The organism is Ideonella alba, assembly GCF_018069845.1.
Lineage (GTDB): Bacteria > Pseudomonadota > Gammaproteobacteria > Burkholderiales > Burkholderiaceae_C > Ideonella > Ideonella alba.
In genome coordinates this window covers 56280-113431 of record NZ_JAGQDD010000006.1, presented here as the reverse complement: position 1 = coordinate 113431, position 57152 = coordinate 56280, and the positions used below count along the sequence as shown (strand labels likewise).

Below are 57152 nucleotides of genomic sequence, written 5' to 3'. Positions count from 1 at the left end.
GAGCTGCACCTGCCGGCAGACCGCCCGGCCATCGAACAGCTGGCCGATGGCCTGCATGGCCTGGAAGTGCACCGCTACCAGAGCCACCTGCAGCATGCCGATGGCCACGCGGTGTCGATCGACGCCAGCGTGCAGCGGCTGCAGTTGCGCGACCGCCGTTGCCTGCTGGTGATGTGGCGCGATGTGACCGAGCGCGAAGCCGCCGCCGTGGCGCTGCAGCAGTACCAGGAGAGCCTGGAGAAGCTGGTCGCCCAGCGCACCGCCGAACTGGCCGCGGCCAAGGAGGACGCCGAAGCCGCCAACCGCGCCAAGAGCGCCTTCCTGGCGGCGATGAGCCATGAGATCCGCACGCCGATGAACGCCATCATCGGCATGGCCCACCTGGCCCTGCGCACGCGGCTGAGCGACCCGCAGCGCGAGTTCCTCGGCAAGATCCAGACCGCCAGCGAACACCTGCTGTCGATCATCAACGACATCCTCGACTTCTCGAAGATCGAGGCCGGCAAGCTGACGCTGGAACCCACCGATTTCGAGCTCGACCGCCTGGTCGACCAGATCCGCGACATGGTCATCGACCGGGTCGAGGCCAAGGGCCTGGAGTTCATCGTCGACCTCGACCACCTCCCACCGGTGCTGCATGGCGACGGCCTGCGCCTGGCCCAGGTGCTGCTGAATTACGTGACCAATGCGGTGAAGTTCACCGACCAGGGCCGGATCGTGCTGCGCGCCAGCGTGCTGCGCGAGGCGGAGCAGCCCGACGAACCCGGTTGCTACCGCTTCGAAGTCAGCGATTCCGGCATCGGCCTGACCGAGGAACAGCAGGAGCGCCTGTTCCAGGCCTTCGAGCAGGCCGATGGCGGCACCACCCGCCGCTACGGGGGCACCGGACTGGGCCTGGCCATTTCCCGGCGCCTGGCCGAAGCCATGGGTGGCCGCGTCGGCGTGCACAGCAGCCCGGGCCAGGGGGCGTGTTTCTGGATCGAGGTGCCGCTGCGCCCGGCGCGTCAGCGCCCGTCCAGCGGCGAGTGGCCGCTGCCGGGATTGCGCACCCTGCTGGTCGATGACATGGCCGAGGCCCGGGCACCGATGGGTGTGCTGCTGGGATCGATCGGTCTGGCCGTGGACGAGGCGGCTGGCGGCCTGGAGGCGCTGGCCATGCTGGGCGAGGCCGAACGCCAGGGCCACCCCTACGAGTTGATGCTGGTGGACTGGAAGATGCCGCTGGTGGACGGCCTGCAGACCGCCCAGCGGGTCGACGCCGCCGGCCTGCTGCGACCGCCGGTGAAGCTGCTGATCAGTGCGGCGCTCGACCTGCCCCCGGGTCTGCTGGCCCAGGGCGGCTTCGCGGGCCACCTGGTCAAGCCCTTCACCCGCTCGGCCCTGTTGTCCGCACTGGCCCGGCTCGGTCCGCAGCTGACCGGTGGCGCGCGTGGGGGCGAGGCGCCGACGCTGGGCGCCGACGAGGCCGAGGATCTGCTCAGGCAGCGCCGTGGCGTGCGGGTGCTGCTGGCCGAGGACGACCCGCTCAACCAGATCGTCGCCACCGGCCTGCTCGAGCGCGTGGGCGTCCAGGTGGTGCTGGCGGGCAACGGCGAAGCCGCCATCGACGCGCTGCGCAACGAGCCCTGCGACCTGGTGCTGATGGACCTCCACATGCCCGGCATGGGTGGACTGGAGGCCACACGCCGCCTGCGCTCGCAGCCCGAGCTGACCCGGCTGCCGATCATCGCGATGACCGCCAGCGCCTTCGGAGAAGACCGTCGCGAATGCCTGGATGCCGGCATGGACGACCACATCGCCAAGCCGGTCGATCCGGACCTGCTCTACGCCACGCTGGTGCGCTGGCTGCCACCAGCGGCCGAGGCTGCGACCGAACAAGCCGGGCAGCCCACCACCGTCAGCGGCGGTCCCCGCGAGTGGGACCAGGCGTTGGAGCGGCTGGAAGCCACCGGCCTGGTCGACACGCGCGGCGCACTGCGCCTGATGCGCGGCCAGGTCGACCACTACCTGCGCCTGCTGGCCCGCTTTGCCGACCTGCATCGCCAGGACCCGGTTCAGCGCCATCTGAGCGCCGGCGACACCCGGGCCGCCCTGCTTCACGCCCACTCGCTCAAGGGCGCGGCTGCCAACCTGGGGCTGCCGTCGGTGCAGCAGGCCGCTGCGGCCCTGGAGGCGGCGCTGAACCGCCATGACACCGACGCCGTGGCGTCGCTGAGCCGCACGCTGGACGACCAGGTCATGGCCACCGTCCAGGCCCTGCAGCAGGCGCTGCCGGTCGAGCGCCTGGCGCCCGCGCCCGGGCAGGACCAGGCGGCGCTGGTGCAGGGCCTGCAGCAGTTGCTGGAGCAGCTGCGTGCCGACGCCCTGGAGGCCACCGACACCTTCGCGCTGCTGCAGCCCGAGCTGCAGCTCACCGCGCCCGCGCTGACCGCCGAGCTGCGCCACCGGATCGAGCGCTTTGACCTGGGCGGCGCCGCCCAGGCGGCCGAAGCCCTGCTCGGCCGCCTGCAGGCCTCGCTCAGCAGCGGATGACGGTCTGGAACCAGACCTCGGTGCCTGCCGGCACCGCCGGCGCCGGCGGCGGCAGCAGCACCGGCGAGTTGATCCAGTGCGCCGTACCGGCGACGCCAGGCATCGGCGGCCAGAACGTGCCGGCGCTGTTCATCTGCCAGCTGATCGGGATCAGCGACGGCTGCACGTAGAACGGGAGGTCATTGTTCCAGCCCGGCAGCGCCGGGTAGCCCGGTGGCGTGGGGCTGAACACCGACGGCGGCAGCGGCTTGGTCACGCGCCACAGCTTGTTGGGCAGCGTGCGCAGGTTGGTGCTGTTGTTGGCGAACACGCAGGTGCCCACGCCGGTCAGCTTGAACTCACCCAGCAGCCCCATCAGGCTGGAGGCGATGTCGCCCACCCAGATGTTGAGATAGAAGTTCTGCCCGGCCGAACTCGTCGGCGGCAGGGCGGTGCCGGTGTAGGTGGCGCCCCAGCCCAGGCCCTGCGAGAACTGGATGCCCGGCACGCTGGGGTTGTCGCTGAGGAAGATCTTGAACTGGTCATCGGCGTTGACCTTGCTCATCAGCATCTGCTGGGCTGACGCGGGAAGGGCCAGCGCGGCCGCGGCGGCCAGGGCCAGACCGTGCCAGGTGAAACGGTGCTTCATCAGTGTCTCCTGCGGCGCTGTGACTGAGCCGATGGCTGCCCTGCGCCTCGGGTGCCACCGCTGCGGACCGCCTGCATGGCAGCCCACGAAGCGCAGCGTGCGCCTGGCAGCCCCCCTGTCCCATCCCTAGACGCCGGCCACCAGGGTTGTCCTGTCCTGACCGCCCATCCCGTTGACGCTGATTCCCGCGTGCACCGGACAGGCGCGGCCCCAGCATGGCGTCCAAGCCAGGTCGGCCCACCAACATGGCCCGTCCAGCGTGGCACCTCTGATGGCTCGTCAAGCGGCCCCAACAACGCAAAAGCCCCAGGTCCTTGCGGAACCTGGGGCTTGAATTCTGGTAGGCGCGATTGGATTCGAACCAACGACCCCCACCATGTCAAGGTGGTGCTCTAACCAACTGAGCTACGCGCCTGTCGTTGAAGCTAGCAGTATATACCGGATTTCGCGCATCCGGCAAATCCGCTCAGCGTCGGCGCACCTGCCGCACGCCGGTGACGCGTGCCACCACCTGCATCACCTGGCGCAGCCGAGAGGCATCGGCCACCTCGACCGTGAAGGTCATGCGCGCGCTGCGGCCATGCAGGTCCTGCACCGACTGCGTGTGCACACCGGTGACGTTCATGCGCTCCTTGGCGAAGACCTCGGTGATGTCGCGCAGCAGGCCCTGGCGGTCGGCGGCCTCGATCTGCACGTCCACCGGGTACACCGCCTCGCCAGGCCGGGACGGTTGGCCCCACGCCACGGCAATCACCCGGTCGCCGAAGCGCTCGGCCATGTGGCGGAAATTGGCGCAGTCGCGACGGTGCACGGCCACGCCCTTGCCGCGGGTGACGAAGCCGCCGATCGCGTCCGGCGGCGCCGGGCGGCAGCAGCGGGCCAGGCTGGTCAGCAGGCTCTCGACGCCCACCACCAGCACGCCGCCACGGGCGCCGCCGGTGTCGGCGCGAGAGCGCTTGAGGGCCGGCACCTCCTCGTCCGCGACCGGCTCGGCCGGGCGCAGCAACTGCTCGATGTGGCGCAGCGAATACTCGTCCTTGCCCACCACCTCGAACAGCGCCTCGGCGTCCTTGAAGCCCAGTCGCTCAGCCAGTTCATCGAGCTTGAGGGCGGTGCGGCCCTCGCGCTGCAGCAGCTTCTCCACCAGTTCGCGCCCGCGCGCCACGGTGACCGCCTGGGCCTGGGCGTTGAACCAGGCGCGCACCTTGGCGCGTGCCCGCGGGCTGCGCAGGAAACCCAGCTCCGGGTTCAGCCAGTCCAGCGACGGCCCGCCCTCCTTGGCCACGGTGATCTCCACCGTCTGTCCGTTGGCCAGTGGCGTGGACAGGGGCACCAGTTGCCCGTCGACCTTGGCGCCGCGGCAGCGGTGTCCCACGTCGGTGTGCAGCGCATAGGCGAAATCCACCGGCGTGGCGCCGGCGGTCAGCTCGACCACCGCAGCCTGCGGCGTGAAGACGTAGATCCGGTCCTCGAAGTCCGGGCCGCTGTGCTCGCCCTGCTGGGCGAAATCGCGTTCCCAGGCCAGCAGCTGGCGCAGCACCGCCTTGCGGGCCTCGGCCACCTTCTCCTCGAACTCGCCGGCGGCGCGCACCCCCGCGTAGCCCTTGCTGCCGGCCTCCTTGTAGGCCCAGTGCGCGGCCACGCCATGCTCGGCATGCTCGTGCATGGCCTGGGTGCGGATCTGCACCTCGATCGGCCGGTCGTCGTCGGCCAGCACCACGGTGTGCAGCGAGCGGTAGCCGTTGGGTTTGGGGCGGGCGATGTAGTCGTCGAACTCGCCCGGCACCGGGCGGAAGCGCTCGTGCACGCGCGACAGCGCGGCGTAGCAGGCCGGCACATCGGCCACGATGACCCGCAGCGCGGCCTTGTCCATCACCCGCTCGAAGCCCAGCTGCTTGCCCTGCATCTTCTTCCAGATGCTGTAGAGGTGCTTGGGGCGGCCGTGCACCACGGCCGCCACGCCGTGCGCCTGCAGGTCGGCCGCCACCAGCCGGCGCAGGGCATCCACGCCCTCCTCGCGCTCGATGCGCTTCTCGGCCAGCAGGCGGGCGATGCGGCGGTATTCCTCAGGTTGCAGGAAGCGGAAGGCCAGGTCCTCCAGCTCCCACTTGATCTGCCAGATGCCCAGCCGGTTGGCCAGCGGTGCGAAGACCTGCGCCGACTCGGCCGCCAGCGCTTGCGGACAGGCGGTCTTGCTGGCCGCATACCAGCGCAGCGTCTGCAGCCGCGAGGCCAGGCGCAGCAGCACCACCCGCAGGTCGCGCGAGAAGGCCAGCAGCATCTTGCGCACCCGTTCGGTCTGCTGGGCCTGCTGGTCGTCGTCGATCTGCGCCTCGCGCGCGGCGCGCTGGATCTGCACCAGCTTGCGAGTCAGCGTGACCAGGCTGGCGAAGGACGGCCCGAAGGCCTTCTCGATCACCTCCTCGGGGCGCTGCAGGTAGTCGCCGGCGTAGACCAGGTAGGCCGCTGCCTGCAGACTGGGCGCACCGCCAATGTCCCGCAGGATGCCGGCCACGCCCTGGGCATGGGCGTAGGCGTCCTCGCCGGTGTCCAGTTCGCGGCCGGCGAGCAGCGGCTCGGCAAAGGCGCGCGCGCGCTCCAGCGCCGCCAGGCTGTCTTCCAGCGCCTGGGCGGCGGCGTGGCGCACCGCGGGCGACTCGCCAGCCAGCGTGACGATCGGCGCCGCGCCTTCGTGCAGCGTGCTTCCGCTCTTCATGCGCCCAGCAGGAACTCCCGCACCGCGGCCACCTGGTCCGGCTGCACCAGCATCGGCGCGTGGCCGACGCCCTCAAACACCCGCAGCCGGGCCCGCGGACCACGGCGGGTCATCTCATCCGCCGTGAGGGCCGACAGCAGATCGGACTGCGCGCCGCGCAGCAGCAGCGTCGGGCAGCGGATCGCGTCATAGCTGGCCCACAGCGCGGCCTCGCCCGCAGCGGCCACGTCGGCCGTCACCTGGCGGAAGGGCACGGCGATCGCCGGGTCGTAGTGGGGCTTGAAGCCGTCGCCCTCGGGCGCCAGCTGCGGCCGGGTCAGGTCCAGCCACTGTTCGCGGGTGTGCGGACCAAACCCCTGCGAGATGGCCCACAGCGCGTCGGCCGCCTCGTCCAGGCTGGCCCAGTGCACCGGCTGACCCAGGTACTGGCCAATGCGCTGCAGCGAGGCGAATTCGATCTTCGGACCCACGTCGTTGAGCACCAGGCGCTGGATCGGCGAGTCCGGCAGCGCCGCCAGGCCCATGCCGATCAAGCCGCCCATCGACGTGCCCACCCAGTGCAGGGTGCGGGCATCCAGGCGCGCCAGCAGCGTCACCATGTCGGCCACATAGGCCGTGATGGCGTAGCCAGCCGGGTTCTTCAGCCAGGCTGAGCGGCCGCGGCCCACCACGTCGGGGCAGACCACGCGGTAGTCGGCGGCCATGGCGCGGGCCAGGGTGTCGAAATCACGGCCCTGGCGCGACAGCCCGTGCACGCAGACCAGCACCTGGTCATTGGCCGGGTCGCCCCACTCCCAGTAGGCCATCCGGTGCAGTCCGCAGGCGCCCAGGCAGCTGACGTCTCTCAGGCGGGGTTCGCTGGCGGTCATGGCGTGTAGTCTTCGTGAAAGCCTGGGGGCCGGATAATCCACTGTAGCAACCGCCAAGGAGATTTTTCGCATGCTCAACGGAAAAACCGCGCTGGTCACCGGATCGACCAGCGGCATCGGCCTCGGGATCGCCAAGGCCCTGGCCGCCCAGGGCGCCCATGTGATGCTCAACGGCTTCGGCGACACCGCCGCCGCCCAGGCCGAGGTCGCCGCTGTCGCCACCGGCGGCGCCCGCGTCGGCTACCACGGCGCCGACATGAGCAAGCCGGCCGAGATCGAGGCCATGGTCCAGGCCTGCACGGCCGAATTCGGCGCCGTTGACATCCTGGTCAACAACGCCGGCATCCAGTTCGTGGCGCCGGTGGATGAGTTTCCGGTCGAGCGCTGGGACGCAATCATCGCCATCAACCTCAGCTCGGTCTTCCATGCCACCCGGGTGGCGCTGCCGGGCATGAAGGCGCGCGGCTGGGGCCGCATCATCAACGTGGCCTCGGTGCACGGTCTGGTGGCTTCGGCCAACAAGTCGGCCTATGTGGCTGCCAAGCACGGCGTGATCGGCCTGACCAAGGCGGTGGCCCTGGAAACCGCCACCACGCCCGTCACCTGCAATGCGATCTGCCCGGGCTGGGTGCTGACGCCGCTGGTGCAGAAGCAGGTGGATGCCCGCGCCGCCGCCGACGGCGTGGACAACGCCGAGGCCACCCGCCGCCTGCTCTCCGAGAAGGAGCCGTCGCAGCAGTTCACCACGCCGGAGGAACTGGCCGCGATGGCGGTGTTCATGTGCTCGCCCGCCGCCGGCAACCTGCGCGGCACCGCCGTCAACATGGACGGCGGCTGGGTCGCCCAGTAAGGCCTGCCCAGCGCTGGATTCAGCGCATCTGCACGCTGCCGTTGACGGTGGCCGTCACCGTGCCCTTGCCCGCCTCGGTGGGCAGCGGCGCGTCCTCGGCCATGCGGGCCGAGGCCATGGCCACGCGCGGCACCGGCACGCCGCCGCCGTCCTGGTCCAGACCCACGTTGACCTCACGCACCGAGAAGCCGCCGTAACCGAAGGCCTTGGCCTGCTCCGCCGCACGGGCGCGAAAGCGGGCGATCGCCTGGGCCGTCACCTGCGACTCGACCTGTTCACGCGCCTCGCGCGACAGGCTGAAGCCCACGCCGGCGATGCTCATGCTGCTGATGCGGCCGCCCAGCTGGCTGATCGCCGCCATATCGCGGCCTTCGACCAGCAGCCGGGTGCTACCCTGCCAGCCGCTGATCTGGCCCTTGCTGCCATAGCGCGGGTAGATCGAGAAGCCGCCCGTCTGCACCTCGACCTGACCCGGCCGCGCCACGCGGCGGGCCTCGGCCAGTGCGGCCTCCAGCGCGGTCTTGAGCTGCGACTGCACGACGCCGGCATCGCTGCCCTCGCGGCTGGCCTGGAAGCTCAGTGACATCCAGTCGTGGGGCACGTCGACGCTGGCGCTGGCGCTGAGCGTCAACACGCCCTGCGGCACCGGGCCAGGTGCCGCCGCAGCGGTCTGCGCCAGGGCGGGCACAGCGGCCAGCGAGGCCAGGGGGATCAGCAGCGTGTGGCGGCCGAGTCGCTTGAGGGAGGTGGTGTGCGTCATGGCTCCACAACGCACGGCAGGCCGCAGCCGATGACCCGGCCTGACCGGGGGCAACAGTTGTAACAACGGGTCAAGTAACCCTGGGCAATCCGGCTTTGCCAAGCACAATCGGCTCTGTTACAAATTGGGGACACGCCATGAATGCCACCGCCACGCCCAAGCAGGACCGGGTCGTCGTCGTTGACGACGACGCCCGCATCCGTGACCTGCTGCGTCGCTACCTCACCCAGGAAGGCTTCGAGGTGCTGCTGGCCGAGGACGCCAAGGCGCTCAACCGCCTGCTGACGCGCGAGACGATCGACATGATCATCCTCGACCTGATGCTGCCAGGCGAGGACGGCCTGTCGATCTGCCGCCGCCTGCGCGCCGCCAACGACCCCACGCCGATCATCATGCTGACGGCCAAGGTCGAGGACGTCGACCGCATCGTCGGCCTGGAGGTGGGCGCCGACGACTACCTGCCCAAACCCTTCAACCCGCGCGAGCTGCTGGCCCGCATCCACGCCGTGCTGCGCCGCCGCCCGCGGCTGGAGGCCCCTGGCGCGCCCTCCAGCGAGGCCGAGATCGTCAAGTTCGGCCCCTTCGAGTTCGACCTCTCGCTGCGCCGCCTGACCAAGGACGGCGAGCCGATCACGCTGACCACCGGCGAGTTCTCGATGCTCAAGGCGCTGGTGCGTCACCCGCGCCAGCCGCTGTCGCGCGACAAGCTGGCGCAGCTGGCGCGCGGCCGCGAGTTCGAGCCCTTCGACCGCAGCCTGGACGTGCAGATCTCGCGCCTGCGCAAGATGCTCGAGCCGGACCCGTCCAACCCGCGCTACATCCAGACGGTCTGGGGCGTGGGCTACGTCTTCGTGCCTGCTGAAGGACCGGCTTGAAGCGTCCCGCGTTCACGCTGAACCTGTTCTGGCGCACCTTCTTCCTGCTGGGGGTGCTGCTGGCCGGTGGCGTGTTCGCATGGGTCATCACGCTGCGCCAGCTGGAGTTCGAGCCGCGGGCGGTGCAGGCGGCGCAGCAGATCGCCAGCCTGGTCAACCTGTCACGGGCGGCGCTGCGCTACTCGGACGGCATCAACCGCATCGCCGTGGTCAAGACCATGAGCGAGCAAGAGGCCGTGCGGGTGCTGCCCCGCGAGCCCAAGGACCAGTGGGAGCCCTTCGAGACCGACCGCTTCACCCGCCTGGTGGCCGCCGACCTGCGCGCCCGGCTGGGCGAGGACACCATCATCGCCCGCACGGTGAACAACCAGACCGCGCTGTGGGTGGGCTTCCAGATCGAGCACGACCCCTACTGGATGCAGGCCGAATACGCCCGACTGGAACCCCTGACGCCCAGCACCTGGTTCCTGTGGGTCATCACCGCGGTCATCGCCACGGTCCTGGGTTCGGTGGCCGTGGCCCGCCTGATCAACCGGCCGCTGAAGGACCTGTCGTTTGCCGCCAGCCGCATCCGCGAGGGCGAGTTCGACTCCCGCCTGGACGAGACCACCATGACCAGCGAGATCCGCGCGGTCAACATCGGCTTCAACCGCATGGCGCGCGAGCTGGCCAAGGTCGAGGAAGAGCGGGCGGTGATGCTGGCGGGCATCAGCCATGACCTGCGCACGCCGCTGGCGCGCCTGCGCCTGGAGGCCGAGATCTCGGTGTCCGACGAGGAGGCCCGCCGCAACATGGCGATGGACATCGACCAGTTCGACAACATCATCGACAAGTTCATGGACTACGCCCGCCCGGAGGACGCCAAGGTGCGACCGGTGGACCTGGCGCAGATCATCGAACGCGAGGCCATGGCCTTCCGCGACACCAGCCAGATCCGCATCCTGCTGAAGCTGCCGCAGAGCCTGGTGGTGCAGGGCGACGAGGTGGAGCTGGGCCGGGTCTTCGCCAACCTCTTCGAGAACGCGCGCCGCTACGGCCGCACCCTGGACACGGGCGTGGCCAAGGTCATCGTCAGCCATGTGCAGACCGGCGTGGACGTGATCGTCACCGTGCGCGACCACGGCCCGGGCGTGCCGCCGGAGAAGCTGGGCCACCTGACAACGCCCTTCTTCCGCGGCGACGCCGCCCGCACCGCCGCCAGTGGGGCCGGCCTGGGCCTGGCCATCGTCAAGAAGACGCTGCAGCGCATGGGCGGCACGCTGGACCTGGCCAATGCGCGCGACAGCGGGCTGATCGCCCACATCCGGCTGAAGAAGGCCTGAGCGCGTCGCGCCGCAGGGCCGCGCATCAGTGGCGCATCAGTGGCGCATCAGCAGGCACACCGCCCGCGTCTCGATCGCGCGGCCCTCGCCCACCGGGCCCATCTTCTCGGCCGTCTTGGCCTTGACGTTGACCCGCTCGGGCGCAATGCCCAGCGCTTGGGCGATGCGGGCCACCATGGCCTGGATGTGCGGCGCCATCTTCGGCGCCTGCGCGACGATGGTGCTGTCGACGTTCACCACCTGCCAGCCGGCGGCCTGCACGCGGCGCACCGCCTCGCTCAGCAGGCGGTGCGAGTCGGCGCCGGCGAACTCGGAGGCGGTGTCCGGGAAATGGCGGCCGATGTCGCCCAGGCCGGCAGCGCCCAGCACGGCGTCGGTGATCGCGTGCAGCAGCGCGTCGGCGTCCGAATGGCCCAGCAGGCCCAGCGCATGCGGGATCGTCACGCCGCCCAGCACCAGTGGCCGGCCAGCGACCAGGGCGTGGGTGTCCCAACCCTCGCCCACGCGGATCTCGGGAATGCCGGGAGTCATTCAGCCACCTCCATGCGCTCGGAAAGCGTCCAGCGCACGCCGCTGGGGTCCACCAGGTCCAGATCGCGACGGCCCCAGGCGCGCTGCTGTGGCGGCTGCACCGCCACGCCGTAGCGCGCCGCCAGGCCAGCCTGCTGGATGCGCGCCCACAGGGCGTCCAGATCGTCCACCGTCAGGTGCAGGTGCTGCGCATGGGCGGCCTGCGGGGCCTCGTGGCGCTGCAGCAGGAAACCGGCGCGGCCCATCCTGAAGCCGGCCAGGTCGCCCATGGCGAATTCGCGGGTGAAACCCAGGTCCTGGTAGAACTGCTGTGCGGTGGCGAAGTCGCGCGCCGGCACGGTGGCGCGGATCTCGGGGCCGCCGCGGCTGGCCAGCAGGCGCTCGGCCAGCGCGAAGTCGGGCGGGAAGGTGATCTTCAGGTTCTCCCAGTCGCCGCGCACCAGACGCGGGCGGTGGCCCAGCGCCTCGACAGCGCTGGCCTCATCGGTCACCTGCTCGCCGGCAAAGGCCAGTGCGGGCGCCAGCAGGCCCAGGCGGAACATCTGCGGCGTCTGGGCCGCCCATTTGCCGGCGCGGTCCACGGTGGCGGCCACGCGGCCATCCTGCTCGCTCTTGAGGGTATCGGCCAGCGGCAGCGCCAGCAGGCCGCCGATCTCGTCGTCCTGGCAGGCGTCGATCAGGCGGTCCACCCACTCGGGCTGCAGCAGGCAGCGCGCGGCGTCATGCACCAGCACCCAGTCCTGCGGCTGGGCGCCGCGCGCACGCAGCTCGTTCAGGCCGTTGGCCACAGTCTCGGCGCGGCTGGCGCCGCCGGCCTTGGCCAGCCACAGGCGCTCACCGGCCAGGCCGGGCAGGTCGTCCTCGAACTGCTCGTCGTCGGGCGCGAGCACCACCAGCGTGCCCGCCAGGCGCGGCACGCGCGCCAAGGCCGTGAGGGTGTGGGCCACCAGTGGCCGGCCCGCCAGCGGCTGGTACTGCTTGGGGCCCAGCGTGCCGGCCCGGGTGCCGGTGCCGGCACAGGGCACCAGGGCGAAGAAGCGGGGTTCGGCCCCGACGGCGTACGTTGTCATCGACTGAATTCTAGAATCGATGCCCTCACGCCCCCCTGCGCCGCGCACGGGGGCGTGTCGTCATTGCTGCCCCCTGCCCCATGCAACTGCCCGTCATCGCCCCCGGCAAACGATTCACCCTGCCGCGCCCGATCGGCTCCGCCGACGCCTTGCTGCTGGCCCACCACGCCCAGGCACGGGTGGCCGACGGCCAGCGCCTGGCCGTGGTCACCGCCGACCCGGCCGACGCCCAGCGCCTGGCCGACGAGATCCCGTTCTTCGTCCCCGGCCTGCGGGTGGCCGTGTTCCCGGACTGGGAAACCCTGCCCTACGACAGCTTCAGTCCGCACCAGGACCTGATCTCGGAGCGGCTGGCCACGCTGTGGCGCATCCACCAGCAGGAGGTGGACGTGGTGCTGCTGCCGGCCACCACCGCCCTCACCCGGCTGGCGCCGCCGTCCTTCCTGGCCGGCACCACCTTCGCGTTCAAGCAGAAGGCCCGGCTGGACGAAGCGGCGCTCAAGCGCCAGCTGACCCTGGCGGGCTACACCCACGTCAGCCAGGTGGTGTCGCCCGGCGAATACGCGGTGCGCGGTGGCCTGATCGACCTCTTCCCCATGGGCTCGAACGTGCCCTACCGGGTGGACCTGTTCGACGACGAGATCGACTCGATCCGCACCTTCGACCCCGACAGCCAGCGCAGCCTCTACCCGGTGCCCGAGGTGCAGTTGCTGCCCGGCCGCGAGTTCCCGATGGACGACGCCGCCCGTCAGCGCTTTCGCGAGCGCTGGCGCGAACTGCTGGAGGGCGACCCCACCAAGAGCCGCATCTACAAGGACATCGCCCAGGGCATCGCCACCGCCGGCATCGAGTACTACCTGCCGCTGTTCTTCGAGGACACCGCCAGCATCTTCGACTACCTGGGCGAACAGGCGGCGCTGGTGCTGCACGGCGAGGTCGACGAGGCGCTGCAGCGCTTTGCCGCCGACACCCGCGAGCGTCACCGATTCCTGCAGCACGACCCCGACCGGCCGATCCTGCCGCCGGACGCCATCTTCCTGAAGACCGACGAGTTCTTCGCCCGCGCGGCGGCGCATGCGGTGCTGTCGCTGCGCGGCGCCGCCGAGGTGGACTGGGCGCGCCCGCTGCCCGGCGTGGCCACGGACCGCGGCAGCACCGAGCCGCTGTCGGCGCTGGAAAAGCACCTGGACAGCACGCCCCACCGCGTGCTGCTGGTGGCCGAGAGCGAAGGCCGGCGCGAGAGCCTGCTGGAGCTGCTGCGCGACCACCGCATCGAGGTGCCGGCCGTGGCGTCGCTGGCCGAATTCCACGCCGGCACCGAGAAGGTGGCGATCACCGCCGCCCCGCTGGCCGCCGGCTTCTTCTGGCATGAGCCGGCCCAGGGCATCGCCACCCAGTTCCTCACCGAAACCGAGCTCTTCGCCGCCGCGCCCAGCTCCCGGCGGCGCCACCGCAAGCAGGAGCAGACCAGCAGCGTCGATGCGCTGATCAAGGACCTCTCGGAGCTGAAGATCGGCGACCCGGTGGTGCACTCGGCGCATGGCATCGGCCGCTACCAGGGCCTGCTGCACATCGACCTGGGCGAAGGACCGAGCGAGTTCCTGCACCTGGAGTACGCCGACAAGGCCACGCTCTATGTGCCCGTCAGCCAGCTGCACCTGATCAGCCGCTACACCGGCGTCAGCGCCGAGGAGGCGCCGCTGCACAAGCTGGGCTCGCAGCAGTGGGACAAGGCCCGCCGCAAGGCCGCCGAGCAGGTGCGCGACACCGCGGCCGAGCTGCTCAACCTGTACGCGGTGCGAGCCGCCCGCCAGGGCATGAGCCACCGCTACTCGGCGCATGACTACGAGGCCTTCGCGGCCAGCTTCGGTTTCGAGGAGACCGCTGACCAGCGCGCCGCCATCCATGCGGTGATCCAGGACATGGTCAGCCCGCGGCCGATGGACCGGCTGGTCTGTGGCGACGTGGGCTTCGGCAAGACCGAGGTGGCCCTGCGCGCCGCCTTCGTCTCGGTGATCGGCGGCAAGCAGGTGGCGCTGCTGGCACCCACCACGCTGCTGGCCGAACAGCACTACCAGACCATCGTCGACCGCTTCGGCAAATGGCCCGTCAAGGTGGCCGAGCTCAGCCGCTTTCGCACCCCCAAGGAAGTCAAGGCCGCGCTGGAGGGCATCGAGGCGGGCACGATCGACATCGTCGTCGGCACCCACAAGCTGCTCAGCAAGGACGTGAAGTTCAAGCGCCTGGGCCTGCTGATCATCGACGAGGAACACCGCTTCGGCGTGCGCCACAAGGAGGCGATCAAGGCGATGCGCGCCGAGGTCGATGTACTCACCCTCACCGCCACGCCCATCCCGCGCACGCTGGGCATGGCGCTCGAGGGCCTGCGCGACCTCAGCGTGATCGCCACCGCGCCACAGCGCCGGCTGGCGATCAAGACCTTCGTGCGCAACGAGGGCAGCGGCACGATCCGCGAGGCCGTGCTGCGCGAGTTGAAGCGCGGCGGCCAGGTCTACTTCCTGCACAACGAGGTCGAGACGATCGAGAACCGGCGCCAGAAGCTCGAAGAGCTGCTGCCCGAGGCGCGCATCGCCGTGGCCCACGGCCAGATGCCCGAGCGCGAACTCGAGCGGGTGATGCGCGAGTTCACCGCCCAGCGCTTCAACCTGCTGCTGTGCTCGACCATCATCGAGACCGGCATTGACGTGCCCACCGCCAACACCATCGTCATCAGCCGCGCCGACAAGTTCGGCCTGGCGCAGCTGCACCAGCTGCGCGGCCGGGTGGGCCGCAGCCACCACCAGGCCTACGCCTACCTGCTGGTGCCCGATGTCGAAGGCCTGACCAAGCAGGCCGCGCAGCGCCTGACCGCGATCCAGGAAATGGAGGAGCTGGGCTCAGGCTTCTACCTGGCGATGCACGACCTGGAGATCCGCGGCGCCGGCGAGGTGCTGGGCGACAGCCAGAGCGGCAACATGATGGAGGTGGGCTTCCAGCTCTACAACGAGATGCTGGCCGAGGCCGTGCGCGCGCTGAAGAACGGCCAGGAACCCGACCTGCTGAGCCCGAACAGCGCGGTGTTTGGCGGCGGCACCACCGAGGTCAACCTGCACGCCCCCGCCCTGCTTCCTGATGCCTATTGCGGCGACGTGCACGTGCGCCTGAACTTCTACAAGCGCCTGGCCAGCGCCGAGCGGCCTGAGCAGCTGGACACCCTGCTGGAGGAGATCACCGACCGCTTCGGCAAGCTGCCCGCCCAGGGCCAGAACCTGTTCGACAGCCACCGGCTGCGCATCCAGGCCCAGCGCTGCGGTGTGCAGAAGGTGGACGCCGGACCGCGCGCGATCACCATCAGCTTCCGCCCGAATGCGCCGGTCGACGGCCAGCGCATCGTGGCGCTGGTGCAGAAACACCGCCACATCCGCCTGGCCGGCAACGACAAGCTGCGGGTCGAGCGCGAGATCGCCGAACCCCGGCTGCGCGCCGACATGGTGCGCGACCTGCTGCGCTCCCTGACCAGCTGACACCGGCCTGCGCGCGGGTCGCCCGCGGGTCAGTCGTCGTCGTCCTCGTCGTCCAGGTCGTCGTCGTCGTCGCTGTCGCCGTCGGTGCTCTTCACCGAGGGGACGTCGATGCCGACCACGGCCGGCATCGCGGCGATGTCACCCACGAAGGCCAGCTCCATGCGGACCTCGTCGATCGGGTCGGTCCATTCCACCGGGAAGCAGATCTCCTCGCGGCCGACGTCCAGCGTCTGCGCGGGGTGGCCGTTGACCGAGACGTTGGCCAGCAGCGAGCGGCCATCCGTGGTGCGCATGTCCACACGGATCGTGCCCTTGTGGCGGTAGCGCCGCCGAAAGGGCAGCCGGAAGTTGACCACGCCCACCGGGCCCTTCGGGCGGGCCGTGGCCAGATCGGTGCCGGGCACGGCCTCCAGCGTCCACCCTTCCGGAAACAGGCTGTAGAACACGCGCGCCTGGCCCTGCCAGCCGCGCTGGGTGATCATGTGCAGCCGGTCGAGCACCTCCATCACCTTGGCCTCGATGACCTCGACGCTGTCGATGTTGTCGGGCAGCCAGGCGTCCTTCATGGGCAGCGCGTCGCCGTTCTTCAGGTAGCGCTTGGCAAACAGCTCGTTGCTGACACGGAAGCGCTCGCGCAACTCCGCCACGCGCTCGCGGCTCATGAAGAAGCGCGAGCCCACGCCATTGGCCGTCAGGCGGCAGGCCAGGTCCTGCACCTGCTTGTTGCGCAGCGAACTGGCGCCCTCGTCGCGCTTCACCTTCATCAGCAGCGCAGCGAACTGAGCGGCCAGGCTGGGGTTGGTCTCCTCCTGCTCGAGGTTCAGCTTCTGCGGCTCGGCGATGCCGATGGCATGGAAGAAGTCGGCCAGCAGGTCCTTGTCGTAGAACGAACTGCGCTGGAACACGCGCGCGTGCACACAGCCCTCGCCCAGCGCCAGCTCCATGCCCTGGCAGACCTTGAGGTAATCCAGCGGGCGGCGGCGGATCCAGCGGTTGACCCGGTCATCGCTGTCCAGGTCGAAGCGCTTGTAGACCTGCTTCTGCTTCTGCAGCAGCGAGGACTGGATCCACTCGACCTGCTCGCGCACGTACATCACCACCATCGGCTCGAAGCCCTTGAAGACCTCGGCGAAGTGGCTGAGGTGGTCGGGGTCGAGCCGCCACAGCCCCTCGTTGGAGAGGATCATGTGGCGCCCGGTGGGCAACACCCGCGCGGCCTCGGCCGCCCACTCGGCCCATCCGGGGTGGTCGGGATTGTCCCAGGCCAGTTTGTGCTTGGCGGAACGCGGCATGGTGCGCCGGCTCTCGACCACGTGGTAGCCCAGCTGGGCCAGGGCCTCTTCGTTGCGCTTGAGGGCGAGTTGAATGCTGGTCGTTCCGGTCTTTCCGGTACCGACATGCAGGATCAGCTTGGGCACGAGCAGGGCTCCGTGGAAGGGTGTGGGACGGTTTCTTAAACTGGTAACGAGCATAACGTCACCCGAGCGATGCTCCCATCCCACATCGGTGTGGTGCTGTCCCCCAACCGAGGGCTGGCGCGAAAAAAGCCGCGAAACGCCCTGTTCATCCCACTCCAGCCGTGGGACATGTGCGCCGAAGATGCGGGCAGGCCTGAGCTGTCCAACAGGCCGTCCGATTTAGGAGACACACATGACCGACTGGTTGCGTCGCATCAGTCAGGCCCAGCGCGTGATGCTGGGCTTTTCGACCCTGTCGCTGACCTTGCTGGGTCAGGGCCTGTGGGCCGCCACCCTCTTGCCCTCGGACACCGGGTTGTGGTTTGCCGGCGGCTCCGGCCTGCTGGCCTGCCTGGGCCTGCTCAGCGGCTGGGCGGTGCGGCAGAGCATCAAGGCACCGGTGGAGGACACCGCCAGCGCCGTGCAGCAGATCGCCCAGGGTGACCTGGAGATTCGCATCGAATCCCCTGGCCGGGACGAGCTGTCCTGGCTGCGCCATGAACTCAACAGCATGCGCAAGAAACTGCGCTCGATGCTGCTGGACATGCGCCAGGGCATCCATGGCGTGGCCGCTGCCTCCGAGGAGATCGCCAAGGGCAACCAGGACCTGTCGGCGCGCACCGAACAGCAGGCGGCGGCCCTGCAGCAAACCGCCAGCACCATGGATCAGCTGGCGCACACCGTGCGCGGCAACGCCCAGCACGCCCGTGAGGCCAGCCACGCGATGGAGCAGGCGCGCGAGGTGGCCCAGCAGGGCGACCAGCTGATGCAGGACGTTGAACAGCGCATGCGCGACATCCACCAGAGTGCCCAGCGCATCGGCGAGATCATCGGCGTGATCGACGGCATCGCCTTCCAGACCAATATCCTGGCGCTGAACGCCGCGGTGGAAGCTGCACGCGCCGGCGAACAGGGCCGCGGCTTCGCGGTCGTGGCGGGCGAGGTCCGCACGCTGGCCCAGCGCAGCGCCGCCGCCGCCCGCGAGATCAAGGACCTGATCCTGGATTCCGGCGCCAAGGTCGATGCCGGCAGTTCGCTGGTCTCCACCGCTGGTGAGACGATGCGCGCGCTGCAGGAGCGGGTCAGCCGGGTGTCCTCGCTGATCGGCGAGATGGCCAGCGCCAGCGGCTCGCAAAGCGAGAGCATCGACCAGGTGCACGCCGCCATCGCCCAGATCGACAACGCCACGCAGCAGAACGCTGCGCTGGTCGAGCAGGTGGCCGCGGCCGCCGGATCGCTGCGCCAGCAGTCGGAATCGCTGGCCCAGGCCTCGCAGGTCTTCCGCGTCAAGCCCTGACGGCCGGGCGCCCGCTCGGCGACAATCGGGCCTGCCGACCCACCGTCGGCAGGCCTTTTCCCGTTCGAGCATGTCTTCCCTGTCCCCCGGTCTGTTCATCCGCGGCTTCGAGCCGCCGCTGCGCCTGCGCGATTTCCGCCTGGTCGCGTTCGACATGGACTCCACGCTGATCAACATCGAGTGCGTGGACGAGATCGCCGCCGCCGCCGGCCGCAAGGCCGAGGTGGCCGCGATCACCGAAGCCGCGATGCGCGGCGAGATCACCGACTACAAGGACAGCCTGCGCCGCCGCGTGGCCCTGCTCAAGGGCGTGCCGGTGACCGCGCTGGACGAGGTCTACAACCGCCACCTGCACCTCAACCCGGGCGTTGAAACCTTCGTCGGCGCCTGCCAGGCCGCGGGTCTGAAGACACTGCTGGTCTCGGGCGGCTTCACCTTCTTCTCCGACCGCATCAAGCACCGCCTGGGCCTGGATTTCGCCCGCGCCAACGTGCTGGAGATGGACAACGGCGTGCTCACCGGCCGCCTGGTCGATCGCCCCTGGGGCGACATCGTCGATGGCGCCGAGAAACGCCGCGTGGTGCTGGAGGTGTGTGAACTGATGGGCATCGCGCCCACCCAGGCGATCGCCGTGGGCGACGGCGCCAACGACCTGCCGATGATGAGCGTGGCGGGCCTGTCGATCGCGTTCCACGGCAAGCCGGCGGTGCGTGACCAGGCGATGCTGTCGATCGAGACCGGCGGCATGGACCGCGCGCTGGACGTGTTGCGCTGATCCCGGCGCCGCGACGAGCCCCCCCGCTTTTTCCGTCTTTAGCTCCCGCTCCGGCCGGCCGATAGCCGGAGCATGAACCGCATCATCGTCATCCATCCCTCGGGTGAGCGCCGCGAACGTCTGGCGCAGGCCCTCCAGCCGCTGGGCGGCCGCATCGTCGAGGCCTTCAGCCGTGGCGACAGCCTGCAACGCCTGGCCGGCCCCGACGGCCAGCGCCGCGGCGACCTGGTGGTGATCGATCTCAGCGACTGGGCAGTGCCCGGCACCGCCCTGATCCGTGCGCTGCGCCGCCAGGTCACCAGCCCGCTGCCGGTGCTGGTCTGCCTGCCGCCTCAGAGCCAGATGCCCGAGCTGGCGGCACAGGCGGCCCGCACCGCCGGTGCCAACCTGCTGCTGCCCAGCCAGGCCAGCCTCGCCGAGCTGACCGAATCCGCAGCCATGCTGCTGGGCCTGCCGATGCGCCCTCTGGCGGGCGCCGCCCACGGCCAGCAGCGCCTGATCGACGCCTGGCAGCAGCAGCTTGAGCTGGTCGCGCTGCCCGATACCGCCGCCCCCACGGTGGTCTCGGCGCGCCGGGTGTTCGAGTCGCTGCTGAGCCTGCGTGAGGATGAACGCGGCGGCGAAGCCGCGCTCGCCCTGACCGGGCTGGCGGGCGGGCCGGTGCCGCTGGGGCGCTGGGGGGGCTGGTACCACCCGGCCCATGAAACCGTGGCCGGAGAGGCTGAGCTCTCGCGCCGCCGCCAACGGGTGCAGCCACTGTGCCTGCTCTTCGACGCCGGCGGCCAGCGCTTCGCCCTGCCGCTGGACGCCGAGGTGGCGCCGGGTTGCTGGTGGTCAGACGGTCATCCGCTGCCACCGATGCAGGAGCCGGTGGCCGCCCTGCCGCTGGTGCGCCTGTTCGGCAGCTCGGGCTTTCGACGCCTGCTGTGCACCGACCGCGCGACCATCGTGCTGCGTCGACAGGAGGCCGCCCAGGTGCACGAGCAGGGCCTGAGGGTCGACGAGGTGCTGGGCATCGAGCCGCTGGCGCTGGACCCCTGCCCGCCCGCCACCGCGCTGGCCAGTGGCTGCCAGGCGCTGGCGATCGACCGCGACGGCGAGCCGGTGCTGGTGCTTGATGGCCGGCAGCTGTGGCTGCAGTTGGCCGCGCTGAGCACGCCGGTCAGTCCGCGCTGAGCACGCCGGGCAACCTGCGCCCATCCCGGGGCACCCGCAGGCCGGTCAGCCCGCCAGCTGCGCCCAGACCTTCTCGAGCCGCTTGACCGACACCGGTTGCGGCGTGCGCAGCTCCTGGGCAAACAGGCTGATGCGCAGCTCCTCGAGCTGCCAGCGGAAATCGTCCAGCCGCGCATCCGCCTGGCCTTTGCGCTCGGCCAGGCGGCGCTGGTAGCGCTGCTCCAGCGGCCGCAGTTCGGCCAGGCGCTGGCTGTCGCGGGCGGGATCGGCGCGCAGCTTGTCCAGGCGCATCACCACCCCCTTCAGGTAGCGCGGGAAATGCTGCAGCTGCGTCCAGGGGGTCTGCAGCACAAAGCGCTTGGGCATCAGGCGGGCCAGCTGGGCGCTGATGTCCTCGGCCACCTCCTTCGGTGGTTTGGCGTCCTTGAGCTTGCGCGTGGCGCCGGCGTATTCGGTCAGCACCGTGCCGGCCAGGCGGGCCACCTCCTGGGCAATCAGGTTCAAGCGGCTGCGGCCCTCGTCAATCCGCCGCTCGAAGGCCAGCCGGTCCTGGGGCAGCGGGTCGGCCAGGAAGGCACGGTCGACCGCGATGTCGATGATCTGCGCCTTCAGCTCATCGGCCGTGCCCAGCGGCATGTAGGCCACCGCCATCTTCGTCAGGTCGGGGATGTTCTTCTCGAGGTATTTCAGCGGCTCCTTGATCTGCAACGACACCAGGCGGCGCAGGCCGGCGCGGTGCTTGAGCGCGGCCACCTCGGGCTCGTCGAAGACCTCGATCTCGACATGCGCGCCCTTGTCGATCAGCGCCGGGAAGCCCACCAGGGTCTGACCGCCCTTGCGGATCTCCATCAGCTCGGGCAGCTCGCCGAAGGTCCAGGCCGTGTGCTGGGCGGGCGCAGTGTCAGCCGGCGGCGCCGGCGGCTTCACGGCGGCCTGGATCGCCCGTCCACCGCTCTCGGTGCGGACGACCTGGGGCTGCGGTGCCGGGGCCGGTGCGGCCAGCTTCAGCGCCGCCAGGGCCTGGAAGGCCGAACGCGCCTGGCCGCCCAGTTCGGCCTTCAGCGCGGCCAGCTGGCGGCCCATGCCCAGCTGGCGGCCATGCTCGTCAACCACCCGCAGGTTCATGAACAGGTGCGGCCCCAGCTGCTCCAGCTTGAAGTCGTTGCGCTGCACCGCCAGCTGGGTGCGCTCGCGCACCGCCTTCAGCAGCACATCCACCAGCGCGCCCTGACCCGGCTCAGCGGTGGCGCAGAACTCGGCAACGAATTCGCCCACCGGCTGCAGGCGGGCGCGCGGCTTCTGGTGCAGGCTCTTGATCAGTGCGGCCACCTTAGCCTCCAGCATGCCGGGCACCAGCCAGTCGCAGCGTTCCTCGCTGACCTGGTTGAGCGCATAGATCGGCACGGTGACGGTGACGCCGTCCTTGGCGTCGCCGGGCTGGTGCAGGTAGCTGACCGCGCAGTCCACGCCCCCCAGACGCAGCGTGCGCGGGAAGGCGGCGGTGGTGACGCCGGCGGCCTCGTGGCGCATCAGCTCGTCGCGGCTGAGGTGCAGCAGGCGCGGGTGGGCCTTGCTGGCCTCGCGGTACCAGCGCTCCATCGTCGCGCCGCTCACCACGTCCATGCCGACATGCTCGTCGTAGTAGGCAAAGATCAGCTCATCGTCGACCAGCACGTCCTGCCGGCGTGACTTGTGCTCCAGCTCCTCGACCTGGGCGATCAGCTTGCGGTTGTGGGCCAGGAAGGGCAGCTTGCTGTCCCACTCGCCGTTCACCAGGGCTTCGCGGATGAAGATCTCGCGCGCCGCCTTGGCGTCCACGCGGCCGAAGTTCACCCGCCGGCCGCTGTAGATGACGATGCCGTAGAGCGTGGCGCGCTCCAGTGCGATCACCTCGGCGGCCTTCTTCTCCCAGTGCGGCTCCAGCAGCTGGGTCTTGAGCAGGTGGCCGGCGATCGGCGGGATCCACTGCGGCTCGATCGCCGCGAGGCCACGGCCGAACAGGCGCGTGGTGTCGACCAGCTCGGCCGCCACCAGCCAGCGGCCCGGCTTCTTGCTCAGGTGCGCGCCGGGATGGCGCCAGAACTTGATGCCGCGCGCGCCCAGGTACCACTCGTCGTCATCGGCCTTGCAGCCCACATTGCCCAGCAGGCCGGCCAGCATCGACAGGTGGATCTGCTCGTAGGTGGCCGGGCTCTGGTTCAGGCGCCAGCCGTGCTCGGTGACCACGGTCATCAGCTGACTGTGGATGTCACGCCACTCGCGCACCCGGCGCGGGCTGACGAACTGGTCGCGCAGTCGCTGCTCCTGCTGGCGGTTGCTGAGCTTGTGGGTGTCGACCTGCTGGCCGGCCTGGCCGGCATGGCCGTGGTTGCCGCGGCCGGCCTCGATCCAGGTCCACAGCTTGAGGTAGCCCATGAACTCGGACTTCTCGTCGTCGAAGAGCTTGTGCTTCTCGTCGGCGGCCTGCTGCTGCTCCAGCGGGCGGTCGCGCACGTCCTGGCCGCTGAGTGCCGAGGCGATCACCAGCACCTCGGCCAGCGCCTGGCGGTCGCGCGCCTCCAGGATCATGCGGCCCACGCGCGGGTCCAGCGGCAGCTTCGACAGCTCGCGGCCGATGGGGGTCAGCTCGTTGGCCTCGTCCACCGCGCCCAGCTCGGCCAGCAGCGCATAGCCGTCGGCGATGGCCTTGCGCGGCGGCGCCTCCAGGAACGGGAACTCCTCGACCAGGCCCAGGCCCAGTGCCTTCATGCGCAGGATCACCCCGGCCAATGAGGAGCGCAGGATCTCGGGGTCGGTGAATCGCGGCCGGCTGTTGAAGTCCTTTTCGTCGTACAGGCGGATGCAGATGCCGTTGGCCACGCGGCCGCAGCGGCCGGCGCGCTGGTTGGCCGCGGCCTGGCTGATCGCCTCGACCTGCAGTTGCTCGACCTTGTTGCGGTAGCTGTAGCGCTTGACGCGGGCGTCCCCGGTATCCACCACGTAGCGGATGCCCGGCACGGTCAGCGAGGTCTCGGCCACGTTGGTCGCCAGCACGATGCGCCGGCCGTTGCCGGCCGTGAAGACACGGTCCTGCTCGGCCTGGCTCAGGCGGGCGAACAGCGGCAGGATCTCGGGCTGCGGGCCGTGGCGGTGGTGCTGGGCGGCATGCTTGCGCAGGTGATCGGCGGCCTCGCGGATCTCGCGCTCGCCGGGCAGGAAGACCAGGATGTCGCCCGGGCCCTCGCGCCAGAGTTCATCCACCGCCTCGGCGATGGCGTCGTTCTGGTCGAAATCCTTGCGCTCTTCAAACGCCCGGTAGCGCTGCTCGACCGGAAAAGTCCGCCCGCTGACCATCAGCACCGGGGCTTTTCCCCGGGCGCTGGCGAAATGCTCGGCAAAGCGATCAGCGTCGATCGTGGCCGAGGTGACGATGATCTTCAGGTCCGGCCGGCGCGGCAGGATCTGGCGCAGGTAGCCCAGCAGGAAGTCGATGTTGAGGCTGCGCTCGTGCGCCTCGTCGATGATCAGCGTGTCGTAGGCACGCAGCAGCGGGTCGGTCTGGGTTTCGGCCAGCAGGATGCCGTCGGTCATCAGCTTCACGCTGGCGCCGGGCTGCAGCCGGTCATTGAAGCGCACCTTGTAGCCCACCACCTCGCCCAGCGGCGAGTTCAGCTCCTCGGCGATGCGCTTGGCCACCGAGCTGGCGGCAATCCGCCGCGGCTGGGTGTGGCCGATCAGACCCGCGCCGCCGGCACCGCGGCCACGGCCCAGCGCCAGCGCGATCTTGGGCAGCTGGGTGGTCTTGCCCGAGCCGGTCTCGCCGCAGACGATGACCACCTGGTGCTCGCGCAGCGCCTGCGCGATCTCCTCGCGCCGGGCACTGACCGGCAGGCTGTCGGGAAAGTGGATCGGCGGCACCGGCGTGGCCGGGACCGGCGCGCGGGGGGCCCGGGGCGGGCGCGGCGGCCGAGAAGAAGCGGGAGTCGGAACAGTCACAGGGGCGCGATTATCGGGCCGCCGTCGACAGGCATGCCCTTCACGCCCGGCAACGCCAGCACACTGGGGCACAATCCCCGGCGCGATGATGGATCTGGTATTTCCCCACACCTTCGTGCCCTGGTTTCGATCGGTGGCACCGCATATCCATGCCTATCGGGGCAAGACCTTCGTCGTCGGCATCACCGGCGAGGCGATCGCCGCGGGCAAGCTCAATGCGCTGGTCCAGGACCTGGCGATCCTGCATGCCATGGGGGTGCGCCTGGTGCTGGTGCATGGTTTCCGTCCGCAGGTCGACGAACAGCTGCGCGCCAAGGGCCTGACCTCGAAGTTTTCCCAGGGCCGACGCATCACCGACAGCGTGGCGCTGGACTGCGCCCAGGAGGCCGCCGGTCAGCTGCGCTTCGAAATCGAAGCGGCGTTCTCGCAAGGCCTGCCCAATACGCCGATGGCCAATTCCACGGTGCGGGTGGTGTCGGGCAATTTCCTGACGGCGCGCCCGGTGGGCATCGTCGACGGCGTGGATTTCGTCTCCAGCGGCTTCGTGCGCAAGGTGGACGCGGTGATGATCCGCCGCGCCATCGACATCGGTGCGCTGGTGCTGCTGTCGCCCTTTGGTTTCTCGCCCACCGGCGAGGCCTTCAACCTGACGATGGAAGACGTGGCCACCGCCACCGCGGTGGCGCTGCAGGCCGACAAGCTGCTGTTCCTGACCGAGGTGCCCGGCGTGCGCGAATCGCTGGACGACCCCGACAGCCCGATCGACACCGAGCTGGCCCTGGCCGACGCCGAGCGACTGCTGGCCCGCCTGCCCGAGAGCACGCGCCCCACCGACCCCGGCTTCTACCTGCGCCACTGCATCGAGGCCTGCCGCGGAGGTGTCGAGCGCTCGCACATCCTGCCCTTCGCCTCGGATGGTGCGCTGCTGATGGAGATCTTCACCCACGATGGCATCGGCACCATGGTGGTCGACGAGAAGCTGGAAAGCCTGCGTGAAGCCGGTGCCGATGACGTTGGCGGCATCCTGCAGCTGATCGAGCCCTTCGAGCGCGACGGCACCCTGGTCAAGCGCGACCGCACCGAGATCGAGCGCGACATCGCCAATTACACGGTGATTGAGCACGACGGCGTGATATTTGGCTGTGCGGCGCTCTACCCATATCCCGAGGCCATGACGGGCGAGATGGCAGCGCTGACCGTGTCCCCGCAGGTGCAAGGCCAGGGCGACGGCGACAAGATATTGAAGCGCGTGGAGCAGCGCGCCCGTGCGGCTGGTTTGGCCTCGATTTTCGTGTTGACCACCCGGACCATGCACTGGTTCATCAAGCGCGGCTTCAGTCCGGTCGACCCGGACTGGCTGCCCGAGGCGCGCAAGCGCAAGTACAACTGGGACCGGCGCTCGCAGGTGCTGGTCAAGAAGCTCAGCTGACATTCAAGAGGACTCACCATGGCACGCACCGTTCAATGCATCTTTCTCAAGAAGGAAGCCGAGGGGCTGGATTTCCCGCCATACCCGGGCGACCTGGGCAAGCGCATCTACGACCAGATCAGCAAGGAGGCTTTCGAGCAGTGGAAGCGCCACCAGACGATGCTGGTCAACGAGAACCGACTGAACCTGGCCGATCTGCGCGCCCGCCAATACCTGGCCCGGCAGATGGAGCAGTTCCTGTTTGGCGGCAACGCCGACCAGCCCACGGGTTTTGTGCCGCCGGCGGCCTGATGTCACGCCGTCCCGGGGTATTTTCAAACTGAAACAGCCCGGCCTGAAGCAACCAGAAAATCAGGTATATACTGCGGTTTCCCAGTAACGGGATTAATGGAGTATCGAATGCCCTCCCCTTCCATTCAAGAATTGCTGGCCCAAAAGGCCGCCCTCGAAAAGCAGATCGCTGACGCCCAGCGTTCGGCGCGCGCGGACGCCATCGCCAAGGTCAAGGCCCTGATGGCCGAGTACGGCCTGACGGCGGCGGACCTGGCCGGCCGTGCCCCGGCGGCCCCGAAGCCCGAAGGCGGCAAGAAGGTCGCCGCCAAGTACCGTGATCCCGCCACCGGCCAGACCTGGACCGGCCGCGGCCTGAAGCCCAAGTGGCTGACCGCCGCGCTGGCCGCCGGCAAGCAACTGAGCGACTTCGCCATCTGAACCCGCCGGGGCAGCCGCCCCGGCCTCGCACAAGGGCAGCCTGCGGGCTGCCCTTTGTCTTGTCTGCACCTCGTCTAGACTTGCACCGGTGATTCCCCACGGCTTTATCCAGGACCTGCTGAGCCGCACCGACGTGGTCGAGGTCGTTGGCCGCCATGTCGAGCTGAAGAAGGCCGGCATCAACTTCAAGGGCCTGTGTCCCTTCCATGGCGAGAAGACGCCCAGCTTCATCGTCAGCCCGTCGCGCCAGACCTACCACTGCTTCGGCTGCGGCGCGCATGGGGACGCGCTGCGCTTCCTGACCGAGCACCACGGGCTCAGCTTCATCGAAGCCGTCAAGGACCTGGCGCAGTCCGCCGGCATGGTCGTTCCCGAGGACGACGCGAGTCCGGCCGAGCGCGCCATGGCCGCCCAGCAGCGCGAGCGCGAGTCCAGCCTCAGCGAGGTGCTGAGCCGGGCCTGCGACCACTACCGCCGCCAGCTCAAGGGCAGCCCGCGGGCGATCGACTACCTGAAGCGGCGTGGCCTGACCGGTGAGATCGCGCTGCGCTACGGCCTGGGCTACGCACCGGAAGGCTGGCGCGGCCTGGCCAGCGTCTTTCCGCGCTACGACGATCCATTGCTGGCCGAATCGGGCCTGGTCATCGTCCAGGGTGCAGACGAAGGCAAGCCCGAGGCCGAGCAGAAGCGCTACGACCGCTTCCGCGACCGCATCATGTTCCCGATCCGCAACGTCAAGGGCGACGTGATCGGCTTCGGCGGCCGGGTGCTGGACCAGGGCGAGCCCAAGTACCTGAATTCGCCCGAGACTCCGGTCTTCCACAAGGGCCGGGAGCTGTACGGCCTGTTCGAGGCCCGCACCGGCCTGCGGCAAAAAGGCTATGCGCTGGTGACCGAGGGCTACATGGACGTGGTGGCGCTGGCCCAGCTGGGCTTTCCCAATGCCGTGGCCACGCTGGGCACCGCCTGTACCGATGACCACGTCAGCAAGCTGCTGCGCTTCACCGAGCAGGTGGTGTTCAGCTTCGATGGCGACGCGGCCGGGCGCCGTGCGGCCGGCCGCGCGCTGGAGGCCGCCCTGCCCTACGCCAGCGACACGCGCAGCTTCCGTTTCCTGTTCCTGCCGCCCGAGCATGACCCGGACAGCTACATCCGCGCCCACGGCGCCGAGGCCTTCGAGGCCCAGGTGCGCTCTGCCGTGCCGCTGTCGCGCCAGTTGCTCGAGCACGCCGCGATCGACTGCGACCTGGCCACCGCCGAGGGACGCGCGCGCATGCTGGCCCAGGCCCGGCCGCTGTGGAACGCCCTGCCTGAAGGCAGCCTGCGTCTGCAGTTGCTGTCCGAACTGGCCCGCGCCGGCGGCGTGCCGGTGCCGGAGCTGACCGGTCTGTGGCAATCGCAGTCCACGCGCGAGCGGCCGCCGCGCCGTGACGACGAGGGCGACGGCCGTTCGCCATCGGACGACGCCCCCGGCCGCCCGCGCTGGCGCCGCGAGGCCGCGGCCCGTGCCGCGCCCGGCCGCCGCGTGGCACCACGCAGCCCAGAGGATCGGGCGGTGCAGATGCTGTTCGGCGAGCCGGCCTGGTGGGACCGGCTGGACCCGCCGGAGCACCACCTGCTGCACGAGTTGCCCGCACCGCACGGCCCGGCCATCGCCTGGCTGGAGCGGGACCTGGCCGAGCATGGCCCGCGGCCCTGGGCGGTGCTGCGCCAGGCGCTGGCCGCCGACGACAGCCTGCCCGCCGACTCACGCAGCCTGGCCGACGGCGACGCCTTGCCCGACGCCTGCTTCGAGGACCTGGCCGCCGCCCTGGGCCTGCTGCGCCTGCGCGAGCTGGACGCTGCGCTCGACCGCCTGGCCGCCAGCGACATCAGCAGCCCGGAACAGATTGCCCGCTATCGCGCGCTGTCCGAAGAGCGCCGGGTCCTGCGCGAGCGCCAGCGTGAACTGAGCCAGCGCGCGCCCGCCGAGTGAGCTGCGCGGCTGGCGCGGGCGCCTGCTCAGGCGCCCAGTCTTGGGTATAATCCAAAGCTTCACGCCGCAAGAGTGACAGCAGCACCTCCGGTCCCGGCCACCCTCGACAAGGGCAAGCACACAGGCCACCTCTCCCGCAAGGGCTGCACAAACCCCCGTTCACGCGAGCTTGCCGGCGGATTCCTCCCGTACCGCGATGGTTCGGTGACGCTGACGCGTCGCCGGATGGATCATTGCGATCGCGATGGCATCCACCGGCCCCCTGCACCGCCTCGAGACCACGCATGACCGCCAAGAAGACCGCTGCCAAGCCTGCTGCCAAGCCCGCCGCCAAACCTGACGCCAAGGCCGACGCCAAGGCAGCCAAGCCCGCCAAGGCCCTGGAGGCCGACGAGCCCAAGAAGGCCAAGGCCACCGCCAAGGCAGCGGCCAAGCCGGCGGAAGAGCCCAAGGGCAAGCCTGGCCGCAAGCCCAAGGCCGAAACCACGGCCGCCAAGGGCAAGAAGAAGGCCGAGGAAGCCGAGGAGGACCTGGGCGACATCGAGGCCGAGCTCGAAGGCGAGGTGGATGCCGAGGTAGCCGAGGTCGAGGCCGACGAGTCCGAGGACAAGGCCAAGGCCAAGCCGCTGCGCATGAAGGTCAGCCGCGCCAAGGAGCGCGCGCTGATGCGTGAATTCGGTCTCGACGAGACCGCCCTGACCGAAGAGGAAGTCGCCAAGCGCCGCCAGGAGCTCAAGACCCTCATCAAGATGGGCAAGACGCGTGGCTACCTCACGCACCAGGAAATCAACGACCACCTGCCCGAGAAGCTGATCAACGAGGAAATCCTCGAGGCGATCATCTCGATGCTCAATGACATGGGCATCGCGGTCTACGAGCAGGCCCCCGACGCCGCCACGCTGCTGATCAGCGGCAGCAACACCGCCACCGCCACGGACGAAGAAGCCGAGGAAGCTGCCGAAGCGGCCCTGTCCACCGTCGACAGCGAATTCGGCCGCACCACCGACCCGGTGCGCATGTACATGCGCGAGATGGGCTCGGTCGAACTGCTCACGCGCGAGGGCGAAATCGAGATCGCCAAGCGCATCGAAGGCGGCCTGCAGGCGATGATGCTGGCCATCAGCGCCTCGCCCACCACGATCGCCGAGATCCTGGCCATGGCCGACCGCATCGCCGCCGGCGACATGCAGATCTCCGAGGTGGTCGACGGCTTCGTCGCCGAGGACGAGGCCGACGACTATGTGGCCGAGGAAGACTTCGACGAGTTCGACGAAGAGGACGACGACGACGGCAACGGCGGCTCCAAGGCCCTGACCAAGAAGCTCGAAGAGCTCAAGGCCGCGGCGCTGGAGAAGTTCGGCACGCTGCGGGCGCACTTCGACAAGATGCGCAAGGCCTACGAGAAGGAAGGCTACAAGTCGGTGGCCTACAACAAGGCCCAGCACGCGATCAGCGAAGACCTGATGACGATCCGCTTCACGGTCAAGACGATCGAGAAGCTGTGCGACATCCTGCGCTCGCAGGTCGACGACGTGCGCCGCTACGAGCGCGAGATCCGCAAGATCGTCGTCGACAAGTGCGGCATGCCGCAGGAGCACTTCATCAAGGCCTTCCCGCCCAACGCCCTGAACCTGAAGTGGGCCGAGAAGGAAATGGCCTCGGGCAAGCCCTATGCCGCGATCCTGGGCCGCAACCTGCCGGCCATCCAGGAACTGCAGCAGAAGCTGATCGACCTGCAGGCCCGCGCCGTCGTGCCGGTGGAGGACCTCAAGGAGATCAACAAGCGCATGAACGAGGGCGAGAAGGCCTCGCGTGACGCCAAGAAGGAGATGATCGAGGCCAACCTGCGCCTGGTCATCTCGATCGCCAAGAAGTACACCAACCGCGGCCTGCAGTTCCTCGACCTGATCCAGGAAGGCAACATCGGCCTGATGAAGGCGGTGGACAAGTTCGAATACCGCCGCGGCTACAAGTTCTCGACCTACGCCACCTGGTGGATCCGTCAGGCCATCACCCGCTCGATCGCCGACCAGGCCCGCACCATTCGTATCCCGGTGCACATGATCGAGACGATCAACAAGATGAACCGCATCTCGCGCCAGCACCTGCAGGAGTTCGGCTACGAGCCCGACGCCCCGACGCTGGCCGAGAAGATGGAGATGCCCGAGGACAAGATCCGCAAGATCATGAAGATCGCCAAGGAGCCGATCTCCATGGAAACGCCGATCGGCGACGACGACGACAGCCACCTGGGCGACTTCATCGAGGACACCAACAACGTGGCCCCGGTGGAAGCGGCCATGCAGGCCGGCCTGCGCGACGTGGTCAAGGACATCCTCGACAGCCTGACCCCGCGCGAGGCCAAGGTGCTGCGCATGCGCTTCGGCATCGAGATGTCCACCGACCACACGCTGGAGGAAGTGGGCAAGCAGTTCGACGTCACCCGCGAACGCATCCGCCAGATCGAGGCCAAGGCGATCCGCAAGCTCAAGCACCCGAGCCGCTCGGACAAGCTGCGCACCTACCTCGACAACAACTGATCAGGGCCCATCGCCGCGCGCGCTACACTCAAAGCCAATGGCCACGATCAAGCGTCGCATCGTCCTGTTCGCTGACCTGCGTGGCAGTACCGCGCTGTACGAGACCCTGGGCAATGCCCAGGCGACCACGCTGGTCACGCGCACCATCACCACCCTCGCCCGCCGGGTTCCGGCGGTCGGCGGACAGCTCGTCAAGACGCTGGGTGACGGCCTGATGGCCGTCTTTCCCAATGTGCGCGCCGCGGTGATGGCGGCGGTCGAGATGCACGAGGCGCTGGGCGAGGTGTCCGCCTGGGCACCCACCTCGCAAGGCCGCGACCTGGACGCCACCGCCCGCCTGCAGCTGCAGGTGGCCGTGGCGGCGGGCGAGGTGGTCGAGGTCGGCGGTGACTGCTTTGGCGACGCGGTCAACGTGGCCGCCCGGCTGATCGACCATGCCGGCGACAACGAGACCCTGATCACCCGCGAGGTCTTCGACGAGCTGCCCTGGGAGGCCCGCACCCGCTTTCGCCACCTGGACAAGGTGCACCTGCGTGGCCGCGCCGAACCGGTGGACGTCTACCTGCTGGCTGGCCGTGGCGCCGACACCGCCGCCACCCAGCTGGAATCGCGCGTGGGCGTCAGCGAGCCGCGCGGCCTGCGCCTGGACCTGGCCGGCCAGACCCACGACTTCAAGCTCGACCAGTTCCCGGTCATCCTGGGGCGCAGCACCACCTGCTCGCTGAAGGTTGACGACGCCCGCGTCTCGCGCGCCCATGCCCGCGTCGACCTGATGGGCGGCGCGCTGCAGCTGACCGACCTGAGCATCAATGGCAGCTTCGTGCGCTTCGCCGGTGACGACGAGGTCATCAGCCTGCGCCGCTCGGCCTGCACGCTGCACGGCAGCGGCGAGATCGGCCTGGGCGCCTCGCCCCTGAACCCCAAGGCTGCCCGCCTCGGCTTCACGGTGCTGGTCGGCGACGCCGTCTGAGCACTGTCAACGTTCCCGTCCCGCCATGACCGAGCCCCGCTCGAATACCCCCGGCACGGCCATCCTGCTGTGCAATCTCGGCACCCCCGATGCGCCGGACGCACCGGCGCTGCGCCGCTACCTGGGCGAGTTCCTCTCCGACCCCCGGGTGGTGGAGCTGCCCGCCTGGCTCTGGCAGCCCATCCTGCGCGGGGTCATCCTGAACGTGCGCCCGGCCAAGTCGGCGGCCAAGTACGCCACCGTCTGGACCCCCGACGGCTCGCCGCTGCTGGTCTGGACCAAGCGCCAGGCAGCCCTGCTGCAAGGCTGGCTGGGCGAGCGCGGCGTGCCCGTGCGGGTGCGCCCGGCGATGCGTTACGGCCAGCCGTCGATGGCCTCGCAGCTCGATGCGCTGCGTGCCGAAGGCGTGCAGCGGGTGCTGCTGCTGCCGGCCTATCCGCAGTACTGCGGCGCCACCACCGCCAGCACCTTCGACGCCTTTGCCGCCTGGGGCCGCGCACAGCGCGTGCTGCCCGACAGCCGGTTTGTCGCCGGCTACCACGACGACCCCGGCTACATCCACGCGCTGGCCGAGAGCGTGCGCCGCCACTGGCAGCGCGAGGGCCGCAGCCCGATGCTGGTGACCAGCTTCCACGGCATGCCCGAGCGCACCCGTACGCTGGGCGACCCCTACCACGACCAGTGCCAGGCCACGGCCCGGCTGCTGGCGCAGGCGCTGGAGCTGCCGCCCGAGCAGTTGCGCGTCACCTTCCAGAGCCGCTTCGGCAAGGCCAAGTGGCTGGAGCCGGCCACCGAGCCCACGCTGGAGGCCCTGGCCCGCGACGGCCACACGCGGGTGGATGTGGTCTGCCCCGGGTTCTCGGCCGACTGCCTGGAGACGCTGGAGGAGATCGCCCAGGAGGGCCGCGACGCGTTCCTGGCCGCGGGCGGCCAGCAGTTCCACTACATCCCCTGCCTGAACGACGATCCGCTGCACATCGCGGCGCTCGGCCAGATCGCCCAGGACGCGCTGGCCGGCTGGCCGCGCTGAAACGGCAACGGCCGCCCGCAGGCGGCCGCTTCCGGGGAGTCAGGCGCGCTTGATCAGCGCTTGTTGCGCAGCTTCATCAGCTGCGGCAGCACCAGCACCGCCGCCACCACGGCCAGGATGCTCAGCGACACCGGCCGCTGGAAGAACACGCCCCAGTGGCCTTCGCCGATCGACAGCGCATTGCGCAGCTGCGCCTCGGCCAGCGGGCCCAGGATCATGCCCACGATCACCGGCGCCGTGGGGAAGTCGAAGCGGCGCAGCAGCACGCCCAGCACACCCACCGCGAACATCACGTACAGGTCGAAGGCGCTCTGGCGCATGCCGTACACGCCCACGGTGGCGAAGATCAGGATGCCGGCGTAGAGCTGGGGCTTGGGAATCTTCAGCAGCTTCACCCACAGGCCCACCAGCGGCAGGTTCAGCACCAGCAGCATCACGTTGCCGATGTAGAGCGAAGCAATCAGGCCCCAGACCAGGGTGCTGGAGGTCTGGAACAGCTGCGGTCCCGGCTGCAGGCCGTAGTTCTGGAAGGCCGACAGCAGGATCGCGGTGGTCACCGAGGTGGGTATGCCCAGCGTCAGCAGCGGCACCATGGTGCCGGTCACCGCGGCGTTGTTGGCAGCCTCGGGGCCGGCCACGCCTTCAATGGCGCCGGTGGTGCCAAACTCTTCCTTGTGCTTGGACAGCTTGCGCTCGACCGCGTAGCTCAGGAAGGTCGGGATCTCGGTGCCGCCCGCCGGAATGGTGCCAAACGGGAAGCCCAGCGCCGTGCCGCGCAGCCAGGCGGGCCAGGAGCGCTTCCAGTCGTTGCGGTCCATGTGCACGCGGCCAGACTTGTTCAGCGAGACTTCACTGCGGCCCTCGTACAGCGTGGTGTAGAGCGCCTCGCCGATCGCGAACAGGCCCACGGCGATCAGCACCACCTCGATGCCGTCCATGAACTCGGGAATGCCGCCGGTGTAGCGCACGCTGGCGGTGATCTGGTCAATGCCCACCAGGCCGATGGCCAGACCGATGAACAAGGCCGTGATGCCGCGCAGCGTGCTGGCGCCCAGCACCGCGCTGACGGTGGTGAAGGCCAGCAGCATCAGGCAGAAGTACTCCGGTGGGCCCAGCTGCACCGCGTAGTCGGCCACGATGGGGGCGAACAGGGTGACCAGCACCGTGGCGATGGTGCCCGCCACGAAGGAGCCGATCGCCGAGGTGGCCAGGGCCGCGCCGGCGCGCCCGCTCTTGGCCATCTTGAAGCCCTCGAGCGCGGTGACCATGGTGCCGGTCTCGCCCGGGGTGTTGAGCAGGATCGAGGTGGTCGAGCCGCCGTACATCGCGCCGTAGTAGATGCCGGCGAAGAAGATCATCGACGCGGTGGGTTCCACCTGCGAGGTGATCGGCAGAAGCATCGCCACCGTCACCGCCGGGCCCAGGCCGGGCAGCACGCCGATCGCGGTGCCCAGCACGCAGCCCACGAAGGCCCACATCAGGTTGATGGGCGTGCCGGCCGTGACGAAGCCGTTGAGCAGTTGTTGCCAGATGTCCATGGTGCCCGCCTCCTCAGAGCCAGCCCGAGGCCGTCAGGCCCGGCAGGTTGATCGCCAGCAGCTTGGTGAACAGCCAGAACACCGGCGCCGAAATCGCCAGGCCCACCGCCAGGTCCATGCCACTGTCGCGCAGGTTGCCCGCCGGTTTGCCCTCGGACAGGCGCAGACCGCGCACCGCCAGCGCAAAGCACAGCGCGCAGCTGAGCACGAAGCCGACGGTGGTGATCAGGCTGGCATTGAGCAGCACGCCGGCCGACACCCAGGCCATGGCCTTCCAGTCGCCTTGCGCGGCGCCAGAGGGTGCCTCGGCGCTGCGGTAGCCACCGGTGCGCGCCTCGCGCACCAGCAGGATGCCGCACAGGATCAGCACCACCGACACCACCCAGGGCAGGAAGTTGGGCCCCACGCCTGCGTAGCCGGCGTCGGAGGAGATCTGTGTGGCGCCATAGGCCATGGCCAGCCCCACGGCCAGCACGCCCACGCCGATCCAGGTCTGGTGACCGGTGGGGGGCAGCGGGTGGTGCTCGGCCTCGGGCGCCTCGGGAAGAATCTGCTGATAGGACATGACATCCCCCTGCCGCTGTCCCGGGCGGGCGCGGCTGTGTGGTGGTGTGGGTGGGTTGGGGAGGTGGGTGCAGCGCCCGGCCGCCGTCAGCGGCGCCGGGCGCGCTCGGGCGTCAGACCATGCCCGACTTCACCATGATCGCGCGCAGCGAGGCGAATTCGCGGTCGACGAACTCATCAAAGGCCGGGCCGGTGAGCACGGCCGGCGTCCAGTCGTTTTTCTCGAGGGCTTCGACCCAGGACTTGGACTTGACGGTGGCCAGCACCAGGTCGGTCAGCGCCTTGCGCTGCGCCGGCGTGATGCCCGGGGCGGCGTAGACACCGCGCCAGTTGCCGATCTCGACGTTGATGCCCATCTCCTTGAGCGTGGGGATGTCCTTGCTCTGCTTGCCGGTCAGGCGCGTGGCCGAGGTGACGGCGATCGGCCGCATCTTGCCCGCCTCGATGTACTGGGCGAACTCCGAGAAGCCGCTGCCGCCGATGCTGACGTTGCCGCCCAGGATGGCGGCGGTGGCCTCGCCACCCCCGCGGAAGGGCACGTAGTTGATCTTGGACGCGTCGATGCCGGCCTCGCGGGCGATCATCGCCGCCGCGATGTGCTCGGTGGAGCCCCGCGAGCCACCGCCCCACTTGACGCTGCCCGGGTCCTTCTTCATGGCCTCGACCACGTCCTTCATGGTCTTGAAGGGCGAGTTGGCCGGCAGCACGAAGACGTTGTACTCGCTGGTCAGGCGGGCGATCGGCGTGGCCTGCGACAGGGTGACCGGCGGCTTGCCGGTGATGATGCCGCCCAGCATCACCGCCCCCATCACCATCAGCGCGTTCGGGTCGCCCTTGCTGGCGTTGACGAACTGCGCCAGACCCAGCGCACCGGCGGCGCCGCCCTTGTTCTCATAGGCCACCGACGCGACCAGGCCGGCGTCCTGCATGGCCTTGCCCAGCGCGCGGCCGGTGGTGTCCCAGCCGCCGCCCGGGTTGGCCGGCACCATCATCTTGACGGCCGGACCGTTGGCCAGGGCGGCCAGCGGCAGGCCCGAGCCGGCGGCCAGGGCGGCCAGGGACTTGAGGAAGGTATCGCGACGCATGGCTTGTCTCCAGTCTGGTTGAGCGTGGCCGTGATGGTCGCGACAGGCGCTGTCAGTTGGCTGTCCGCCGCCTCAGGGAAAACACCAGCCCGCGGCTGCGGTATGGTGCGGGCCGTGAGCCAGGTGCTGCTGATCGAGGACGACGAGGCGATGCGCGCCACGCTGCAGCGCACGCTGGAGCGCCGCGGCTACCAGGTCGCGACCTGCGGCGACGGCAGCCAGGCGCTGACGCGCTGGCAGGCGCTGCGACCCGACCTGGTCCTGCTGGACCTCAGCCTGCCCGGCCAGGACGGCCTGGAGGTGCTGGCCCAGGCCCGCCAGGCGGGGCTGGCCACGCCGGTGCTGATCCTCACGGCGCGTGGCACGGTGGGCGACCGCATCATCGGTCTCAACACCGGCGCCGACGACTACCTGCCCAAACCCTTCGACCTGGACGAACTGGAAGCCAGGATGCGCGCTCTGGTGCGCCGCCGCCCCGAGGCGACGACAGCCACCATGGTGGCCGGTCCCCGCTTCGCCGGCCTGCAGGTGGATGCCGATTCAGGCGCCGTCTGGTTCAACGATGCGCCGCTGGAGCTGGCCCCGCGAGAGGCGGCGATGCTGCGCACCCTGCTGCAGCGCCCCGGCCAGGCGGTGGCCAAGGAGCGCCTGTTCGAAGCGGTGTTCCCCGGCGAGCTGGAGGTGCAGCTGGAGGCCGTGGAGGTGGTGGCCTACCGGCTGCGCAAACGCCTGGCCCCGACCGGCGTGACCCTGGTGACGCTGCGCGGCCTGGGCTATCTGCTGCGCGCCCCCACCGCATGATGGACGCCCTGCGCCGCCTGTCGCTGCGCAACCGCTTGCTGCTGGGCATTCTGCTGCCGATGCTGGCGGTGATCGCCCTCAATGGCGTGGTGCTGTACCGCCAGGCCTTGAAGGCGGCCGACACCGCCTATGACCGCACGCTGCTGGCCACCGCGAAGTCGATCGGCGACCTGCTCGAGGTCGAACGCGTGGACGGCCGCACCCGGCTCAAGTCCACCCTGCTCTACTCGGCCCTCGAGGCCTTCGAGGCCGACAACCGCAGCCGGCTGTACTACAAGGTCATCGGCTTCGACGGCGAGACCGTCTCCGGCTTCGAGGCCCTGCCCGCCTGGCACGGCCGGCTGCCACAGAAAGGCCCCTACGCGGCGCTGGTGGACTTCTACGACAGCCACTACGGTGCCGTGCCGGTGCGCATGGCCGTGCTGCTGCAACCGGTGACCTGGGACGGCGGCCAGGGCATGGCCACGGTGCAGGTGGCCGAAACGCTGGAGCTGCGCGAAAGCCTGGCGCGCCAGCTGCTGATCGGCACGCTGTGGCGGGAAACCGCGCTGCTGGGCGTGATCGCCGCGGTCGTGGCCTTTGTCGTGCACCGGGCGATGCGGCCGGTGCAGCGCATCAGCCAGTCGCTGCGCCAGCGCGCCCAGGGCGAGCTCTCACCGATCGAGGCCAACGACGCGCCGCGCGAGCTGCGCCCGCTGGTCGAGGCCACCAACCAGCTGATGGGCCGGCTGCGCGACCTGCTTGAGCAGCAGAAGCGCTTCGTGCGCGACAGCTCGCACCAGCTGCGCACGCCCCTGGCGGTGCTCAAGGCCCAGGTGCAGTCGGCGCGCCGCGGCGACCTGCCGGCCGAGGCAGCGCTGGCAGAGATCGGCCAGACGGTGGAGCGCGCCACCGAACTGGCCAACCAGATGCTGGCCCTGGCCAAGGTGGCCCAGCTGCGCCGCCAGGACGATGCGCCGGTGACCGACTGGGCCGAGGTGGTGCGCCAGCTGGCCCTGGACATGGCGCCGCTGATGGCCGAGCGCGAGCTGGACGTGGCCGTGGACCTGCAGGCCGCCCCGGTGCGGGCGCATGAATGGGCGCTGCGCGAGCTCAGCCGCAACCTGATCCACAACGCCGTCAAGCATGGCCCGCCCCACTCGGCGCTGACGATCACGCTGCTCAGCGACGGCCGCCATGCGGCCCTGACCATCGCCGATGGCGGACCGGGCATCTCCGAGGCCCAGCGCCAGCGCCTGTTCCAGCCCTTCTCGGCCGGCGACACCCGCTCCGGCTCGGGCCTGGGCCTGTCGATCTGCCACGACGTGGTGCTGGCCCTGGGCGGCCAGATCGCGCTGGAGAACCGCGGGCGGGCGGGTGCGGTCCAGGGGCTGGACGCCATCGTGCGCCTGCCGCTGGCGGCCGCCGCTGAGCGAGAATCGACGCCGTGAAAGAACTGCCCCTGCGTCAGGAACCCGTGCGCCTGGACAAATGGCTCTGGGCCGCGCGCTTCTTCAAGACCCGCGCGCTGGCGGTGGAGGCCATCGGCAAGCACCGCGTCGAGGTCAACGGCCAGCCCGTCAAGGCCGGCCGCGAGCTGCGCGTGGGTGACCGCCTGACGCTGCGCGACCCCGGCCTGCCCCCGCGCGAGGTCGAGGTTCTGGGCTTGAGTGACATCCGCGGCCCCGCGCCGCTGGCCCAGACCCTGTACGCCGACACGCCCGAGAGCCAGCAGCAGCGCGAAGCCGCCCGCGAGCAGCGACGCCAGGGCGTGGAGCCGGCGCTGGCCATCGAGCAGGGCCGCCCCACCAAGCGCGACCGGCGCCAGCTGGCCGATTGGCAGCGCTGGAGCGCCTCGCTCGACTGAGCCAGCGCTTTTTCGAGCGGCGGGCTCTTGAAAACCGGCCTGCCGCCCCAAGATGCCGCCGCATGCCTGAAAAAACCCCAGGCACATCAAGCCTTTAGACCATGACTTCGAACGACGCCACCCCCGAGTCCACCGCCGAGCAGACCCCGCCCGAGTCAGGCGCCCAGGCCGCCACGCCGCCGTCGCTGGAGACCCAGCTGGCCGAACTGCAGGCCAAGCACACCGAGATGGCCGACGCCTACCTGCGCGCCAAGGCCGAGGTCGAGAACATCCGCCGCCGCAGCGACGAAGAGGTCAGCAAGGCGCGCAAGTTCGCGGTGGAATCCTTCGCCGAGGCCATGCTGCCGGTGCGCGACAGCCTGGAAGCGGCCATCGCCGCCCCGGACGCCCCGGTCGAGAAGGTGCTTGAAGGCGTGCACATCACGCTGCGCCAGCTGGCCCAGGCGCTCGAGCGCAACAAGGTGCTCGAGGTCAACCCGCCCGCCGGCACGAAGTTCGATCCGCACCAGCACCAGGCCATCAGCATGGTGCCGGCCGAGCAGGACGCCAACACCGTGGTCTCGGTGCTGCAGAAGGGCTACCTCATCGCCGACCGCGTGCTGCGGCCGGCCCTGGTCACGGTGGCCGCGCCCAAGTAAACACGATCCAGCGCACATCCGGCGCATGACGCGGGCCCCACGGCCCTTGAAGTCGGACGAGCCAACCACAACTCCACAGCATCCAGACATTCCTCACAGGAGCATCAGAACATGGGCAAGATCATCGGCATCGACCTGGGCACCACCAACTCGTGCGTGGCCATCATGGAAGGCAACTCGACCAAGGTGATCGAGAACTCGGAAGGTGCGCGCACCACGCCGTCGATCATCGCCTACCAGGAAGACGGTGAGGTGCTGGTCGGCGCCTCGGCCAAGCGCCAGGCGGTCACCAACCCGAAGAACACGCTGTACGCGGTGAAGCGCCTGATCGGCCGCAAGTTCACCGAGAAGGAAGTGCAGAAGGACATCGACCTGATGCCCTACACCATCGCCGCCGCCGACAACGGCGACGCCTGGGTGGAAGTGCGCGGCAAGAAGCTGGCCCCGCCGCAGGTGTCGGCCGAGGTGCTGCGCAAGATGAAGAAGACCGCCGAGGACTACCTGGGCGAGGAAGTCACCGAGGCCGTGATCACGGTGCCGGCGTACTTCAACGACAGCCAGCGCCAGGCCACCAAGGACGCCGGCCGCATCGCCGGCCTCGAGGTCAAGCGCATCATCAACGAGCCCACCGCCGCGGCCCTGGCCTTCGGCCTGGACAAGCACGGCAAGGGCGACCGCAAGATCGCGGTGTTCGACCTGGGCGGCGGCACCTTCGACATCTCGATCATCGAGATCGCCGATGTCGACGGTGAAAAGCAGTTCGAGGTGCTGTCCACCAACGGCGACACCTTCCTGGGCGGCGAAGACTTCGACCAGCGCATCATCGACTTCATCGTCACCGAGTTCAAGAAGGAACAGGGCGTCGACCTGACCAAGGACGTGCTGGCCCTGCAGCGCCTGAAGGAAGCCGCCGAGAAGGCCAAGATCGAGCTGTCGAACAGCTCGCAGACCGACGTCAACCTGCCCTACATCACCGCCGACGCCAGCGGTCCGAAGCACCTGAACATCAAGCTCACCCGCGCCAAGCTGGAGAGCCTGGTCGATGACCTGATCGAGCGCACGATCGAGCCCTGCCGCATCGCCATCAAGGATGCCGGCGTCAAGGTCGCCGACATCGACGACGTGATCCTGGTGGGCGGCCAGTCGCGCATGCCCAAGGTGCAGGAGAAGGTCAAGGAGTTCTTCGGCAAGGAGCCGCGCAAGGACGTCAACCCCGACGAGGCCGTGGCCGTCGGCGCAGCCATCCAGGGCCAGGTCCTGGGCGGCGAGCGCAAGGACGTGCTGCTGCTGGACGTCACCCCGCTGAGCCTGGGCATCGAGACCCTGGGCGGCGTGATGACCAAGATGATCAAGAAGAACACCACCATCCCGACCAAGTTCAGCCAGGTGTTCTCCACCGCCGACGACAACCAGCCGGCGGTGACGATCAAGGTCTACCAGGGCGAGCGCGAGATGGCCGCGGGCAACAAGAGCCTGGGCGAGTTCAACCTGGAAGGTATCCCGCCGGCGCCGCGCGGCCTGCCGCAGATCGAGGTGAGCTTCGACATCGACGCCAACGGCATCCTGCACGTCGGCGCCAAGGACAAGGGCACCGGCAAGGAAAACAAGATCACCATCAAGGCCAACTCGGGTCTGTCCGAGGCCGAGATCGAGAAGATGGTCAAGGACGCCGAGGCCAATGCCGCCGAGGACGCCAAGAAGCTGGAGCTGGTGCAGGCCCGCAACCAGGCCGACGGCATGATCCACTCGGTCAAGAAGAGCCTGGCCGAGCACGGCGCCACGCTTGACGCCGCCGAGAAGGAGAAGATCGAGGCCGCGCTGAAGGACGCCGAGGAAGCCATCAAGGGCGACGACAAGGCCGCGATCGACGCCAAGACCGAAGCGCTGATGACCGCCAGCCAGAAGCTGGGCGAGAAGATCTACGCCGAGCAGCAGGCCGCGCAGGCCGCCGCTGGCGCGGGCGCCGCCGGTGCGGCCGAGCAGCCCCAGGCCAAGCCGGCCGATGACAACGTGGTCGATGCCGAGTTCAAGGAAGTCAAGAAGTGATGGCTTGGCCGGTGAGCGCGTCGAGCGCTCACCGGAGGAACGCCAGCGTCGCCGTGCCGAGAGGCGGACCGCCCGCGAGGCGGACCGCCAGGCGCGGCGATCCCGTTTAGACGAGCCGGGTCACACCATGGCAAAGCGCGATTACTACGAGATCCTGGGCGTGGCGAAGAACGCCAGCGAGGACGACATCAAGAAGGCCTACCGCAAGTTGGCCATGAAGTACCACCCTGACCGCAACCAGGGGGACGATGCCAAGGCCGCCGAGGAGAAGTTCAAGGAGGCCAAGGAGGCCTACGAGATGCTCTCCGACGCCCAGAAGCGCGCGGCCTACGACCAATACGGCCATGCGGGCGTCGATCCGAACGCCGGCATGGGCCGCGGTGGCCCCGGGGCGGAAGGCTTCGGTGGCTTTGCCGAAGCCTTTGGCGACATCTTCGGCGACATCTTCGGCGGCGGCCAGGGCGGTGGCCGGCGTGGCGGGGGCCAGCAGGTCTACCGCGGCGCCGACCTCAGCTATGCGATGGAGATCACGCTGGAAGAGGCCGCCAACGGCAAGGACAGCCAGATCCGTATCCCCTCCTGGGACAACTGCGACACCTGCGGAGGCACCGGCGCCAAGCCCGGCACGAAGGCCAAGACCTGCACCACCTGCAATGGCTCGGGCACGGTGCACATGCGCCAGGGCTTCTTCAGCATCCAGCAGAGCTGCCCGCATTGCCACGGCACCGGCAAGATCATCCCCGAGCCCTGCACCGCCTGCAACGGCGCCGGCAAGATCAAGCGCCAGAAGACGCTGGAGGTCAAGATCCCGGCCGGCATCAACGAGGGCATGCGCATCCGCTCGGCCGGCAACGGCGAGCCGGGCCAGAACGGCGGCCCGCCCGGCGACCTCTACATCGAGATCCGCATCAAGCCGCACGAGATCTTCGAGCGCGACGGCGACGACCTGCACTGCACCGTGCCCATTGGCCTGACCACGGCCGCCCTGGGCGGCACGGTGGAGGTGCCCACGCTGTCGGGCAAGGTCGAGATCGAGCTGCCCGAGGGCACCCAGCACGGCAAGACCTTCCGCCTGCGCGGCAAGGGCATCAAGGGCATCCGCTCGGCCTACCCGGGCGACCTGTTCACGCACGTGTCCATCGAGACGCCGGTCAAGCTCACCGAGCACCAGCGCAAGCTGCTGAAGGAGCTCGACGAGTCCTTCAAGAAGGGCGGCGACAAGCATTCGCCCAACACCAAGAGCTGGACCGACCGGGTCAAGGACCTGTTCAAGTAAGGCCCCGCCCCTGCGCCTCCAGGCCCGCCGGCACCCTGCCCGCGGGCCTTCTTTCATCCTGGGCGGACTCAAGTTCCTTGTCCAGCGGCCGAAACAGCCGAACAGGACCCAGCACCGGCTGCATCGGCCGGCGCTGGCAGCGCCGCCGCGTGGGTACGCCTGCGGAGACGGCTCCGGCGGAGACCTTGCATGGCCACATCCCTGACCCCCTACAGCCAGCTTCACGCGCTGATCATCGACGACATGGCGGTGCAGCAGACCACGCTGCGCGGCCAGCTGGCGTCGCTGGGCATCGGCAAGGTCGACGTGGCCGGCAACGCCGAGGACGCGCTGCGGCAGGTGCGTGCCAAGCACTTCCACCTGATCCTGTGCGACTACAACCTGAACAGCCGCACCGATGGCCAGCAGCTCTTTGAGCACCTGCGCGAGCAGGACCTGCTGCCGCCGGACTGCCTGTTCTTCATGATCACCGCCGAGGGCGGCTATGCCTCGGTGGCCTCGGCCACCGAGCACAAGCCCGACGCCTACCTGCTCAAGCCGATCACCGCCGCCGACATCGGTGACCGCCTGCGCGCGCTGCTCGACCGCCGCCACGCCCTGCTGCCGATCAGCCAGTGCCTGCGCAAGCAGGACCTGGGAGGCGCGGTGCAGGCCTGCGACGAGGTGCTGGCGCAGAAGAACCGCTGGTTCGTGCAGGCCCTGCAGCTCAAGGGCCAGACCCTGCTGCAGATGGGCCGGCCCGAGGACGCCAAGAGCGTCTACCGCCAGGCCCTGGACCTGCGCGCCGACCTGGTCTGGGCCCAGCTGGGGCTGGCGCGCGCCCACAAGGCCGCCGGCCAGTTCGAGCAGGCCCGCATGATTGCCCAGGACATCGTGAGCAGCCACCATGGCGAGAAGCACATGGCCGCCTACGACGTGCTGGCCGAATCGCTGGAAGCGCTGGGCGATGCCCAGGGCGCGATGTGGGTGCTGAAGGACGCCGCCCGGGTGGTGCCCTCCAGCAAGCGGCACCGCCTGCTGGGCGAGAGCGCCTACCGCAATGGCGACCTGGACACCGCCAAGGCCAGCCTCGGCCAGGTGGCCAAGGCCACCCGCAATTCGGTGGTGGCACAGTCCTCGGACGTGCTGATGCTGGCCCAGACCCTGGTCGACCGCGGCGAAGTGGCCGAGGCGCTGGGCGTGCTGGCCGACACGCCCGGCGCGGCCACGCACTGCGCCGTCTTCGGTCCGGCCTCGCAGGCCATCCGCGCCCAGGCGCTGGCGCGCAAGGGCGATGCCAGCGGCGCCGCCGCCGCGCTGCAGCTGGCCCGCCAGTCCTTGCGCAAACCCAAGGCCGACCTGGCCACGGTGGCGCTGGCACGGGCCGAGCTGGTCACCGGCGACGAGCAGGCCGGCCTGGCGCTGCTGCAGCAGGCCGTCAGCGCCGACCACGAGAACCCGCGCGTCAAGCAGCTGATCGGCAAGGCCCTGGCCGACACCGGTCACGAGGACAAGCTGGCCCAGGTGATCGAGGCGGCGGCGGCTGGGCTGGACGGTCGCGTCAAGGCCGCCAAGGCCCTGTTCCGCGACAGCCGCCTCTCCGAGGCACTGGCCGAGATCGAGGCCGCCGTCCACGACTACCCCGAGAACACCGCGGTGCTGCTGCAGGCGGCGCAGATGAACTGCCTGTCGCTGCGCCTGCAAAAGCTGCTCGACCCAGTGGTGCTGGAGCGTGTGCAGCAGTACCTGGCGCGGCTGGACAAGCTGCTGCCGGGCAACGACCGGGTGACCCAGATGCAGCGCTACTTCCGCGAGACGCTGGAGCAGCTGATGGCGCCGCAGAAGCTGGCCGCCTGACACCGATGAGCGCGCAGGCAGCGCCCGACACCCCCCCGCGCCTGGCGGCGCTGGTGGTGCACGACCTGAAGAACGAACTGGGCGCTCTGGAGGCTCGCCTGCAGGCCCTGGCCGAGCGCCTGGACGACCCGGGCGCTGCCCAGGCCCGCGACGACTGCCGCGCGTTGCGCGAGCGCTTCGTGCAGTACCTGCTGGTCTACGGCCACGACCAGGGACTGCGAGCCCACCCCAGCGACGAGGACCCGGCCGAGCTGCTGGATCATCTGGCGCAGTCCACTGCCCGCCGGCACCCGGGCCTGCAGACCGAGGTGCTGCTGCCCCACGCCGCCCCGCCCTTTGCGTTCTACGACGTGCGGCTGGTGCGCCTGGCGCTGGAGGCCGCGCTGCACAACGCCGTGCGCTTTGCCCGCGGCTGGATCGGCCTTCAGGCGTTCCGGCGCGGCGCGACCCTGGTGTTCCGGATCGAGGACGACGGCCCCGGCCCGGGCGCCCCCGACCCCGGCGCCGCCCACGCCACCGGCCTGGGCACCGCGCTGTGCGAAGCCGTGGCCCGCGCCCATGGCGGCCCGGGCGCACAGGTCAGCCTGGCGCCCCGGCCGGGCGGCGGTGCGCGCTTTGAGTTGTGCCTGCCGGCCTGAGCGCCTGGCCGCCGCTCAGAACAGCGAGGACTGCACCATCTCGCCGGGCCGCGCCGGGGGCGGCGGGCGCCGGAACTGGCTGCGGTCCAGCGCCACCCGTTCGCGGTTCAGGCCCAGGCGGGCGCAGGCCTTGTGGAAACGCTGGCGGCGCAGCTCGGCCCACAGGCCTTCGCCCTGCATGCGGGTGCCGAAGCGGGCGTCGTTGTCCTGGCCGCCACGCTGATCACGCACCCGGGCCATGACGCGCGCCGCGCGCTCGGGGAAGTGCTGCTGCAGCCAGTGCTGGAACAAGGGCGACACCTCCCAGGGCAGGCGCAGCGGGATGGAGAACGCCCGCGTGGCGCCGGCCTCGGCCGCAGCCGCCAGGATGGCTTCCAGTTCAGGCTCGTTGAGGAAGGGGATCACCGGCGACACGCTGACGCCCACCGGCACCCCGGCCTCGGCCAGCTGCCGGATCACCTGCAGGCGGCGCTGCGGCGACGCGGCACGCGGCTCCATCACGCGGGCGAGCGCCGGATCCAGGCTGGTGACCGACACATAGACCGCGGCCAGGCCCTGGCGGCCCATCGGCCCGATCAGGTCCAGGTCACGCAGCACGCCGGCCGACTTGGTGATCAGCGCGAACGGGTGGCGGCAGTCCGAGAGGACCTCGATCACCGAGCGGGTGATGCGCAGCTCGCGCTCGGCGGGCTGGTAGGCGTCGGTGGCGGCGCCGATGCACAGGTCCAGCGGCGTGTAGCTGCGGCTGGCCAGGGTCTCGCGCAGGCGTTCGGCCGCGTTGGTCTTGGCGATGATGCGGGTTTCGAAATCCAGCCCCGGCGACAGGTTCAGGTAGCTGTGGTTGGGCCGGGCGTAGCAGTAGATGCAGCCATGCTCGCAGCCGCGGTAGGGGTTGATGGAGACGTCAAAGCCGATGTCGGGCGAGTTGTTGCCGGTGAGGATGGAGCGCACCGTCTGCAGCGTGACCTGGGTGACCGCGGCGGGCGGTGCCTGTGCCAGATCGTCCAGCGTGCCCCAGCCGTCGTCGACGAGCTCGCGCTGCTCGCTGCTGAAGCGGTGCGGCAGCGCCCACTCGGTGCCGCGCCCCTTGATGGGTGCATGGAGGGGCGAGCGCAGCCACTGGATGGGCTGGGCGGCGAGGTGCGCGGTGGGGGCGCAGGCAGGTACGGCGGACGGCATACTGTAAATCTATACAGTATTGTCCGCGGGCGCAAGCCCGGGATGTTCAGGACGCGATGCCCCGCCCCGGGCCTCAGGACAGCACGTCAGTACTCGCCGAACTCGGTGCCCGGCGCCAGGTTGTCGAACTTGGTCAGCGGCTTCAGGAAGGCCAGGTGCAGCGAGCCCACCGGGCCGTTACGCTGCTTGCCGATGATGATCTCGGCCGTGCCCGGCACCTTGGACTCTTCCTTGGTGTAGTAGTCGTCGCGGTAGATGAACATGATCACGTCCGCGTCCTGCTCGATGGCGCCGGATTCGCGCAGGTCGGACATCATCGGCCGCTTGTCGGTACGGGTCTCGACCGAGCGGTTGAGCTGCGACAGCGCGATCACCGGGCAGTGCAGCTCCTTGGCCAGGGCCTTCAGGCTGCGCGAGATCTCGGACAGCTCGGTGGCGCGGTTCTCGCCGCTGCTGGAATTGGTGCCCACCATCAGCTGCAGGTAGTCGATGACGATCAGGCCCAGCTTGCCGCACTGGCGCGCCTGGCGCCGGGCCCGGGCGCGCAGTTCGGCCGGGTTCAGGCCCGGGGTCTCGTCAATGAAGATCGAGGCCTTGGCCAGCTTGTCCACCGCCTCGGTCAGGCGGCCCCAGTCGTCGTCGCGCAGCCGGCCGGTGCGCAGGCCCGACTGGTCGATGCGACCCAGCGAGCCCACCATCCGCAGCGCCAGCTGCGAGGCGCCCATTTCCATCGAGAAGACCACCACCGGCAGGCCTTCCTGCACCGCCACGTTCTCGGCGATGTTCAGCGCGAACGCGGTCTTGCCCATCGACGGCCGCGCCGCCAGGATGATCAGGTCGCCGCCCTGCAGGCCGGCGGTCATCTTGTCGAGTTCATAGAAGCCGGTGCGCACGCCGGTGACGTCCTCGGCGCCGTTCTCGGCCAGCTCGGTGACGCGGTCGATCAGCTGCATCACCAGCTGGTCCATGCTCTGGAAGCCAGCCTTGCTGCGCTGGCCCTCCTCGCCGATCTTGAAGATCTTGCCCTCGGCCTCGTCCAGGATCTGCGAGACCTGCCGCCCCTGCGGGTTGAAGGCCTGGGTGGCGATCTCGTCGCTGGCGGCGATCAGCTTGCGCAGGATGGCGCGCTCGCGCACGATCTCGGCGTAGCGGCGCATGTTGGCCGCGCTGGGCACGCTCTGCGCCAGCGCGTTCAGGTACTTCAGGCCGCCCACGTCCTCGGCCTTGCCCAGGTTCTGCAGCTGCTCGAAAACGGTGATCACGTCCGCCGGCTTGGACTGGCTGATCAGCGTGCCGATGGCGCCGAAGATCAGCTTGTGCTCGTGGCGGTAGAAGTCGTCGTCCTGCAGCACGTCGCCGGCGCGGTCCCAGGCGCCGTTGTCCAGCAGCAGGCCGCCCAGCACGCTTTGCTCGGCCTCGATCGAGTGCGGCGGCACCCGCAGGCGGGCCACCTCCTCGTCGCGCGGCGGGGTGCGGGGGTCGTGGGCGTCGAAGATCGTGGACATCGCGGGGATCATACGGGCGCCAGCGCCCGGCGCCTGTGGACAAGGCTGGGGACAGCGCGTGGGCGCACGGTGGACAGTGCTGCCCGGAAACGAAAAAGGGCCGGAGCAGGTCCGACCCAGAGGAAAAAGGGCCGGAACACGTCCGGCCCTTGGCTGCAGGCGGGCGCTTGGGCCCGCTGCGATGATCAGTCGGTCTCGCCGACGACCTTGACGGTGATCTCGACCACCACGTCGGTGTGCGGAGCCACCTGGACCGGGAACTCGCCCACGGCCTTCAGCGGGCCGTTGGGCATGCGCACCTGGGCCTTGGCGACCTGGAAGCCTTGCTTGACCAGGGCTTCGGCGATGTCGTGGTTGGTGACCGAACCGAACAGGCGGCCGTCAACGCCGGCCTTCTGGGTGATGGCGACCACCAGGCCGCCGAGCTTCTCGCCCAGGGCTTGTGCGGCGGCCAGCTTCTCGGCGGCGACCTTCTCGAGTTCGGCGCGGCGGGCTTCGAATTCCTTGATCGCGGCCTCGGTGGCGCGGCGGGCGCGCTTGGTCGGGATCAGGTAGTTGCGGGCGTAGCCGTCCTTGACCTTGACGATGTCGCCCAGGTTGCCCAGGTTGGCGACCTTGTCCAGCAGGATGATTTGCATGGTGTGGGCTCCTTAGACGCGGTGCTGGTCGCTGTACGGCAGCATCGCCAGGAAGCGCGCGCGCTTGATGGCGGTGGTCAGCTGACGCTGGAAGAAGGCGCGGGTGCCGGTCAGACGGGCCGGCGTGATCTTGCCGTTCTCGCCGATGAAGTCACGCAGCAGGTCAACGTCCTTGTAGTCGATCGACTCGACGCCGGCGACGGTGAAACGGCAGAACTTCTTGCGGCGGAACAGCAGCGACTGCTGGTTGCGCTTCGGACGGCGGTCCTTGGAAAAACGGCTCTTGGGCGGGGGCATGATGACCTCTTTCGAAACTGAATCTGGATCAAAGCGTTGTCAGGTGCCGGGCTCGACTTCGGTGATGTGGAAGATCAGGCCCTTGCCTTGGCGCGTGGCGGTGAGGAACCCGGCGACAGTCACCGGTTCTCCCAGCCCCAGCGCCGCGATGCGTCGCGTGATCGCCCCGATCGCCACCGCCTTCATCTCGAACGAGACCTGGCGGACTTGGCCGTCTTCCGTGACCGTGGACTGGTGCGCAAGCTTCAGGTCCAGGGCCGGGAGTCCGGCGGGGGTATAGCGCGTCGCGCCGCGTTCGACCAGTTGAGCGGTCAGAACCAGGCGGTTCATCGGCTCAGGCCCGGTCGGGCGACACCGGCGGTTCTCAGGCGGTGGTCTCCTGGGCGGCCTTGCGGGCCTCTTCCTTCTCGACCGAACGCATCATCACCGAAGCGGCCGTCTCAGCCTTCTCCAGCTTGACGGTCAGGTGACGCAGCACGGCGTCGTTGAAGCGAAAGCCCGTTTCCAGCTCGGCCAGCACGTCCTTCGAGCACTCGATGTTCAGGCACAGGTAGTGCGCCTTGGCGAGCTTCTGGATCATGTACGCCAGTTGGCGACGGCCCCAGTCCTCGACACGGTGCACCTTGCCACCGCCCGCGGTGACCAGGCCCTTGTAGCGCTCCAGCATGGCCGGAACCTGTTCGCTTTGATCCGGGTGGATCAGCAGAACGATCTCATAGTGACGCATGAACACTCCTTGTGGATATCCACCGGCCCGGCCGGCGGGAGAGCCGCCCTGCGCGTCAAATGCAGGTGCGGCAAGGGAAAGCCCGCGATTCTAGCAGGAATCGCGGGCGCTGGGGACAGCGATGGCGCCTCGCGGCGCCGGGCCGTCAGCGGCGCTGGGCCAGCTGGGTCCAGGTCTGGACCACGGTGTCGGGGTTCAGCGAGATCGACACGATGCCCTCGTCCGCCAGCCACTGGGCAAAGTCGGCGTGGTCGCTGGGGCCCTGGCCGCAGATGCCGATGTACTTGCCGGTGGCGCGGCAGGCGTTGATCGCGCGGGAAATCAGCGATCGCACCGCCGGGTCGCGCTCGTCGAAATCAGCGGCCAGCAGCTCCAGGCCGGAATCCCGGTCCAGGCCCAGGGTCAGCTGGGTCAGGTCGTTGGAGCCGATCGACATGCCGTCGAAGTGCTGCAGGAACTGGTCAGCCAGGATGGCGTTGGAGGGGATCTCGCACATCATGATGATGCGCAGCCCGCCCTCGCCGCGCTTGAGGCCGCGGTCGGCCAGCAGGCCCACCACGCGCTCGGCTTGGCGCACGGTGCGCACGAAGGGCACCATGATCTCGACGTTGGTCAGGCCCATGTCGTTGCGCACCCGCTTCAGGGCCTCGCACTCCATGCCGAAGGCGTCGGCGAACTCCTCGCTGATGTAGCGCGAGGCGCCGCGGAAGCCCAGCATCGGGTTCTCTTCGTCGGGCTCGTAGCGGCTGCCGCCGATCAGCTTCTTGTACTCGTTGGACTTGAAGTCCGACAGGCGCACGATCACCGGCTTGGGCCAGAAGGCGGCGGCGATCGTGGCCACGCCCTCGGTCAGCTTGTCGACGTAGAAGGCGCGCGGCGAGGCATGGCCCCGGGCCACCGACTCGACCGCCTTCTTCAGGTCGGGGTCGACGTTCGGGTAGTCCATGATCGCCTTCGGATGGACGCCGATGTTGTTGTTGATGATGAACTCCAGCCGCGCCAGGCCGACGCCGGAGTTGGGGATCTGGGCGAAGTTGAAGGCCAGCTGCGGGTTGCCGACGTTCATCATGATCTTCACCGGGCAGTACGGCAGTTCGCCGCGCTGCACCTCGGAGACCTCGGTCTCGAGCAGGCCGTCGTAGACGTAGCCGGTGTCGCCCTCGGAGCAGACCACGGTGACCAGGGCGCCGTCCGACAGCTTCTCGGTGGCGTCGCCGCAACCCACCACCGCCGGGATGCCCAGTTCGCGGGCGATGATGGCCGCGTGGCAGGTGCGGCCACCGCGGTTGGTGACGATGGCGCTGGCGCGCTTCATCACCGGCTCCCAGTTCGGGTCGGTCATGTCGGTGACCAGCACGTCGCCGGGCTGCACGCGCTCCATCTCGGCGATGCTGCTGACCAGGCGCACCGGGCCGGTACCGATCTTTTGGCCGATGGCGCGGCCCTCGGCCAGCACGGTGGAGTGGCCCTTGAGCTTGTAGCGGTGCTCGACCTGGCCTTCGGCCTGGCTGCGCACGGTCTCGGGGCGGGCCTGCAGGATGTAGATGCGACCATCCACCCCGTCCTTGCCCCACTCGATGTCCATCGGGCGGCCGTAGTGCTTTTCAATGATCAGCGCGTACTTCGCCAGTTCGACCACATCGGCATCGGCCAGCGAGTAGCGGTTGCGCTGCTCGGGCGGGTTGTCCACCGTCTTGACCAGCTTGCCGCTGGCCTTCTTCTCGTCGGGCGTGGCGAACTCCATGCGGATCAGCTTGGAGCCCAGCGAGCGGCGGATCACCGGGAACTTGCCGGCCTGCAGCGCCGGCTTGTGGACGTAGAACTCGTCGGGGTTGACCGCGCCCTGCACCACCGTCTCGCCCAGACCGTAGCTGGAGGTGATGAAGACCACGTCCTTGAAGCCCGACTCGGTGTCGATGGTGAACATCACGCCGGCGGCGCCCACATCCGAGCGCACCATGCGCTGCACGCCGGCCGACAGGGCGACTTCCGAGTGGCTGAAGCCCTTGTGGACGCGGTAGCTGATCGCCCGGTCGTTGTAGAGGGAGGCGAAGACCTCCTTCATCTTGTGCAGCACCTCGTCGATGCCATGCACGTTCAGGAAGGTCTCCTGCTGGCCGGCAAACGAGGCGTCGGGCAGGTCCTCGGCGGTGGCCGAGGAGCGCACGGCCCAGCTGGCGTCGGGCGAGTCACCGGCGACGCGGGCATATTCGGCGCGCACCGCGGCCTCGAAGTCGGGCGGGAACGGGGCGTTTTCCACCCAGCCGCGGATCTCGGCGCCCGCCTCGGCCAGCGCACGCACGTCGTCGGTGTCCAGCGCCGCCAGGCGGGCGTTGATCTTCTCGGTCAGACCGCCGAAGGTCAGGAACTCGCGGAAGGCATGGGCCGTGGTGGCAAAGCCGCCCGGCACCCGCACGCCCGTTTCGGCGAGCTGGCTGATCATTTCGCCGAGGCTGGCGTTCTTGCCGCCAACGACCTCGACGTCGGTCATTCTCAGGTGTTCGAACGGGACAACCAGGGCGGTCGCCAGTGCGGTGGAAGACATGGGAAAACTCCTTGATGGTGAAAAACCGGGGGCGTCTTCCCTGCGCCGGCGCGCACCAGGGCCCACGCCGCAGCGCGTTGGGATTCGAGTGGGAGGCTGCGGGGGCTCATCAGGGCGCGGAGTCGGGGGTGGCGTGGCGGGCGTCAGACGCGAATGCTGGGATTCTAAGGAGGGACTGCCTATCATGGGGTGTGTTTCCCCGCGCTTGAGAACTTTTCATGCCCAATCGCACCGTGTTCTTTGTCTCGGACGGCACCGGCATCACCGCCGAGACCTTCGGCAACTCGATCCTGGCCCAGTTCGCGATCAAGCCGCGCCACATCCGCCGGCCCTTCATCGACTCGATCGACAAGGCCGAGAAGGTGGTCTCCGAGATCAACGCCACCTTCGACGCCGAGGGCGTGCGGCCCATCGTCTTCATCACCCTGGCCCTGGACGACGCCCACCAGGTGCTGACCAGCCCGCGCTGCAAGGGCTTCGTGATGGACATGTTCAAGGCCTTCGTCGAGCCGCTGGAGGTCGAGTTCGGGCTGAAGTCCAACCACCGCATCGGGCGCTTCTCCGACGCCGCCAAGAGCCAGGAATACAACGACCGCATCGAGGCGATCAACTTCTCGCTGGCCCACGACGACGGCCAGTCGGCCAAGAACCTGGAAGCGGCCGATGTGATCCTGGTGGGCGTGAGCCGCAGCGGCAAGACACCCACCTCGCTCTACCTGGCGATGCAGCACGGCATCAAGGCCGCCAACTACCCGCTGATCCCGGAAGATTTCGATCGCGGCGCCCTGCCCGCTTCGCTGGCCCCGCACAAGCGCAAGTGCTTCGGCCTGACGATCGACCCCGACCGCCTGAGCCAGATCCGCAACGAGCGCCGCCCCGGCAGCAAGTACGCCGCGATCGAGAACTGCCGCGCCGAGGTGCGCGAGGCCGAGACGATGATGAAACGCGCCGGCATCTCGTGGTTGTCGTCGACCCACAAGTCGATCGAGGAGATCGCCACCACCATCCTGCGCGACATCCGCCCGGACCGGCTCATCTACTGACGCCCCCAGCGCAGCCCGTGCAGGGTGCGCCAGCCTGGATCAGCCCGGCGCCCGGCTGGCGAACAGGCAGATCGCCGCCGCCGCCGCCACGTTCAGCGATTCCTCGCCGCCCGGCTGCGGGATGCTGACGGTGTGGGCGCAACGCGCCATCAGCGCCTCGTCCACGCCCCGGCCCTCGTGGCCCAGCACCCAGGCGCAGGGGTGCGGCAGTTCGGCCTGGCCCAGCACCAGCCCGGCGTGCGAACTGGTGGCCAGCAGCGGCACGGCCAGACCGGCCAGATCCTCGGGCGCCAGGCCTTCGACCAGTTGCAGCGCGAAATGCGCGCCCATGCCGGCGCGCAGCACCTTGGGCGACCACAGCGCCGCCGTGCCCTTGATCGCCAGCACCTGGCCCACGCCGAAGGCCGCGGCGCTGCGCAGGATGCTGCCCACGTTGCCCGCGTCCTGCAGGCGGTCGAGCACCACGCTGAAGGCACGGGGCGCCAGCGCGGTGTCGGCCGGCACCGCCAGCAAGGCGCCGATGCGCGGCGGTGACTCCAGCGTGCTGAGCGTCTTCATCAGCGCATCGGGCACCACCACCACCCGCCGCGCCCGGTCCACCCAGCCGCGCCAGTCGGCGCGCTCATGCCAGGCGGACTCGGTGAACACCAGTTCCTCCAGCGGGCGGCCGCGCTGCAGCGCCGCCCCGACCAGGTGGTCGCCCTCCAGCCAGACCTGGCCCAGCTTGCGGTAGGCGCCCGGGTCCTGGCCCAGCTTGCGGATGCGCTGCAGCAGCGGGTTGTCGCGGGCGGTGAGGATCAGCGGTTCGGTCACAGATGGCCTCCGGTGGCCAGGGCCTCGCGCACCGGGCCGAAGCTCTGGCGGTGCAGCGGCGTGGCGCCGTGGGCGCGCAGCGCAGCCAGGTGTTCAGGCGTGGGGTAGCCCTTGTGGCCGGCAAAACCGTAGTCGGGGTAGGCGCGGTGCATCTCGGCGCACAGGTGGTCGCGGTGCACCTTGGCCAGGATGGAGGCGGCCGAGATCGCCGGCACCTTGGCGTCGCCCTTGACGATGGCCTCGGCCGGCACACGGATCGCCGGCAGGCGGTTGCCATCGACCAGCACACGGTGCGGCATCAGCCGCAGACCTTCGACCGCGCGCTTCATCGCCAGCATGGTGGCGTGCAGGATGTTCAGGCTGTCGATCTCCTCGACGCTGGCTTCGGCGATCTTGAAGCACAGCGCCTTGGCGCGGATCTCGTCGAACAGGCGCTCGCGGCGCTTGGCGCTCAGCACCTTGGAGTCGGCCAGGCCCTCGATCGGGTGCAGGTCGTCCAGGATGACGGCCGCTGCCACCACCGGCCCGGCCAGCGGGCCGCGGCCGGCCTCGTCGACGCCGGCCAACAGGCCCGGTGTGTCGAAGCTCAGGGTGATCTGCTCAGGCTTGGCCGAGAACTTGCGCGATGGCATGACTGGCGCACTGCGCGGTGTCCTGGCGCAGCGAGAGGTGGAGTTCAGTGAAGCGGGCGTGCAATGCGTCGCGGCGGGCGCCGTCATCCAGCCAGGCCCGGGCGGCGTCGGCGATCGCCTGCGGCGTGGCGACGTCCTGGATCAGCTCGGGCACGGCCAAGTCGCGCAGCAGGATGTTGGGCAGGCTGAACCACGGCAGGTAGGCCTTGTCCTTCATCAGCCAGTGGTTGAAGGCGTTGAGCCGGTAGACCACCACCATCGGCCGCTTGAACAGGGCCGCCTCCAGCGTGGCGGTGCCGCTGGCGATCAGGGTCAGGTCGCAGGCGGCCAGGGCCTCGTGCGAGCGACCGTCCAGCAACTGCACCGGCAAACCGGGCGCGTGGCGGGCGATCGCCTCGTCGATCAGCGGCCGCAGGCCCGGCACCACCGGCAGCACCAGGCGCAGCCCGGGACGGTCTCGCAGCAGATCCTGTGCGGCCTGCAGCAGCGGCGGCGCGATGTGGGTGATCTCGCTGCGCCGGCTGCCGGGCAGCAGGGCCACCACCGTGGCCTCGTCGTCCAGGCCCAGCGCCGCCCGGGCCGCGGCGCGGGGCGGCTGCAGCGGAATCAGGTCGGCCAGCGGGTGGCCAACGAAGCTGGCCGGCACGCCGTGTTCGGCCAGCAGCGCGGGCTCGAAGGGGAACAGGCACAGCACATGGTCGGCGGCGGCGGCCAGGGTCTTCACGCGCTCACCGCGCCAGGCCCAGATCGACGGGCAGACGAAGTGCACCGTCTTCACGCCCTGCGCGCGCAATGCGCGCTCCAGCGCGAAATTGAAGTCGGGCGCGTCAATACCGACGAAGACCGCCGGGCGCTCGGCCAGCACGCGCTGGCGCAGCGCGCGGCGAATGGCCAGCAGTTCAGGCAGATGGCGCAGTGCGTCCACGTAGCCGAAGACCGACAGCTTGTGGCTGGGCCACCAGGCGTCGAACCCCTGCGCTTGCATCTTCGGGCCGCCGATGCCACCGGCCGACAGCCCGGGCCAGCGCGAGCGCAGACCCTGCAGCAGCAGGCTGGCCAGCAGGTCGCCGGAGGCCTCGCCGGCCACCATCGCCAGGCGAGGGGCCGTCGATGTGTCCATGCTTGCGTCTGTGAGTGGTCAGCGCACCAGGCCGCGCGTGGACGCGGCCAGGAAGTCGAGCATGGTGCGCACGTCGGGGTCGTCGGTGCCCAGCGCCTCGATCTCGCTGCGGGCCTGCTCCAGCGTCAGGCTGCCGCGGAACAGCAGCTTGTGCATCTGGCGGATCTGGCGCTGGCGCTCATCGCTGAAGCCGCGGCGCTTCAGGCCGGTCAGGTTGACCGCGCGCACGGCCAGCGGGTTGCCATCGACGGTCATGAACGGCGCCACGTCCTGGGCCACGTGGCCCTGGAAGCCGATCATCGCGTGTGCGCCCACGTGCACCCACTGGTGCACGCCGGTCAGGCCGCCGATCACCGCCCAGTCACCCACGTGCACATGGCCGGCCAGCGTGACGTTGTTGGCCAGCACCGTGTGGCTGCCCAGGCGCACGTCGTGGGCCAGGTGCACATAGGCCATGATCCAGTTGTCGTCGCCCACCCGCGTGACACCCTGCTCCTTGAAGGTGCCGGTGTTGAAGGTGCAGAACTCGCGCACGGTGTTGCGGTCGCCGATCACCAGCTCGGTGACCTCGCCGGCATGCGACATGTCCTGCGGCATCGCGCCGATCGAGCCGAACTGGTAGAAGCGGTTGTCGCTGCCGATGGTGGTGCGGCCCTCGATCACGCAGTGCGGCCCGATGACGGTGCCGGCGCCGATGCGCACCTGCGGACCGATGATCGTGTAGGCGCCCACCTGGACGCTGTCGTCCAGCTCGGCCGCCGGGTCGACCAGCGCGGTCGGATGGATCCGGGTCATGGCCTCAGGCGATCTTGCGCATCGTGCACATCAGCTCGGCCTCGGCGGCGAGTTCGCCACCCACCAGACCGCGAGCGCTGTACTTGTAGATGCCGGCCTTGGCGCGCAGGATGGTGGCTTCCAGGAAGAGCTGGTCGCCGGGCTCGACCGGGCGCTTGAAGCGCGCGCCGTCGATGCCGGCGAAGTACACCACGGTGTCGTCGCCCGGGTCGGTGTCCATCGAGGCGAAGGACAGCAGCGCCGCCGCCTGCGCCATGGCTTCCAGGATCAGCACGCCCGGCATCACCGGACGGTGCGGGAAGTGACCCATGAAGAAGGGCTCGTTCATCGTCACGTTCTTCAGGGCCAGGACGCGCTTGTTCTTCTCGAGCTCGGTCACGCGGTCCACCAGCAGGAACGGGTAGCGGTGCGGAAGCCGCTTGAGGATCTGGTGGATGTCCATCACGGGAGCGCTCATGGTTCGATCTTCTTTTCAAGGGCGCGAAGGCGGCTTCGCAGGGTGTGCAACTGGCGCAGCGTGGCTGCGTTCTTTTCCCAGGACGCATTGTCGTCGATGGGGAACACGCCGCTGTACTGGC

Annotated in this window: 47 protein-coding genes, 1 tRNA gene and 1 pseudogene (2 of these 49 cut by a window edge); 24 read left to right on the top strand and 25 right to left on the bottom strand. The window is 69.6% G+C overall.

The annotated features are described in order from the left end of the window. Window positions 1-2532 carry the 3' portion of a response regulator gene (locus tag KAK03_RS10610; RefSeq protein ID WP_210853924.1) on the top strand. Its footprint begins 1398 nt before the window's first position, so 2532 of the gene's 3930 nt are visible here — the last part of the coding sequence; its start codon lies beyond the left edge, outside the window; its stop codon occupies window positions 2530-2532. Here KAK03_RS10610 and KAK03_RS10605 read toward each other — a convergent pair. The 4 genes from KAK03_RS10605 to KAK03_RS10590 form a co-directional block, all read right to left on the bottom strand. Continuing rightward, window positions 2519-3160, bottom strand: a complete 642-nt coding sequence (locus tag KAK03_RS10605) for a hypothetical protein (protein WP_210853923.1) — start codon at window positions 3158-3160, stop codon at window positions 2519-2521. The genes KAK03_RS10610 and KAK03_RS10605 overlap by 14 nt on opposite strands. A 338-nt stretch (window positions 3161-3498) precedes the next feature. Beyond that, window positions 3499-3575 (bottom strand) — tRNA-Val (locus KAK03_RS10600). Window positions 3576-3626: 51 nt separating this feature from the next. Continuing rightward, window positions 3627-5876, bottom strand: a complete 2250-nt coding sequence (locus tag KAK03_RS10595; protein ID WP_210853922.1) for a RelA/SpoT family protein — start codon at window positions 5874-5876, stop codon at window positions 3627-3629. Beyond that, a complete protein-coding gene (locus KAK03_RS10590; RefSeq protein ID WP_210853921.1) occupies window positions 5873-6745 on the bottom strand; it encodes an alpha/beta fold hydrolase in 873 nt (290 codons plus the stop codon). The genes KAK03_RS10595 and KAK03_RS10590 overlap by 4 nt, the downstream gene beginning before the upstream one ends. 70 nt (window positions 6746-6815) lie before the next feature. Here KAK03_RS10590 and KAK03_RS10585 point away from each other — a divergent pair, with 70 nt between their 5' ends. After that, entirely contained in the window at window positions 6816-7595 is a 780-nt protein-coding gene (locus KAK03_RS10585) for a 3-hydroxybutyrate dehydrogenase (protein ID WP_210853920.1), read from the top strand. A 19-nt stretch (window positions 7596-7614) separates the two neighbouring features. Here KAK03_RS10585 and KAK03_RS10580 read toward each other — a convergent pair whose 3' ends face one another. Continuing rightward, a complete protein-coding gene (locus KAK03_RS10580; RefSeq protein WP_210853919.1) occupies window positions 7615-8355 on the bottom strand; it encodes an SIMPL domain-containing protein in 741 nt (246 codons plus the stop codon). A 137-nt stretch (window positions 8356-8492) separates the two neighbouring features. Here KAK03_RS10580 and ompR point away from each other — a divergent pair, with 137 nt between their 5' ends. Both ompR and KAK03_RS10570 read left to right on the top strand, forming a co-directional pair. Continuing rightward, window positions 8493-9230 (top strand): osmolarity response regulator transcription factor OmpR, encoded by a 738-nt coding sequence (ompR, locus tag KAK03_RS10575; RefSeq protein WP_210802136.1) that lies wholly within the window; start codon window positions 8493-8495, stop codon window positions 9228-9230. Then, on the top strand, window positions 9227-10552 hold the full coding sequence (locus KAK03_RS10570; RefSeq protein ID WP_247661079.1) for a sensor histidine kinase family protein: 1326 nt from the start codon (window positions 9227-9229) through the stop codon (window positions 10550-10552). The genes ompR and KAK03_RS10570 overlap by 4 nt, the downstream gene beginning before the upstream one ends. A 36-nt stretch (window positions 10553-10588) precedes the next feature. Here KAK03_RS10570 and ispF read toward each other — a convergent pair whose 3' ends face one another. Together ispF and ispD are read right to left on the bottom strand one after the other, a co-directional pair. Continuing rightward, window positions 10589-11083, bottom strand: a complete 495-nt coding sequence (gene ispF / locus KAK03_RS10565; RefSeq protein WP_210853918.1) for a 2-C-methyl-D-erythritol 2,4-cyclodiphosphate synthase — start codon at window positions 11081-11083, stop codon at window positions 10589-10591. After that, entirely contained in the window at window positions 11080-12153 is a 1074-nt protein-coding gene (gene ispD, locus KAK03_RS10560) for a 2-C-methyl-D-erythritol 4-phosphate cytidylyltransferase (protein ID WP_210853917.1), read from the bottom strand. The genes ispF and ispD overlap by 4 nt, the downstream gene beginning before the upstream one ends. A gap of 80 nt (window positions 12154-12233) precedes the next feature. Between ispD and mfd the strand changes: the two genes are divergently transcribed. Next, window positions 12234-15677: a transcription-repair coupling factor gene (gene mfd / locus KAK03_RS10555; protein ID WP_210853916.1), complete on the top strand. Its 3444-nt coding sequence runs from the start codon at window positions 12234-12236 to the stop codon at window positions 15675-15677. A 29-nt stretch (window positions 15678-15706) separates the two neighbouring features. On the opposite strand, the gene KAK03_RS10550 is transcribed toward mfd, so the two are convergent. Further along, entirely contained in the window at window positions 15707-17095 is a 1389-nt protein-coding gene (locus KAK03_RS10550) for a hypothetical protein (RefSeq protein ID WP_210853915.1), read from the bottom strand. 232 nt (window positions 17096-17327) lie between these two features. Here KAK03_RS10550 and KAK03_RS10545 point away from each other — a divergent pair, with 232 nt between their 5' ends. The 3 genes from KAK03_RS10545 (at window position 17328) to KAK03_RS10535 (ending at window position 20382) form a co-directional block, all read left to right on the top strand. Further along, window positions 17328-18431, top strand: coding sequence for a methyl-accepting chemotaxis protein (locus KAK03_RS10545; protein WP_210853914.1), 1104 nt, complete (start codon window positions 17328-17330; stop codon window positions 18429-18431). Between the two features lie 70 nt (window positions 18432-18501). After that, the gene (gene serB / locus KAK03_RS10540) at window positions 18502-19206 is read left to right on the top strand and encodes a phosphoserine phosphatase SerB (protein ID WP_210853913.1); all 705 of its coding nucleotides are present in this window, start codon (window positions 18502-18504) and stop codon (window positions 19204-19206) included. A 72-nt stretch (window positions 19207-19278) separates the two neighbouring features. After that, window positions 19279-20382: a hypothetical protein gene (locus tag KAK03_RS10535; protein ID WP_210853912.1), complete on the top strand. Its 1104-nt coding sequence runs from the start codon at window positions 19279-19281 to the stop codon at window positions 20380-20382. Window positions 20383-20427: 45 nt separating this feature from the next. Here the strand turns inward: KAK03_RS10535 and hrpA are convergent, their stop codons facing one another. Next, window positions 20428-24279: an ATP-dependent RNA helicase HrpA gene (gene hrpA / locus KAK03_RS10530; protein ID WP_310738556.1), complete on the bottom strand. Its 3852-nt coding sequence runs from the start codon at window positions 24277-24279 to the stop codon at window positions 20428-20430. Between the two features lie 166 nt (window positions 24280-24445). On the opposite strand from hrpA, the gene argA reads away from it, so the two are divergent. The 7 genes from argA (at window position 24446) to hemH (ending at window position 33012) form a co-directional block, all read left to right on the top strand. Continuing rightward, window positions 24446-25786 carry an amino-acid N-acetyltransferase gene (gene argA, locus KAK03_RS10525; RefSeq protein WP_210854030.1) on the top strand — a complete coding sequence of 447 codons (1341 nt, stop codon included), beginning with the start codon at window positions 24446-24448 and terminating at the stop codon, window positions 25784-25786. An 18-nt stretch (window positions 25787-25804) separates the two neighbouring features. Next, entirely contained in the window at window positions 25805-26077 is a 273-nt protein-coding gene (locus tag KAK03_RS10520) for an oxidative damage protection protein (RefSeq protein WP_210853910.1), read from the top strand. Window positions 26078-26185: 108 nt separating this feature from the next. Next, the gene (locus tag KAK03_RS10515) at window positions 26186-26497 is read left to right on the top strand and encodes an H-NS histone family protein (protein WP_210853909.1); all 312 of its coding nucleotides are present in this window, start codon (window positions 26186-26188) and stop codon (window positions 26495-26497) included. 88 nt (window positions 26498-26585) lie between these two features. After that, complete coding sequence (gene dnaG / locus KAK03_RS10510) at window positions 26586-28472, top strand: DNA primase (RefSeq protein WP_210853908.1); 1887 nt, start codon at window positions 26586-26588, stop codon at window positions 28470-28472. Window positions 28473-28756: 284 nt separating this feature from the next. After that, window positions 28757-31012 carry an RNA polymerase sigma factor RpoD gene (gene rpoD, locus KAK03_RS10505; protein ID WP_210853907.1) on the top strand — a complete coding sequence of 752 codons (2256 nt, stop codon included), beginning with the start codon at window positions 28757-28759 and terminating at the stop codon, window positions 31010-31012. A gap of 37 nt (window positions 31013-31049) precedes the next feature. Then, on the top strand, window positions 31050-31982 hold the full coding sequence (locus KAK03_RS10500) for an adenylate/guanylate cyclase domain-containing protein (RefSeq protein ID WP_210853906.1): 933 nt from the start codon (window positions 31050-31052) through the stop codon (window positions 31980-31982). 25 nt (window positions 31983-32007) lie between these two features. After that, window positions 32008-33012, top strand: a complete 1005-nt coding sequence (gene hemH / locus KAK03_RS10495) for a ferrochelatase (protein ID WP_210853905.1) — start codon at window positions 32008-32010, stop codon at window positions 33010-33012. 53 nt (window positions 33013-33065) lie between these two features. On the opposite strand, the gene KAK03_RS10490 is transcribed toward hemH, so the two are convergent. The 3 genes from KAK03_RS10490 to KAK03_RS10480 all read right to left on the bottom strand — a co-directional run bounded on the left by KAK03_RS10490 (window position 33066) and on the right by KAK03_RS10480 (window position 36199). Beyond that, a complete protein-coding gene (locus tag KAK03_RS10490) occupies window positions 33066-34550 on the bottom strand; it encodes a tripartite tricarboxylate transporter permease (protein ID WP_210853904.1) in 1485 nt (494 codons plus the stop codon). 13 nt (window positions 34551-34563) lie between these two features. Continuing rightward, window positions 34564-35115 (bottom strand): tripartite tricarboxylate transporter TctB family protein, encoded by a 552-nt coding sequence (locus KAK03_RS10485; protein ID WP_210853903.1) that lies wholly within the window; start codon window positions 35113-35115, stop codon window positions 34564-34566. Between the two features lie 112 nt (window positions 35116-35227). Continuing rightward, window positions 35228-36199 (bottom strand): Bug family tripartite tricarboxylate transporter substrate binding protein, encoded by a 972-nt coding sequence (locus tag KAK03_RS10480; RefSeq protein WP_210853902.1) that lies wholly within the window; start codon window positions 36197-36199, stop codon window positions 35228-35230. 102 nt (window positions 36200-36301) lie between these two features. On the opposite strand from KAK03_RS10480, the gene KAK03_RS10475 reads away from it, so the two are divergent. The 8 genes and pseudogenes from KAK03_RS10475 (at window position 36302) to KAK03_RS10440 (ending at window position 45280) form a co-directional block, all read left to right on the top strand. Then, window positions 36302-37000: a response regulator transcription factor gene (locus tag KAK03_RS10475; protein WP_210853901.1), complete on the top strand. Its 699-nt coding sequence runs from the start codon at window positions 36302-36304 to the stop codon at window positions 36998-37000. Then, the gene (locus tag KAK03_RS10470; protein ID WP_210853900.1) at window positions 37000-38430 is read left to right on the top strand and encodes a sensor histidine kinase; all 1431 of its coding nucleotides are present in this window, start codon (window positions 37000-37002) and stop codon (window positions 38428-38430) included. The genes KAK03_RS10475 and KAK03_RS10470 overlap by 1 nt, the downstream gene beginning before the upstream one ends. Further along, window positions 38427-38846 carry an Hsp15 family ribosome-associated heat shock protein gene (locus KAK03_RS10465; RefSeq protein ID WP_310738554.1) on the top strand — a complete coding sequence of 140 codons (420 nt, stop codon included), beginning with the start codon at window positions 38427-38429 and terminating at the stop codon, window positions 38844-38846. The genes KAK03_RS10470 and KAK03_RS10465 overlap by 4 nt, the downstream gene beginning before the upstream one ends. A gap of 101 nt (window positions 38847-38947) precedes the next feature. Further along, on the top strand, window positions 38948-39484 hold the full coding sequence (gene grpE, locus KAK03_RS10460) for a nucleotide exchange factor GrpE (protein ID WP_210853899.1): 537 nt from the start codon (window positions 38948-38950) through the stop codon (window positions 39482-39484). Between the two features lie 102 nt (window positions 39485-39586). After that, window positions 39587-41530: pseudogene (gene dnaK / locus KAK03_RS10455) on the top strand (molecular chaperone DnaK); the annotation flags it as partial. Window positions 41531-41657: 127 nt separating this feature from the next. Further along, window positions 41658-42806, top strand: a complete 1149-nt coding sequence (gene dnaJ / locus KAK03_RS10450; protein WP_210853897.1) for a molecular chaperone DnaJ — start codon at window positions 41658-41660, stop codon at window positions 42804-42806. 189 nt (window positions 42807-42995) lie between these two features. Continuing rightward, window positions 42996-44642 (top strand): tetratricopeptide repeat-containing response regulator, encoded by a 1647-nt coding sequence (locus tag KAK03_RS10445; protein WP_210853896.1) that lies wholly within the window; start codon window positions 42996-42998, stop codon window positions 44640-44642. Window positions 44643-44647: 5 nt separating this feature from the next. Then, window positions 44648-45280, top strand: a complete 633-nt coding sequence (locus tag KAK03_RS10440; RefSeq protein WP_210853895.1) for a sensor histidine kinase — start codon at window positions 44648-44650, stop codon at window positions 45278-45280. Window positions 45281-45295: 15 nt separating this feature from the next. On the opposite strand, the gene KAK03_RS10435 is transcribed toward KAK03_RS10440, so the two are convergent. The 7 genes from KAK03_RS10435 to ppsA all read right to left on the bottom strand — a co-directional run bounded on the left by KAK03_RS10435 (window position 45296) and on the right by ppsA (window position 52171). Continuing rightward, a complete protein-coding gene (locus tag KAK03_RS10435; protein ID WP_210853894.1) occupies window positions 45296-46459 on the bottom strand; it encodes a PA0069 family radical SAM protein in 1164 nt (387 codons plus the stop codon). Window positions 46460-46545: 86 nt separating this feature from the next. Then, window positions 46546-47964, bottom strand: a complete 1419-nt coding sequence (gene dnaB, locus KAK03_RS10430) for a replicative DNA helicase (RefSeq protein WP_210802161.1) — start codon at window positions 47962-47964, stop codon at window positions 46546-46548. A gap of 185 nt (window positions 47965-48149) precedes the next feature. Further along, on the bottom strand, window positions 48150-48602 hold the full coding sequence (gene rplI, locus KAK03_RS10425; RefSeq protein WP_210853893.1) for a 50S ribosomal protein L9: 453 nt from the start codon (window positions 48600-48602) through the stop codon (window positions 48150-48152). Window positions 48603-48614: 12 nt separating this feature from the next. Next, window positions 48615-48899 (bottom strand): 30S ribosomal protein S18, encoded by a 285-nt coding sequence (gene rpsR / locus KAK03_RS10420; protein ID WP_210802163.1) that lies wholly within the window; start codon window positions 48897-48899, stop codon window positions 48615-48617. Window positions 48900-48938: 39 nt separating this feature from the next. After that, window positions 48939-49229, bottom strand: a complete 291-nt coding sequence (gene priB / locus KAK03_RS10415; RefSeq protein ID WP_210853892.1) for a primosomal replication protein N — start codon at window positions 49227-49229, stop codon at window positions 48939-48941. Between the two features lie 34 nt (window positions 49230-49263). Further along, window positions 49264-49626: a 30S ribosomal protein S6 gene (gene rpsF / locus KAK03_RS10410; RefSeq protein WP_210853891.1), complete on the bottom strand. Its 363-nt coding sequence runs from the start codon at window positions 49624-49626 to the stop codon at window positions 49264-49266. A 145-nt stretch (window positions 49627-49771) separates the two neighbouring features. Beyond that, window positions 49772-52171, bottom strand: coding sequence for a phosphoenolpyruvate synthase (gene ppsA, locus KAK03_RS10405; RefSeq protein WP_210853890.1), 2400 nt, complete (start codon window positions 52169-52171; stop codon window positions 49772-49774). Between the two features lie 218 nt (window positions 52172-52389). On the opposite strand from ppsA, the gene ppsR reads away from it, so the two are divergent. Beyond that, window positions 52390-53214 carry a posphoenolpyruvate synthetase regulatory kinase/phosphorylase PpsR gene (gene ppsR / locus KAK03_RS10400; protein WP_210853889.1) on the top strand — a complete coding sequence of 275 codons (825 nt, stop codon included), beginning with the start codon at window positions 52390-52392 and terminating at the stop codon, window positions 53212-53214. Window positions 53215-53253: 39 nt separating this feature from the next. Here the strand turns inward: ppsR and KAK03_RS10395 are convergent, their stop codons facing one another. The 6 genes in view from KAK03_RS10395 to lpxD are tightly spaced (at most 18 nt apart) and all read right to left on the bottom strand, a layout consistent with a single transcriptional unit that may run on beyond the window. Next, the gene (locus tag KAK03_RS10395) at window positions 53254-54027 is read right to left on the bottom strand and encodes a TrmH family RNA methyltransferase (RefSeq protein ID WP_210853888.1); all 774 of its coding nucleotides are present in this window, start codon (window positions 54025-54027) and stop codon (window positions 53254-53256) included. After that, window positions 54024-54659 carry a ribonuclease HII gene (rnhB, locus tag KAK03_RS10390; RefSeq protein ID WP_210853887.1) on the bottom strand — a complete coding sequence of 212 codons (636 nt, stop codon included), beginning with the start codon at window positions 54657-54659 and terminating at the stop codon, window positions 54024-54026. Before rnhB ends, KAK03_RS10395 begins: the two co-directional genes overlap by 4 nt. Further along, window positions 54628-55779, bottom strand: coding sequence for a lipid-A-disaccharide synthase (gene lpxB, locus KAK03_RS10385; RefSeq protein ID WP_210853886.1), 1152 nt, complete (start codon window positions 55777-55779; stop codon window positions 54628-54630). The genes rnhB and lpxB overlap by 32 nt, the downstream gene beginning before the upstream one ends. 18 nt (window positions 55780-55797) lie before the next feature. Next, entirely contained in the window at window positions 55798-56574 is a 777-nt protein-coding gene (gene lpxA, locus KAK03_RS10380; protein WP_210853885.1) for an acyl-ACP--UDP-N-acetylglucosamine O-acyltransferase, read from the bottom strand. Between the two features lie 4 nt (window positions 56575-56578). Continuing rightward, a complete protein-coding gene (fabZ, locus tag KAK03_RS10375; RefSeq protein ID WP_210802174.1) occupies window positions 56579-57031 on the bottom strand; it encodes a 3-hydroxyacyl-ACP dehydratase FabZ in 453 nt (150 codons plus the stop codon). Then, a protein-coding gene (gene lpxD / locus KAK03_RS10370) for a UDP-3-O-(3-hydroxymyristoyl)glucosamine N-acyltransferase (protein WP_210853884.1) crosses the window boundary here: on the bottom strand, window positions 57028-57152 show its 3' portion. The gene runs 931 nt beyond the window's last position; the window shows 125 of its 1056 coding nt (coding positions 932-1056); its start codon lies off the right edge, out of view — the gene reads right to left on this strand; the stop codon is at window positions 57028-57030. The genes fabZ and lpxD overlap by 4 nt, the downstream gene beginning before the upstream one ends.

Bases quoted from the DNA above. Each gene is read 5' to 3' on its own strand.
- KAK03_RS10515 (WP_210853909.1), top strand. From the start codon at position 26,186: ATGCCCTCCCCTTCCATTCAAGAATTGCTGGCCCAAAAGGCCGCCCTC.
- argA (WP_210854030.1), top strand. From the start codon at position 24,446: ATGGATCTGGTATTTCCCCACACCTTCGTGCCCTGGTTTCGATCGGTG.
- KAK03_RS10470 (WP_210853900.1), top strand. From the start codon at position 37,000: ATGGACGCCCTGCGCCGCCTGTCGCTGCGCAACCGCTTGCTGCTGGGC.
- KAK03_RS10545 (WP_210853914.1), top strand. From the start codon at position 17,328: ATGACCGACTGGTTGCGTCGCATCAGTCAGGCCCAGCGCGTGATGCTG.
- KAK03_RS10500 (WP_210853906.1), top strand. From the start codon at position 31,050: ATGGCCACGATCAAGCGTCGCATCGTCCTGTTCGCTGACCTGCGTGGC.
- rpoD (WP_210853907.1), top strand. From the start codon at position 28,757: ATGACCGCCAAGAAGACCGCTGCCAAGCCTGCTGCCAAGCCCGCCGCC.
- KAK03_RS10595 (WP_210853922.1), bottom strand. From the start codon at position 5,876: ATGAAGAGCGGAAGCACGCTGCACGAAGGCGCGGCGCCGATCGTCACG.
- KAK03_RS10490 (WP_210853904.1), bottom strand. From the start codon at position 34,550: ATGGACATCTGGCAACAACTGCTCAACGGCTTCGTCACGGCCGGCACG.
- ompR (WP_210802136.1), top strand. From the start codon at position 8,493: ATGAATGCCACCGCCACGCCCAAGCAGGACCGGGTCGTCGTCGTTGAC.
- dnaJ (WP_210853897.1), top strand. From the start codon at position 41,658: ATGGCAAAGCGCGATTACTACGAGATCCTGGGCGTGGCGAAGAACGCC.
- KAK03_RS10435 (WP_210853894.1), bottom strand. From the start codon at position 46,459: ATGCCGTCCGCCGTACCTGCCTGCGCCCCCACCGCGCACCTCGCCGCC.
- ppsA (WP_210853890.1), bottom strand. From the start codon at position 52,171: ATGTCTTCCACCGCACTGGCGACCGCCCTGGTTGTCCCGTTCGAACAC.
- KAK03_RS10445 (WP_210853896.1), top strand. From the start codon at position 42,996: ATGGCCACATCCCTGACCCCCTACAGCCAGCTTCACGCGCTGATCATC.
- grpE (WP_210853899.1), top strand. From the start codon at position 38,948: ATGACTTCGAACGACGCCACCCCCGAGTCCACCGCCGAGCAGACCCCG.
- hemH (WP_210853905.1), top strand. From the start codon at position 32,008: ATGACCGAGCCCCGCTCGAATACCCCCGGCACGGCCATCCTGCTGTGC.
- rpsR (WP_210802163.1), bottom strand. From the start codon at position 48,899: ATGCCCCCGCCCAAGAGCCGTTTTTCCAAGGACCGCCGTCCGAAGCGC.
- mfd (WP_210853916.1), top strand. From the start codon at position 12,234: ATGCAACTGCCCGTCATCGCCCCCGGCAAACGATTCACCCTGCCGCGC.
- priB (WP_210853892.1), bottom strand. From the start codon at position 49,229: ATGAACCGCCTGGTTCTGACCGCTCAACTGGTCGAACGCGGCGCGACG.
- fabZ (WP_210802174.1), bottom strand. From the start codon at position 57,031: ATGAGCGCTCCCGTGATGGACATCCACCAGATCCTCAAGCGGCTTCCG.
- KAK03_RS10485 (WP_210853903.1), bottom strand. From the start codon at position 35,115: ATGTCCTATCAGCAGATTCTTCCCGAGGCGCCCGAGGCCGAGCACCAC.
- rnhB (WP_210853887.1), bottom strand. From the start codon at position 54,659: ATGCCATCGCGCAAGTTCTCGGCCAAGCCTGAGCAGATCACCCTGAGC.
- KAK03_RS10440 (WP_210853895.1), top strand. From the start codon at position 44,648: ATGAGCGCGCAGGCAGCGCCCGACACCCCCCCGCGCCTGGCGGCGCTG.
- KAK03_RS10585 (WP_210853920.1), top strand. From the start codon at position 6,816: ATGCTCAACGGAAAAACCGCGCTGGTCACCGGATCGACCAGCGGCATC.
- KAK03_RS10605 (WP_210853923.1), bottom strand. From the start codon at position 3,160: ATGAAGCACCGTTTCACCTGGCACGGTCTGGCCCTGGCCGCCGCGGCC.
- ppsR (WP_210853889.1), top strand. From the start codon at position 52,390: ATGCCCAATCGCACCGTGTTCTTTGTCTCGGACGGCACCGGCATCACC.
- ispD (WP_210853917.1), bottom strand. From the start codon at position 12,153: ATGACAACGTACGCCGTCGGGGCCGAACCCCGCTTCTTCGCCCTGGTG.
- serB (WP_210853913.1), top strand. From the start codon at position 18,502: ATGTCTTCCCTGTCCCCCGGTCTGTTCATCCGCGGCTTCGAGCCGCCG.
- KAK03_RS10580 (WP_210853919.1), bottom strand. From the start codon at position 8,355: ATGACGCACACCACCTCCCTCAAGCGACTCGGCCGCCACACGCTGCTG.
- rpsF (WP_210853891.1), bottom strand. From the start codon at position 49,626: ATGCGTCACTATGAGATCGTTCTGCTGATCCACCCGGATCAAAGCGAA.
- lpxA (WP_210853885.1), bottom strand. From the start codon at position 56,574: ATGACCCGGATCCATCCGACCGCGCTGGTCGACCCGGCGGCCGAGCTG.
- KAK03_RS10590 (WP_210853921.1), bottom strand. From the start codon at position 6,745: ATGACCGCCAGCGAACCCCGCCTGAGAGACGTCAGCTGCCTGGGCGCC.
- KAK03_RS10520 (WP_210853910.1), top strand. From the start codon at position 25,805: ATGGCACGCACCGTTCAATGCATCTTTCTCAAGAAGGAAGCCGAGGGG.
- rplI (WP_210853893.1), bottom strand. From the start codon at position 48,602: ATGCAAATCATCCTGCTGGACAAGGTCGCCAACCTGGGCAACCTGGGC.
- KAK03_RS10480 (WP_210853902.1), bottom strand. From the start codon at position 36,199: ATGCGTCGCGATACCTTCCTCAAGTCCCTGGCCGCCCTGGCCGCCGGC.
- KAK03_RS10475 (WP_210853901.1), top strand. From the start codon at position 36,302: ATGGTGCGGGCCGTGAGCCAGGTGCTGCTGATCGAGGACGACGAGGCG.
- KAK03_RS10535 (WP_210853912.1), top strand. From the start codon at position 19,279: ATGAACCGCATCATCGTCATCCATCCCTCGGGTGAGCGCCGCGAACGT.
- lpxB (WP_210853886.1), bottom strand. From the start codon at position 55,779: ATGGACACATCGACGGCCCCTCGCCTGGCGATGGTGGCCGGCGAGGCC.
- dnaB (WP_210802161.1), bottom strand. From the start codon at position 47,964: ATGTCCACGATCTTCGACGCCCACGACCCCCGCACCCCGCCGCGCGAC.
- ispF (WP_210853918.1), bottom strand. From the start codon at position 11,083: ATGACTCCCGGCATTCCCGAGATCCGCGTGGGCGAGGGTTGGGACACC.